At 66.7% G+C, this 57,671-nt stretch carries 49 protein-coding genes and 3 pseudogenes (2 of these 52 cut by a window edge); 30 read left to right on the top strand and 22 right to left on the bottom strand.

Annotated elements, in window-relative coordinates:
• A protein-coding gene (locus ACFYTE_RS13990; RefSeq protein ID WP_388709224.1) for an ABC transporter substrate-binding protein crosses the window boundary here: on the bottom strand, positions 1–1,363 show its 5' portion. Its footprint begins 98 nt before the window's first position; the window shows 1,363 of its 1,461 coding nt (coding positions 1–1,363); the start codon lies at positions 1,361–1,363; the stop codon falls past the left edge of the window.
• On the opposite strand from ACFYTE_RS13990, the gene ACFYTE_RS13995 reads away from it, so the two are divergent.
• Positions 1,347–1,502: a hypothetical protein gene (locus tag ACFYTE_RS13995; RefSeq protein WP_388709226.1), complete on the top strand. Its 156-nt coding sequence runs from the start codon at positions 1,347–1,349 to the stop codon at positions 1,500–1,502. The genes ACFYTE_RS13990 and ACFYTE_RS13995 overlap by 17 nt on opposite strands.
• A gap of 30 nt (positions 1,503–1,532) precedes the next feature.
• Here ACFYTE_RS13995 and ACFYTE_RS14000 read toward each other — a convergent pair whose 3' ends face one another.
• A complete protein-coding gene (locus ACFYTE_RS14000) occupies positions 1,533–2,351 on the bottom strand; it encodes a YmdB family metallophosphoesterase (RefSeq protein ID WP_388709228.1) in 819 nt (272 codons plus the stop codon).
• Between the two features lie 317 nt (positions 2,352–2,668).
• Between ACFYTE_RS14000 and ACFYTE_RS14005 the strand changes: the two genes are divergently transcribed.
• Both ACFYTE_RS14005 and ACFYTE_RS14010 read left to right on the top strand, forming a co-directional pair.
• Positions 2,669–3,232 (top strand): dihydrofolate reductase family protein, encoded by a 564-nt coding sequence (locus ACFYTE_RS14005; protein ID WP_388709230.1) that lies wholly within the window; start codon positions 2,669–2,671, stop codon positions 3,230–3,232.
• Positions 3,233–3,322: 90 nt separating this feature from the next.
• Positions 3,323–3,520: a hypothetical protein gene (locus tag ACFYTE_RS14010; RefSeq protein WP_388709232.1), complete on the top strand. Its 198-nt coding sequence runs from the start codon at positions 3,323–3,325 to the stop codon at positions 3,518–3,520.
• Between the two features lie 400 nt (positions 3,521–3,920).
• Here ACFYTE_RS14010 and ACFYTE_RS14015 read toward each other — a convergent pair whose 3' ends face one another.
• Positions 3,921–4,694, bottom strand: coding sequence for an IclR family transcriptional regulator (locus ACFYTE_RS14015; RefSeq protein ID WP_388709234.1), 774 nt, complete (start codon positions 4,692–4,694; stop codon positions 3,921–3,923).
• Positions 4,695–4,971: 277 nt separating this feature from the next.
• Here ACFYTE_RS14015 and ACFYTE_RS14020 point away from each other — a divergent pair, with 277 nt between their 5' ends.
• From ACFYTE_RS14020 to ACFYTE_RS14065, 10 genes are all read left to right on the top strand, one after another.
• Entirely contained in the window at positions 4,972–5,043 is a 72-nt protein-coding gene (locus tag ACFYTE_RS14020) for a putative leader peptide (RefSeq protein WP_388709669.1), read from the top strand.
• Between the two features lie 374 nt (positions 5,044–5,417).
• Positions 5,418–6,449, top strand: coding sequence for an ABC transporter substrate-binding protein (locus ACFYTE_RS14025; protein WP_388709235.1), 1,032 nt, complete (start codon positions 5,418–5,420; stop codon positions 6,447–6,449).
• Between the two features lie 7 nt (positions 6,450–6,456).
• A complete protein-coding gene (locus tag ACFYTE_RS14030) occupies positions 6,457–7,458 on the top strand; it encodes an NrtA/SsuA/CpmA family ABC transporter substrate-binding protein (RefSeq protein ID WP_388709237.1) in 1,002 nt (333 codons plus the stop codon).
• Complete coding sequence (locus ACFYTE_RS14035) at positions 7,455–8,297, top strand: ABC transporter permease (protein ID WP_388709238.1); 843 nt, start codon at positions 7,455–7,457, stop codon at positions 8,295–8,297. The genes ACFYTE_RS14030 and ACFYTE_RS14035 overlap by 4 nt, the downstream gene beginning before the upstream one ends.
• The gene (locus ACFYTE_RS14040; protein ID WP_388709240.1) at positions 8,294–9,040 is read left to right on the top strand and encodes an ABC transporter ATP-binding protein; all 747 of its coding nucleotides are present in this window, start codon (positions 8,294–8,296) and stop codon (positions 9,038–9,040) included. The genes ACFYTE_RS14035 and ACFYTE_RS14040 overlap by 4 nt, the downstream gene beginning before the upstream one ends.
• On the top strand, positions 9,037–9,900 hold the full coding sequence (locus ACFYTE_RS14045) for an ABC transporter substrate-binding protein (protein ID WP_388709242.1): 864 nt from the start codon (positions 9,037–9,039) through the stop codon (positions 9,898–9,900). The genes ACFYTE_RS14040 and ACFYTE_RS14045 overlap by 4 nt, the downstream gene beginning before the upstream one ends.
• A gap of 13 nt (positions 9,901–9,913) precedes the next feature.
• Positions 9,914–10,987: an LLM class flavin-dependent oxidoreductase gene (locus tag ACFYTE_RS14050; RefSeq protein ID WP_388709244.1), complete on the top strand. Its 1,074-nt coding sequence runs from the start codon at positions 9,914–9,916 to the stop codon at positions 10,985–10,987.
• A 488-nt stretch (positions 10,988–11,475) separates the two neighbouring features.
• Positions 11,476–11,850, top strand: a complete 375-nt coding sequence (locus tag ACFYTE_RS14055; RefSeq protein WP_388709246.1) for an ArsR/SmtB family transcription factor — start codon at positions 11,476–11,478, stop codon at positions 11,848–11,850.
• Complete coding sequence (locus ACFYTE_RS14060; RefSeq protein WP_388709248.1) at positions 11,847–12,578, top strand: aquaporin; 732 nt, start codon at positions 11,847–11,849, stop codon at positions 12,576–12,578. The genes ACFYTE_RS14055 and ACFYTE_RS14060 overlap by 4 nt, the downstream gene beginning before the upstream one ends.
• A gap of 30 nt (positions 12,579–12,608) precedes the next feature.
• Positions 12,609–13,028, top strand: coding sequence for an arsenate reductase ArsC (locus ACFYTE_RS14065; protein ID WP_388709250.1), 420 nt, complete (start codon positions 12,609–12,611; stop codon positions 13,026–13,028).
• Positions 13,029–13,490: 462 nt separating this feature from the next.
• On the opposite strand, the gene ACFYTE_RS14070 is transcribed toward ACFYTE_RS14065, so the two are convergent.
• Both ACFYTE_RS14070 and ACFYTE_RS14075 read right to left on the bottom strand, forming a co-directional pair.
• Complete coding sequence (locus tag ACFYTE_RS14070; protein ID WP_388709252.1) at positions 13,491–13,733, bottom strand: hypothetical protein; 243 nt, start codon at positions 13,731–13,733, stop codon at positions 13,491–13,493.
• Positions 13,723–14,655, bottom strand: coding sequence for a hypothetical protein (locus ACFYTE_RS14075; RefSeq protein ID WP_388709254.1), 933 nt, complete (start codon positions 14,653–14,655; stop codon positions 13,723–13,725). The genes ACFYTE_RS14070 and ACFYTE_RS14075 overlap by 11 nt, the downstream gene beginning before the upstream one ends.
• Positions 14,656–14,900: 245 nt before the next feature.
• Here ACFYTE_RS14075 and ACFYTE_RS14080 point away from each other — a divergent pair, with 245 nt between their 5' ends.
• A complete protein-coding gene (locus ACFYTE_RS14080) occupies positions 14,901–15,491 on the top strand; it encodes a TetR/AcrR family transcriptional regulator (protein WP_388709256.1) in 591 nt (196 codons plus the stop codon).
• Positions 15,492–15,614: 123 nt separating this feature from the next.
• Positions 15,615–16,298, top strand: coding sequence for a response regulator (locus ACFYTE_RS14085; protein ID WP_388709258.1), 684 nt, complete (start codon positions 15,615–15,617; stop codon positions 16,296–16,298).
• 19 nt (positions 16,299–16,317) lie between these two features.
• Here the strand turns inward: ACFYTE_RS14085 and ACFYTE_RS14090 are convergent, their stop codons facing one another.
• A complete protein-coding gene (locus tag ACFYTE_RS14090; protein WP_388709260.1) occupies positions 16,318–17,448 on the bottom strand; it encodes a sensor histidine kinase in 1,131 nt (376 codons plus the stop codon).
• A gap of 525 nt (positions 17,449–17,973) precedes the next feature.
• On the opposite strand from ACFYTE_RS14090, the gene ACFYTE_RS14095 reads away from it, so the two are divergent.
• Both ACFYTE_RS14095 and ACFYTE_RS14100 read left to right on the top strand, forming a co-directional pair.
• On the top strand, positions 17,974–20,181 hold the full coding sequence (locus ACFYTE_RS14095; protein ID WP_388709262.1) for an MMPL family transporter: 2,208 nt from the start codon (positions 17,974–17,976) through the stop codon (positions 20,179–20,181).
• Positions 20,182–20,272: 91 nt separating this feature from the next.
• A complete protein-coding gene (locus ACFYTE_RS14100; protein WP_388709264.1) occupies positions 20,273–20,584 on the top strand; it encodes a hypothetical protein in 312 nt (103 codons plus the stop codon).
• A 329-nt stretch (positions 20,585–20,913) separates the two neighbouring features.
• Here the strand turns inward: ACFYTE_RS14100 and ACFYTE_RS14105 are convergent, their stop codons facing one another.
• Positions 20,914–21,483 carry a MaoC family dehydratase gene (locus ACFYTE_RS14105; protein WP_388709266.1) on the bottom strand — a complete coding sequence of 190 codons (570 nt, stop codon included), beginning with the start codon at positions 21,481–21,483 and terminating at the stop codon, positions 20,914–20,916.
• 56 nt (positions 21,484–21,539) lie between these two features.
• On the bottom strand, positions 21,540–22,433 hold the full coding sequence (locus tag ACFYTE_RS14110) for a LysR family transcriptional regulator (RefSeq protein ID WP_388709268.1): 894 nt from the start codon (positions 22,431–22,433) through the stop codon (positions 21,540–21,542).
• A 113-nt stretch (positions 22,434–22,546) separates the two neighbouring features.
• Here ACFYTE_RS14110 and ACFYTE_RS14115 point away from each other — a divergent pair, with 113 nt between their 5' ends.
• The 3 genes from ACFYTE_RS14115 to ACFYTE_RS14125 are packed head-to-tail and all read left to right on the top strand — an operon-like array spanning position 22,547 to position 25,855.
• Positions 22,547–23,785 carry a CaiB/BaiF CoA transferase family protein gene (locus ACFYTE_RS14115; RefSeq protein WP_388709270.1) on the top strand — a complete coding sequence of 413 codons (1,239 nt, stop codon included), beginning with the start codon at positions 22,547–22,549 and terminating at the stop codon, positions 23,783–23,785.
• The gene (locus ACFYTE_RS14120; RefSeq protein ID WP_388709272.1) at positions 23,770–25,011 is read left to right on the top strand and encodes an SLC13 family permease; all 1,242 of its coding nucleotides are present in this window, start codon (positions 23,770–23,772) and stop codon (positions 25,009–25,011) included. Before ACFYTE_RS14115 ends, ACFYTE_RS14120 begins: the two co-directional genes overlap by 16 nt.
• Positions 25,012–25,036: 25 nt before the next feature.
• Positions 25,037–25,855, top strand: coding sequence for an HpcH/HpaI aldolase/citrate lyase family protein (locus ACFYTE_RS14125; RefSeq protein WP_388709273.1), 819 nt, complete (start codon positions 25,037–25,039; stop codon positions 25,853–25,855).
• Between the two features lie 276 nt (positions 25,856–26,131).
• Here ACFYTE_RS14125 and ACFYTE_RS14130 read toward each other — a convergent pair whose 3' ends face one another.
• A complete protein-coding gene (locus tag ACFYTE_RS14130; protein WP_388709275.1) occupies positions 26,132–27,181 on the bottom strand; it encodes a LacI family DNA-binding transcriptional regulator in 1,050 nt (349 codons plus the stop codon).
• A 512-nt stretch (positions 27,182–27,693) separates the two neighbouring features.
• Here ACFYTE_RS14130 and ACFYTE_RS14135 point away from each other — a divergent pair.
• On the top strand, positions 27,694–29,622 hold the full coding sequence (locus ACFYTE_RS14135) for a carboxylesterase/lipase family protein (protein WP_388709277.1): 1,929 nt from the start codon (positions 27,694–27,696) through the stop codon (positions 29,620–29,622).
• A gap of 232 nt (positions 29,623–29,854) precedes the next feature.
• Positions 29,855–29,992, top strand: a pseudogene (locus ACFYTE_RS14140) (IS110 family transposase); the annotation flags it as partial.
• Here the strand turns inward: ACFYTE_RS14140 and ACFYTE_RS14145 are convergent.
• Both ACFYTE_RS14145 and ACFYTE_RS14150 read right to left on the bottom strand, forming a co-directional pair.
• Positions 29,950–30,123 (bottom strand): hypothetical protein, encoded by a 174-nt coding sequence (locus ACFYTE_RS14145; protein WP_388709278.1) that lies wholly within the window; start codon positions 30,121–30,123, stop codon positions 29,950–29,952. The pseudogene ACFYTE_RS14140 and the gene ACFYTE_RS14145 sit on opposite strands and share 43 nt — an antisense overlap.
• Positions 30,124–30,188: 65 nt before the next feature.
• Positions 30,189–31,625, bottom strand: a complete 1,437-nt coding sequence (locus tag ACFYTE_RS14150) for a glycosyl hydrolase (protein ID WP_388709279.1) — start codon at positions 31,623–31,625, stop codon at positions 30,189–30,191.
• Positions 31,626–32,452: 827 nt separating this feature from the next.
• On the opposite strand from ACFYTE_RS14150, the gene ACFYTE_RS14155 reads away from it, so the two are divergent.
• Positions 32,453–33,766, top strand: a complete 1,314-nt coding sequence (locus tag ACFYTE_RS14155) for an ABC transporter substrate-binding protein (RefSeq protein ID WP_388709280.1) — start codon at positions 32,453–32,455, stop codon at positions 33,764–33,766.
• A 123-nt stretch (positions 33,767–33,889) separates the two neighbouring features.
• Positions 33,890–34,864 carry a carbohydrate ABC transporter permease gene (locus ACFYTE_RS14160; protein WP_388709281.1) on the top strand — a complete coding sequence of 325 codons (975 nt, stop codon included), beginning with the start codon at positions 33,890–33,892 and terminating at the stop codon, positions 34,862–34,864.
• A 5-nt stretch (positions 34,865–34,869) separates the two neighbouring features.
• On the opposite strand, the pseudogene ACFYTE_RS14165 reads toward ACFYTE_RS14160, so the two are convergent.
• A pseudogene (locus ACFYTE_RS14165) lies at positions 34,870–35,769 on the bottom strand (transposase); the annotation flags it as partial.
• Positions 35,770–35,892: 123 nt separating this feature from the next.
• Between ACFYTE_RS14165 and ACFYTE_RS14170 the strand changes: the two are divergent.
• Both ACFYTE_RS14170 and ACFYTE_RS14175 read left to right on the top strand, forming a co-directional pair.
• Positions 35,893–36,768, top strand: coding sequence for a carbohydrate ABC transporter permease (locus ACFYTE_RS14170; RefSeq protein WP_388709282.1), 876 nt, complete (start codon positions 35,893–35,895; stop codon positions 36,766–36,768).
• A gap of 68 nt (positions 36,769–36,836) precedes the next feature.
• Entirely contained in the window at positions 36,837–39,308 is a 2,472-nt protein-coding gene (locus ACFYTE_RS14175; RefSeq protein WP_388709283.1) for a glycoside hydrolase family 2 protein, read from the top strand.
• A 201-nt stretch (positions 39,309–39,509) separates the two neighbouring features.
• On the opposite strand, the gene ACFYTE_RS14180 is transcribed toward ACFYTE_RS14175, so the two are convergent.
• The 8 genes from ACFYTE_RS14180 to ACFYTE_RS14215 form a co-directional block, all read right to left on the bottom strand.
• Positions 39,510–41,531 carry an FAD-dependent oxidoreductase gene (locus ACFYTE_RS14180; RefSeq protein ID WP_388709284.1) on the bottom strand — a complete coding sequence of 674 codons (2,022 nt, stop codon included), beginning with the start codon at positions 41,529–41,531 and terminating at the stop codon, positions 39,510–39,512.
• A gap of 866 nt (positions 41,532–42,397) precedes the next feature.
• Entirely contained in the window at positions 42,398–43,381 is a 984-nt protein-coding gene (locus ACFYTE_RS14185) for an alpha/beta hydrolase (protein ID WP_388709285.1), read from the bottom strand.
• A 65-nt stretch (positions 43,382–43,446) separates the two neighbouring features.
• The gene (locus tag ACFYTE_RS14190; RefSeq protein WP_388709287.1) at positions 43,447–44,691 is read right to left on the bottom strand and encodes an MFS transporter; all 1,245 of its coding nucleotides are present in this window, start codon (positions 44,689–44,691) and stop codon (positions 43,447–43,449) included.
• Between the two features lie 6 nt (positions 44,692–44,697).
• The gene (locus tag ACFYTE_RS14195; protein WP_388709289.1) at positions 44,698–46,245 is read right to left on the bottom strand and encodes a sulfatase; all 1,548 of its coding nucleotides are present in this window, start codon (positions 46,243–46,245) and stop codon (positions 44,698–44,700) included.
• A gap of 57 nt (positions 46,246–46,302) precedes the next feature.
• The gene (locus tag ACFYTE_RS14200) at positions 46,303–46,890 is read right to left on the bottom strand and encodes a helix-turn-helix transcriptional regulator (RefSeq protein ID WP_388709291.1); all 588 of its coding nucleotides are present in this window, start codon (positions 46,888–46,890) and stop codon (positions 46,303–46,305) included.
• A gap of 3 nt (positions 46,891–46,893) precedes the next feature.
• On the bottom strand, positions 46,894–48,258 hold the full coding sequence (locus ACFYTE_RS14205) for a sulfatase (protein ID WP_388709293.1): 1,365 nt from the start codon (positions 48,256–48,258) through the stop codon (positions 46,894–46,896).
• A 32-nt stretch (positions 48,259–48,290) separates the two neighbouring features.
• Positions 48,291–49,277, bottom strand: a complete 987-nt coding sequence (locus ACFYTE_RS14210; RefSeq protein ID WP_388709295.1) for a formylglycine-generating enzyme family protein — start codon at positions 49,275–49,277, stop codon at positions 48,291–48,293.
• 28 nt (positions 49,278–49,305) lie between these two features.
• On the bottom strand, positions 49,306–50,502 hold the full coding sequence (locus ACFYTE_RS14215; RefSeq protein WP_388709671.1) for a family 1 glycosylhydrolase: 1,197 nt from the start codon (positions 50,500–50,502) through the stop codon (positions 49,306–49,308).
• Positions 50,503–50,926: 424 nt separating this feature from the next.
• Between ACFYTE_RS14215 and ACFYTE_RS14220 the strand changes: the two are divergent.
• Positions 50,927–51,082, top strand: a pseudogene (locus tag ACFYTE_RS14220) (transposase); the annotation flags it as partial.
• Between the two features lie 43 nt (positions 51,083–51,125).
• On the opposite strand, the gene ACFYTE_RS14225 reads toward ACFYTE_RS14220, so the two are convergent.
• Complete coding sequence (locus ACFYTE_RS14225; RefSeq protein WP_388709297.1) at positions 51,126–51,905, bottom strand: cupin domain-containing protein; 780 nt, start codon at positions 51,903–51,905, stop codon at positions 51,126–51,128.
• 685 nt (positions 51,906–52,590) lie between these two features.
• On the opposite strand from ACFYTE_RS14225, the gene ACFYTE_RS14230 reads away from it, so the two are divergent.
• From ACFYTE_RS14230 to ACFYTE_RS14240, 3 genes are all read left to right on the top strand, one after another.
• Positions 52,591–54,210, top strand: coding sequence for a class I adenylate-forming enzyme family protein (locus ACFYTE_RS14230; RefSeq protein ID WP_388709299.1), 1,620 nt, complete (start codon positions 52,591–52,593; stop codon positions 54,208–54,210).
• A 69-nt stretch (positions 54,211–54,279) separates the two neighbouring features.
• On the top strand, positions 54,280–54,885 hold the full coding sequence (locus tag ACFYTE_RS14235) for a DUF2889 domain-containing protein (RefSeq protein ID WP_388709301.1): 606 nt from the start codon (positions 54,280–54,282) through the stop codon (positions 54,883–54,885).
• 102 nt (positions 54,886–54,987) lie between these two features.
• Entirely contained in the window at positions 54,988–55,938 is a 951-nt protein-coding gene (locus ACFYTE_RS14240; RefSeq protein WP_388709302.1) for an aldo/keto reductase, read from the top strand.
• Between the two features lie 396 nt (positions 55,939–56,334).
• Here the strand turns inward: ACFYTE_RS14240 and ACFYTE_RS14245 are convergent, their stop codons facing one another.
• Positions 56,335–57,671 carry the 3' portion of a SpoIIE family protein phosphatase gene (locus tag ACFYTE_RS14245; RefSeq protein ID WP_388709673.1) on the bottom strand. 445 nt of this gene lie beyond the right edge of the window, so 1,337 of the gene's 1,782 nt are visible here — the last part of the coding sequence; its start codon lies off the right edge, out of view; it ends in the stop codon at positions 56,335–56,337.

Genomic DNA, 57,671 nt, shown 5'->3' on the forward strand with positions numbered 1-57,671 from the left:
GAAGCTCCTTCGCGTACTCCTCGTTGATCTTCTCGACCAGGCCGGGCGCCTCACTGGAGGAGGCGGTCTTCAGCTGGTCCGACAGTTTCTTCAGCTCCGGCATGTCCGGTTTCGTCGGCAGCGTTCCCCAGAAGTTGGCGTTGCTGGCCGATGTCGGGTCGCCGTAGATGTAGCCGCCGAGGTAGCTCTGGGTGTTCTCGTAGTAGCCGATCCACCGGGTGAACAGCCCCCAGTCGCCCTGCTTGAGACGGTCGCCGACCTGGTTGAAGGGCGTGTTCTCGATCTCCAGCCGGATGCCGATGGCCTTGAGCTGCTGCTGCACGACCTGCGCGACGAGCGGCACCTGCCATGCGGAGTCGGTGACGGTGACGAGCGGGATGGTGCACCCGTTCTCACACTTGGTGCCCTTGAGCTTCGCCTTCGCCGCGGTGATGTCCTGCTTGGTGGCCTTGGCGTTCGGCGACTTGTTGTCCTGGTTCCACGGGATGCCGTAGAGCGGCAGCCCGACGCGCTCGCCGCCGAGCGCCGAGTCGGCGATCTGCTGACGGTTGACGGCGAGCGAGATCGCCTGGCGGACGCGTTTGTCACCGGCGATGGGGTTGTTGAAGTTGACCGACAGCGCCATCTGGCCGCCGTTCCATTTCGCCGTATCGAGCGTGAGCGGGCTCTTCACCTGCGACAGCAGGTTCCCCGGGATGTTGTCGGCGTAGTCGACCTGCCCGCTCCTGAGCTGCGCGAGACGTGTTGCCGCGTCGGTGACGGAGACAAAGTTGATCTTCTTTACCTTGCGCGGCGTGGTGTCGTAGTAGTCGTTGTTCGCCGAGAGGGTGAACTTGCCGTTGGTCGTGTCGAGGGTGTCGAACTTGAACCGGCCGGCCGAGACCGGGTGCTTCCAGAAGCTGTCGCCCTTCGCGATGCCCGACGCCGGCAGGATGACCATCTCCGGCACCGACAGAGCGGCCGGCAGGCCCGGATAGGGACGGCTCATCGCGAGCGACACGGTGTCGTCGTCGGGCGCGGTGACCTTCTTGATGCTGCTCATCGCGGGGCCGATGAAGTTGTCACCGGCGACGTTCGGAGTCGACAGGATCCGGTCGAGCGTCGCGGCGACGTCCTTGGAGGTCAGGGCGGATCCGTCGGAGAACTTCAGCCCGGAACGAAGCTTGATCGTCCAGGTCAGCCCGTCGGAGGAGGCGGTCACCGACTTGGCAAGCTGCGGGGTGCCACTGTCCTTCCCGTCGGAGTAGTTCGTGAGGTAGCCGCCCCACAGGAAGGTCAGCTGCGTCACCTCGTAGGACGCCGAGTTCATCGGGTCCAGCGACTGCGGAATCGCGTGGTCCGCGATCGTGATCTCATCGCTCAAGGCGTTCGACGCGCTCGACGCGTTCGACGCCGACGAGCACGCGCTCAGGGCCAGCGCGGCGGCTGCCGCGGTCGCGGCGACTGCCGGAAGCCGCCGCCGTCGGCGCACGGGGGAGATGGACATCATGACTGCTCTCTGACGAGGGGTTCGAGGAGGAGAGGAATGGTGATCAGCCGGCATCGACGCGGATCACCGACGTGGTGAGCCCGTCGACGATGTCGAAGATCGCCGCGCCCAGGGTGAAATCACCGGTAGCGAGCTGGAAAGGCGGCAGTGCGGAGGTGTCCTCGCCGCGGAACTCCTTGACGAAGTGGATCGGGTCGAACCCGTACCCGCTAAAGCCCAACCGGCCGGCCATACCGAGTTCCGCGACGAAGCCGGTGCCGCCGGGCAGCAGGTGCGCGAGCTGCGTCCCGTCGTGGGTATGTGTCCCGACGACCGCGGCGGCCTGCCCGTCGACGGCGCCGGAGAACCACGCCTTCTCCCCCGGCGACCCGCTGTGCAGGTCAACGACGACCGCCCCCTGGAGCACACCGCCCTCGACCAGTTCCGTCCACGCGTCCCACAGGTCGGTCGGCTTCGGGGCCAGGCATCCCTTGCCCACCGCGCCGGGGCTCAGCAGGTTCACCACCGTCAGCTTCTTGTCGCCCTCACCGATCGTCAGGACACCCTTCCCGCGCGTCTCCGGCACGTTCAGAGGGCGGACGACCTGCGGGTACGCGAACGACTCCGCAACCTCGGGACCGTCCCACGAGTGGTTCCCGCCGGTGATGACGTCGGCGCCACCGGCGATCAGGACGTCCAGTTCCTTCCGGGTGGTACCGAATCCGTTGTACGGCAACGGGCCGGTGACGGCCGCGTTTTCGGCGTTCACCACGATCCAGTCGAGCTCGTGCTCGGCACGGAGTTCTGGGAGGCGGGCGCCGAGCCACGCGGCCGCTTCGGGACCGACGACGTCGCCCACGGTCATCACACGCATCTGATTCATGGTGGCGACCGTAGAGCTCCCGATGGAACAAAGTTCACTGCGATCGATGAACGAATGATGAATCATCCATCGGACTTCGTCCTGGAACTTTCTTCACCGGTTGGTGTCCCAGGAACCAGACCGGAGCAGAGGCGGTGAGCGGCCACCACGGCGTCCGCAGCACGCACGTACGGGAGCCGCCTTCTGCCGGTCGCGGTGACGACGGCCAGGCCTGGAAGGAACCGTCTCAATTGGCGCAGGGGAATTCCGCGAGTCGCGATGAGTCCTGCGGCGTCCGGCGGTCGTAGTGTCGAACCCGTTACCAAGGAGGACTTCTGATGCGCAGCGTGACCTATTCGATGAACGTCTCACTTGACGGCTACATCGTCGGGCCGGACGGCGGCTTCGACTGGACGGCGCCCGACGAGGAGATCTTTCGTTCCTGGATCGACGAGATCCGAGAGGTCGACGTCCACCTGTTGGGACGACGGCTGTACGAGACGATGCTGTACTGGGAGACCGCCGACCAGGATCCCTCGCTCGATGACTCCCAGCGTGAGTGGACCGCGCTTTGGAAGCCGCTCCCCAAGGTGGTGTTCTCCACCACGCTGTCGGCGGTGCAGGGCAATGCCCGCCTGGCCTCCGGCGGCCTGGCGGAGGAGATCGAGCGGTTGCGAGCAGAGCCGGGAGAGGGCGACATCGCGATCGGCGGCGCGACTCTCGCCGCCGAGGCGGCCGCGTCGGGTCTGATCGACGAGTACCGGGCCAGGGTCTACCCGGTGCTGGTCGGCGGTGGCATTCCGTTCTTTCCCCGGCACGAGCGCCGGGTGGATCTCGACCTCGTCGAGACCCGCACCTTCAGTTCGAGATTCGTCTTGCTCCGCTACCGCGTGGCGCGCTAAGCGGTCGGCTCGGAAATCCTTCGAGGGTTGGCATCGGGGCCCGATCATGAGGCGGAATATCGGCGGCACAGGCCTTGTTGCTCGCCATTGTTGATCAACAAGGAGGAGGCCCCATGCCTGCGGTCCTTCGGACTCGATGTCCTGGCTCGACGTGACATCCCGGTTCTCGCTCAGGTCGACTTCGGTCACACCTCGCCGAACCTGCCGCTGCCTCTCGGCGTCCGCGCACACGTGGACGCGGACAACCAGACGCTGTCCCTCATCGAGTCGGTGGTCACGGACGGCTGAGTTCTGAAGAAGCCGGCCTACGGCCAGAAAACCGAGCACCGGCTACGGTGCCCGAAGCCGGCCGCCGAGCTGACCGCACGCGGGATCACCGACACCGTCTCCGCGTCCACGGTGCGCCGCCGGCTGCGCGAGGACGTGCTCAAGCCGTGGTTGCCGTCGTCATCGGTGACGTTCTTGTGCTGCCGACTGCGGATCAGGGGCCGTCCGGGCGCGCCATCAGCGGCAGTCCCTACTGGAAATGCATGCCGGGCTGGTTCCCACGGTCCGGCTGGCCGAGCGGTGCCATCCGCACACGTTGGTGGCCGAGAAGGTGAAGTTCACCGGCGCGGGAAACGGATGCCGGTACGGCCGCCGGCCCCCGTGCCTGCGGTGTCCGAGGGGGCCGCCGCAGGCCGCGTGGTCACGGGGCGGCGGCCGTGTTGCGCTGCGACGGCGGCAGCAGGAGGACCTCCAGCGCCCCCGCGCACGCCCGCGCCTGTTCGAGGAACCACTCGACACGGTCACCGGCGATGAGGTCGGGCGTGCCCCGCACGGCGAGCGCGAACCGTGCCGACCCCAGGTGGTCGAGGACGGGCACGGCGACGGTGCGGACGCCCAGGGCTGACTCGCCGTCGTTGAGGGCGTATCGCTGGGCGCGCACCCGCTCCAACTCCTCGGCCAGCCGCTCCCGGTCGACGATCGTGCGGTCGGTGAACGCCCGCAACGGCGGGAGCGACTGCGTCCCCGCCTCTCCCGGGCGTGGCCACGCCAGCAGGACCTTGCCCAGCGCGGTGGAGTGCAGCGGGCGGCGCAGACCCACCTTCGGGGTGACCGAGCCGCCCGCCACGATCACGGCGTGCGGGCCGCTGCGCAGCGCCAGGTCGGCGGTCGCACCGGTGCGCCGGGCCAGATCGGCGAGTTCGGGCGACGCCAGGTGCAGCCCGCGCTGGTGGTAGGAGAGCCGCCCGAGTTCGGTCACGGCGGGACCGAGCCGGTAGCGGGCGGTACGCGGGTCCTGCTCCAGGAACCCGGCGCCGAGCAGGGTGCGGGCCAGCCGGTGCGCCGTGGACGTGGACAGACCGAGCCTGCGGGAGATCTCCGAGGCGCTGAGGTCGGGGGCGTTGTCGTGGAAGCAGTGCAGCACGTCCAGCGCCCGCCGCACCGCCTGGGCACCGGCGACCCGAGTCTGCGCCACGGCCCCGTACACCTCCCGCTCAACGGCTTCCCCTCGCCCGCCCGAGCATCGGGCGAGGCGGTTCCGAGCCCGGTTCCGGGCCCCTCATGTCGCTTCGAGATTCCCACATCGCGGCAAGCCGGAAGGCCCCTCGCTCCCTGCTGAAACAGTCTGTTCACGCTCGTTCCCACATCATGGGAAGCCGCTTGCCGCCCGCTCGCGGCGCATGTCAGGCTGCGGTCACGCCGCCGGAACGGATCCGGCGCGAGTCGTCGGAAGGGGCGAAGCGATGCACGTCATGGCTACGCCTGCGCTGACCGTGCGCCGCCACGTCGACCTCGGCCGCGTCGCCAGCGCCGTCTGTCGCTGACCGGCACCGCGAGGTTTCCGCGGCTCTCCGCGGTTGTCCTTCGCAGCCCCGCTGCCCCGCACCGCCGCACCGCCACCCTGTGACATCGACCTGTCGGCGTGGTCACGGCCCAGCCCGCCGCCCGTCCCGCCGTACCTGGCCGCTCGTGACAGCCGCCACGCCGGACGGCGGCACGCCCCGCAGCAAGCCGGACGACACCTTCGTACCTCACCTCCCGGTGGGGCTCCGCTCGCCGCGCCGGCCCCTGTGCCCCCTGCCGGCCCGCCACCCGACGCGCCGCCCGGCACGCGCTCCGGCGGCGGGCAAAGCGCCCCGCCCGCACCCGCCTCCGTCTCGCCGCCGCAGCGGTGAGCAGACCTCCGGGGAAGGAACCCATGACGCACCCGCCCCTGCCCGAGACCCTGTGGTTCACCCGTTGTCCTGTGCCCACCGCGACCGGTATCGCCGCCGACCGGCGGTGGCTGGCCGAGGAGTTCATGCCGGAGGGGATCGCCGTGCGGTCCCTTCAGGACACCGAGGCCGACGTCGGCCCGGACATCCGCGGCACCCACTACACCCACGAACTGCCCGCGCTGTTCCGGGAAGGTGGCAACGTGCCCGCTCTGTGGGCCCGTTCACGCGGTGCCGAGACCCGGCTGATCGGCCTGACCTGGATCGAGGAACGCCAAGTGGTCCTGGTCCGGCCCGGATCCGGGATCCGGGGCGCCGCCGCCCTGCGCGGGCTGCGGCCGGCCCTGCCCCGGCACTCCGTCCCCATCGACTTCTGGCGGGCCATGGCGCTGCGCGGCTTCGAAGGCGCGCTCGCCTCCGCCGGACTCGGACTCGCCGACACCCGGCCGGTCGACGTGCCCGCCGCCGGCCACAGCGGGCAGTGGCAGGCCGAACTGGCCGCGCTGGCCCGCGGTGACGTCGACGCCGTGTACGTCAAGGGCGCCCTCGCCGTCGAGGCGGCGCGTCGGGCCGGTGCCGAGGTCGCCGTCGAACTCGACGGACTGCCCGACCACCGCCACCGCGTGAACAACGGCACGCCACGCCCCATCACCGTCCACCAGCGGCTGCTCGACGAACACCCCGACCTGGTCGACCGGTTCCTCGCGGTGCTGCTGCGCGCCGCCGACTGGGCCGCCGAGCAGCCGGACGAGGTCGCCCGCATCCTGGGCGCCGAGACCGGCGCCGGCGCCGAGGGCGTGCGCGGCGCCTACCGCCCCGGCACCCACCGCGCCCTGCACCCCGACCTCTCGGCCGAACGCCTCTCCCTGCTGGCCCTCCAGGAGACGGCGTTGCGCGGGCACGGCTTCCTGGCCGGACCCGTCGACGTGCACGCCTGGGCCGACCCGGAACCACTGCGCCGAGCCCGCCGCCGGCTCGCCGAGCCCACGTCCCGACCCCGCTCACTCCACCCGTAGGACTGCCATGCGCACCTCCAGATCGCTCCCCGCCGCCCTCGCCACCGTCACCGCGCTCGCCGCGCTGACCGCCTGCGGCACCTCGCAGGCCGACACCGGCCCGAACTCCGCCGCCACGGTCACCGTCCGCATCCCCGACCCCGGCAACTCCGGTGTGCTCGCGGTCGGCAAGAAGGACGGCTCGCTGGCCAAGGCCCTGGCCAAGGTGCACGCCAAGGTCGCCTGGACCGGCAGCGCGGGCCCCTTCGCACCGGCCGCGCAGGCCCTCAACGCCGACCAGCTCGACATCGCCACCGGCTCCATCACCTCCGGCATCACCTCACTGGCGCAGAATCCCGGCTTCAAGTTCTTCACCGCCACCGCACCCGACGGGGCCGGCGAGGGCATCCTGGTCAAGAACGGCTCCTCGATCGCGTCCGTCAAGGACCTGATCGGCAAGAAGGTCGCCGTCAACCAGGGCGGGACCGGTGAGTACCTGCTGCTGAAGGCCCTGGAGAAGGCGGGCGTCCCCGAGGACAAGGTGGAACGGGTCTATCTGCGGCCCGACCAGACGGCGGCCGTCTTCAACAGTGGCAAGGTCGACGCCTGGGCGGTGTGGGCGACGTACTCCGTGGCCGAACTCGGCACCGGCAAGGCGCACTTCCTCATCGACGGCACGGCCATCGGCTCCGACAACTACAGTCTGAACGCCGTGCGCACCGCCTTCGCGGACAAGCACCCCGAGGTGGTCAAGGCTCTGTACACCTATCTGCACGAGGGCAGCGTCAAGCAGAAGCAGGACCCCGCCGCTTTCCTGAACGTCAACACCGACGCCGGCCCCCAGGCGCTCACCGGCGAGGCGAAGCGCGTGCAGACCGAGTTCACCTCGAAGGGCGGGACCGTCGGGCCGATCACAGACGCCGACATCACGCGGTTCAAGGCCGTCGCCCGCTTCTACGCCGAGCACAAGGTCACCCGCGCCGAGGTCGACGTCGCCGCCCATCTCGTCGACGTCACCGAGCTGTCATGACCGCCGTCCACGACATCCCGGCCGCGTCGGCCGGGCAGCGGGAGCTGGTGACGCCCCGGCCCGTCGCCCGACGCCCACGGCCGCGCCGGTTCAGGGCGGCCGTGCGCGCCCTCGGGCCGCTCGCCCTGCTCGTGCTCTGGTGGGCCGCCTCGGCGGCCGGTGCCCTCACCCCGGACGTGCTCGCCTCGCCCGCCGAGGTGGTCCGCGCGGTCGGCGAGCTGTGGGGCAACGGCCAGTTGCCCGACGCGCTCGCCACCTCCCTGACCCGCTCCGGCCTCGGCCTGCTGCTCGGTCTCGCCGTCGGCCTCACGGCCGGCGTCGTCACCGGTTTCACCCGCCTCGGCGACGAACTGCTCGACTCCACCATGCAGACCCTGCGGACCATTCCCTTCCTGTCCCTGGTTCCGCTGTTCATGGTGTGGTTCGGCATCAACGAGATCGCCAAGGTCCTGCTGATCGCCGTCGCCACCACCTTCCCGATGTACGTCTCCACCTCCAGCGGCGTCCGCAGCACCGACGCCCGGCTGGTGGAGGCCATGCGCAGCTTCGGCATGAGCCGGTTCGCGATCGTCCGCGAGGTCGTCCTGCCCGGAGCGCTGCCGTCGCTGCTCGCCGGGCTGCGGCTGTCGATGACGCTCAGCGTGATCGCGCTGATCGCCGCCGAGGAGATCAACGCCACCGCCGGCATCGGCTACCTGATGGCCCAGGCGCAGAGCTACGCCCGTACGGACATCCTCGCGGTGTGCATCCTCGTCTACGGCCTGCTCGGCCTGCTCGCCGACGCGTTCGTGCGCCTGCTGGACCGGGTGCTGATGCCGTGGCGGAGGGCGGAGAAATGACCACCTCGGCCGGCCCGACGGCCACCACCGCCGTCCAAGTCCGCTCCCTCGTCAAGGCGTTCGCCGACCGGACCGTCCTCGACGGCCTCGATCTCACCATCGGGCGCGGCGAGTTCGTCGCCCTGCTCGGCGCGAGCGGCAGCGGCAAGACCACCCTGCTGAGGATCCTCGGCGCCCTCGACGGCGCCGACGCGGGTGAAGCGCTGGTCCCCGAGACCCGCACCATCGTCTTCCAGGAACCGCGACTGATCCCGTCCAAGCGGGTGCTGGCCAACGTCATCGTCGCGCTGCCGAGGGCCACCCAGGACCGAGGGCTCCGCGCCCTCGCCGAGGTCGGCCTGGAGAGCCACGCCCGCGTCTGGCCCGCCACCCTGTCCGGCGGCGAGGCCCAGCGCGTGGCGCTCGCCCGAGCCCTGGTCCGCGAGCCCGAACTCCTTCTCCTGGACGAGCCGTTCGCCGCCTTGGACGCCCTGACCCGGCTGCGCATGCAGGATCTGGTCGGCGAGCTGTGCCGGGTCCACCGGCCCGCCGTGCTGCTCGTCACCCACGACGTGGACGAGGCCGTACGGCTCGCCGACCGCGTCTGCGTCCTGCGGGAGGGCCGGCTCGTCACGGACGAGACCGTCGACGTCCCGCGTCCGCGTGACCCCGGCGATCCGGCCTTCACCGCCCTGCGCCGCCGCCTGCTGACCGACCTGGGCGTGCCGCCCGCCACCACCACACCACCGGAGCGTTCCGCATGACCGTCACCATCGGCGTCCACAACAGCAACCCCACCCTCTACTACCTCTCCCGCCTCGACCACGCCGCCGAGGAACTCGCCAGGGTGGGGGAAACCGTCGCCTTCCATCCCTACACGGACGGCGTGCGCACCGGGCGGCTGCTCTCCGAGGGCGTGATCGACTTCGGCGGCACCGGCTCCACCCCGCCGGTCACCGCCCAGGCCGCCGGCCACGACATCGTCTACGTCGCCGTCTCCGCCCCGCGCCCCGACCACGGTGCCCTCCTCGTCACCGAGGACAGCCCCGCGCGGACGGTCGCCGATCTCAGGGGCGGCACCGTGCACCTGGCCATCGGCTCCTGGCAGACCCATCTCGTCGCCAAGGCCCTCGACGACGCCGCACTGTCGTACGCCGAGGACATCACCCCCGTACGCGGCGGCGAGGACAGCGAGAGGCTGCTGCGCGAGGGCGCCATCGCCGCCTGGGTCGCCCAGGGCCCGCAGCTGGCGGCCGCCCTGCGCAACGGGGGCGTCCGGAGCCTGGTCCGGACCGGCGACGTCATCACCGACCGCTCGGTGTTCTTCACCCGGCGGGACCTGGCCGAGAAGCGACCCGAGGTGGTCGAGGCGCTGGTCCGTGCCCTCGGCCGGGCCGACGCCTGGGCGAAGGCCCACCCGCGCGAGGCCGCCGCGATCGCCGCCGACCACCAGGGCGGCACGGTCGACGACTGGGAGACCGCCCTGCGCGCCCTGCCCTGGAGCATCGAGGACATAAGCGACGCGTTCCTCGCCGAACAGCAGCAGGCCGCCGACGTCTTCGTCCGCACCGGGTTCATCGAGGAGCCGGTCACGGTCGCCGACGCCGTCGCCCGACGGCATTGAGAGGAGACCGCACATGGCCTCGGAAGTCCTCTGGTACATCATCCCGCGCGAGGGCGCCTACCCCTGGGAGCCCGAGGGGCGGCGCCCGGTCGACCTCGGCTATCTGCAACAGCTCGCCGGCACCGTGGAACGGCTCGGCTTCACCGGGGCGCTGCTCGCGACCGACCTGTACGACGTGTGGCCGCTGGGCAGCGCCCTCGCCGCCGCCACCAGCACCCGCTTCCAGCCGCTGCTTGCCGTCCACCCCGGTCTGATCGCCCCGACCCTGCTCGCCAAGATGGCGCTCACCTTCGACACCCTCTTCGGCCCCCGCCTGCGCTTCAACGTCGTCAACGGCTCGACGAAGACGCTGCGCGAGTACGGCCTGGACGTGGAGCACGACGCACGCTACGAACTGAGCGCCGAGTACTGGTCGATCGTCAAACGGCTCACGGCCGGCGAGGTCTTCGACCACAAGGGCCGCTTCTACGATCTGAAGAACGCCGGCGGCTCCTTCGGCGACCTCGGACCCGTGCAACGCCCGCACGTCCCGCTCTGGTTCGGCGGCTCCTCCGCGCAGGGCATCGAGATGGCTGCCGAGCATGTCGACGTCTACCTCACCTGGGGCGAGCCGCCGCACCTGCTGAAGGAGAAGCTGGAGCGGGTACGCGAACGCGCGGCGGCCCACGGCCGCACCCTGCGCATCGGCCTGCGCCTGCACCTGATCGTCCGCGACACCGAGGACGAGGCGTGGGCGGCGGCCGACCGGCTGCTCGACGTCACCAGCGAGGCGACGTACGCCCGGCAGCTCGGCGACCGCGCCGGGGAGGACGGCGTCGGCTGGCAGCGGCAGTTCCGCCAGCACGGCGGCCGGGTACCGGCCAGGGCCCGCGAGCTGGAGGTCCACCCGAACCTGTGGCCGGGTATGAGCCTGTTCCGGCCGGGCCCCGGCACCGCGGTGGTCGGCTCCACCGCCCAGGTGGTGCAGCGCCTCAAGGAGTACGAGGACCTGGGCGTCGACACCTTCATCCTGTCGGCCAACCCCCTGCTGGAGGAGGCATACCGGGTGGCGGAGACCGTCCTGCCCGCGCTGGGCGTCCGCACCTGATCCGAAGCGCGGTGCCCGGACAGACCCCGGCCGGTCCGGGCGCCGCGGCCACACCACCGTCGAATGTGCCTTGGAAGCGACCGGCTCGGCATCCGCCGCGGCTCTCCCGACTGCGGTGCCCGGTGGGCGCTCAGGGCGTGGCGAGGCCGACGTGGTCGTCGAGGAAGTCGAAGAACCGTGGTGATCAACGCTCAGCTGCTGAGCAGCTGGGGCGCGCTGCCAGGTCAGCAGTTGCCCGGTGTGGTGCGCAAGGGGACCCGGGCGTATCGGCAACTGCCGTGTTCGACAGACGTGTTCGCGTGGCTGCGGCTGTATCAGGAGGAGAGCCGACGGGCCGGGGTCCGCAGGGCGTCGACGAGGCGCTGTGGTGGACGCTGCGCCATCACGCGGCCCGGCGATGTTCGTACGGGCGGCGCCCCGGAACGGCTTGCATTGACGTTCATTGATGCAACCTTGCGCCTTGAATCGAAACTCGTCAACATAGAGGCATGTCGAAACAAGAGCTTGAGGTGATCGGCCAGGAGGCGGCGTGCTGCCCGGGCCTGTCCGCCGCGCCGCTGGACGAGGACCAGGCCACCGAGCCGGCGAAGGTGTTCAAGGCGTTGGGTGACCCCGTCCGGCTGCGCCTGATGTCGATGATCGCGTCACGCGGGGCGGACGGTGAGGTCTGTGTGTGTGAGCTGACCCCGGCCTTCGACCTGTCCCAACCGACGATCTCCCACCACCTCAAGCTGTTGCGGCAGGCCGGGCTCATCGACTGCGAGCGGCGCGGGACCTGGGTCTACTACTGGGTCCGGCCCGGCGCCCTGGGCCGGCTCGCCGCGTTCCTCACCACGCCGCAGAGCACCAGGGCGAGCGCGTGAGCGGTCCGCTCGGCCGCCGCGTCGCCGCCGAAGCTGCGGGGACGGGTCTGCTGGTGGCGGTCGTGGTGGGCTCGGGCATCCAGGCAACGGAGCTGTCGCGCGATGTCGGCGTGCAGTTGCTCGCCAACTCCCTCGCCACCGTCTTCGGCCTGGCCGTGCTGATCACACTGTTCGGGCCGGTCTCCGGCGCACACTTCAACCCCGCCGTCACCCTCGCGGCCTGGTTCACCGGCCGCCGCGAGAGGACCGGCCCCAGCCCGCGAGAGGTCGTCGCGTACGTGCTCGCGCAGCTGGGCGGGGCGATCGGCGGCGCGGTCCTGGCCAACGCCATGTTCGCCGAGCCCCTGGTCAAGTTTTCCACCCACGACCGGTCCGCCGGGCACCTGTGGCTTGGCGAGGTCGTCGCCACCGCCGGGCTGGTCCTGCTCATCTTCGGCCTGGAGCGCATCGGACGCGCCGCCCTGGCCCCGGCCGCCGTCGCCTGCTACATCGGGGCCGCCTACTGGTTCACCTCCTCCACGTCCTTCGCGAACCCCGCGGTGACCGTCGGCCGGGCCTTCACCGACACCTTCGCCGGGGTCGCCCCCACCTCCCTCGCCCCGTTCATCGCGGCCCAACTGCTCGGCGCCGCACTCGGGCTGGGAGCGGTGACGCTCGTGTACGGACGCCCGGTTCGAACCGCGAACGTCGTCGCACCCCACGGCGAGCCCGAACTCGCCTCCTCCTGAACACCGATCTCACCCGCAAGGACATCCGCCATGAGCACCATCGCGCCGCGCCCGTCCGTGCTGTTCGTCTGCGTCCACAACGCCGGCCGCTCCCAGATGGCCGCCGCCTTCCTCACCCGTCTCGCCGGCGATGGGGTCGAGGTGCGCTCGGCCGGATCGGCGCCCGCCGGCACTGTGAACCCGGCCGTCGTGGAGGCCATGAAGGAGGCCGGGATCGACATCTCGGCCGAGACACCCAAGGTCCTCACCACCGAGGCGGTCCAAGCGTCCGACGTGGTCATCACGATGGGCTGCGGGGACACCTGCCCCGTCTTCCCCGGCAAGCGGTACCTCGACTGGCAGCTCGCCGACCCTGCCGGCCGGGGCGTGGATGCTGTACGACCGATCCGGGACGAGATCGAACAGCGTGTGCGTGGCCTGCTCGCCGAGCTGGGCATCCCCGCCACGTGACCCGGCGAGGCCCGAAGACACCGTGGTTCCGAGAAGGTCAGTGTTCCGATCGCGGTCCTCAGCGTCACGGAGGACCACGGTGTGCGGTTCCGGCGGATCCACACCGCCGACGGCGGCCGGGTGCGCAACCGCTACTGGTGCGAAGCGGGGATCGCGAGGTCATCCATGGGGAGGTAGGGCGCGGCCATAAGTTGTCGGGCCTCCGGGTCATCCCTGACACGGAGGAGGAGCTGCGGGTCCTGCCGCTGACCACGGTGCGCCATCGAGCTGGTGGTGTTCGTGCCGGCCGCCGCAGTCGACCCGCTCCGTATCGGCGCCGGCTACTACCCTCAGCCGCAGGGCGCCCTGGCCGCGCATCCGAAACGTGCTGCTGCTCCGGGCACTTCAGCACGCATCCAAGGTCGCGGTCGCCGCGTTCGCGTGGTAGGGCCGCGACACTCACGGTCGGGGCAGCCGGGGCGATCAGTAGAAGTGGCGGACGAAGACGTCCGACTTGCCGTTGGTGTCGCCGGGCACGATGTCGTCGGCCGTGGACTGGAAGACCACGTCGCGCCCACCGGCGCTGACCGCGTCGGTCCCAGCCGAGGCGGGCTGGTTCGAGACGATCTCCTCGGTGCCCGTCCGCAGGTCGAGCAGCATGAGCGACGGTCCGTTCGTGTCAAGCGGGGCATACAGCAGATAGCGGCCGGTGGGATCAATGGCCACACCCCGCTTTCGGCACCAGTCGGGCGGTGCCCGAACTCACGTCGTGGACGTAGGTGTCGGTGCCCGAGAGATAGACGACCTTGCTGCCGTCCTCGCTGAGCTGGACGAGTGTCGCCCCCTCGGACGGGCCTTCGAGCGGGTCGGAGGTGGTGCCGCTGGCCCGGTCCCACACGAAGACGTCCTCCGCCTTGCCGTCCTGGTAGGCGACATAGCGGCCGTCACCGCTGATGGACGGCCTGGACGAGAGGGTGTGGTCGAGGGCGGCGACGGTCTCGTTGGTGCCGGTGTCCCGGTGCTGAACCTCGATACGCTGGCCGAACGACGGTTGCCTGGGGGAAAAGATGACATGGGCGACGTAGCCACCGTCTTCGCTCAGCGACGGCTGGTAGCAGCTGCAGGCCGAGCAGTTGAGGGAAGCCGTCGCTCCCGTGCTCACCTGATACTGGCGAATCCGCACGTCGTTCATCCACTGCACCGAATAGGCGACGTATTCTCTGTCACCGCTGATCACCGGGGACTGGAGCGGGCCCAGCTGCCCCATCCGCTTGGTCTGCCCCGTCCGCTGGTCGCGGACGTACACCCTGTCGTCTCCCGTCGTGCCGTCGGGCGTGAGGTTCTTCGCCGACGACGAGAAGACGATGCGGCGGCCGTCGGGCGTGATCGAGGCACCGGCGGAGCTGTCGTCGGCCTGGGTGCCGTCCGGCCCGACACTGATCCTCTCGACGCCGGCTCCGCCCTCGCCCACGACGCCCGCGGGCTCGGCCGAGGCGGCTCCGGGCAGCACCGCCGTGACGGCGCAGACCGCGACCGCCGCGCTCAGGGCGGCCCGCACACGTCTGGCCAGACGACACAACGAGCGGACCGAAGTCGCCACGTGCTTGCGGCAGTTCGCCAACGGGATCGACGCAAACAACCAGCGCATGCACCGGGCGCTCCTCACCGTCGGGGGACGCCTCACCGCGGTGTTCGATCGGGCCCTCGGGGAGCTGATTTGTCACTTCGTCGTAACTCGTCGCCTCCGACCGCCGCGACGACGACTGCGGCGTCACGGAGGAGTGGATGCGCGGCTGGAACACTAGACCCGCTCCGTCGGCAGACCGTCCCGAAAGATCAAGGCTAGGAAGATACACCAATTGAGAGGACTTCTCTTTTTGGTATGGTCATTGGGTGGGTTTGAGGGAGAAAAAGGCGCGGAAGGTCCGCGAGGCGATCTATGAGGCGATGCTCACGCTCGCCGAACGCGACGGTTATGAAGCAACCACCCTGGAGCAGGTGGCCGATCGCGCGGAGGTGGCGATCTCCACGGTCTACCGGTACTTCGCGAACAAGGACGCGATCCTGCTCGACCCGATCGAGCGCCAAGTCGGTGCGCTCGCGGCCCAGTTCCGGACCCGACCCGACAGCGAGGACGTGGTGGTCTCGCTCGGCTGCACCGTGCACGCCGCACTGGACATCGGCCCGGAGCACATGGCCCGTACCCGCAGGCTACGCGCGCAGCTGGATCGCGCGCCGGGTCCGAGGGCACGGCTGTGGGACGTCTTCCAGCGGGAGCGCGTGCTGCTGGAGGACGCGATCGCCGAGCGCAGCGGCCGGGACCAGCTGTGGAACGCCGCAGCCGCACACCTCACACTCATGATCATCGCGATGGCGTACGACCACGACCGCGACAGCCTCGACGAGACACCGCCGGCCGACTACGCGGACCGGATCATGGCGATGCTGCACGGCACCGGAGCCCCGCTTCCGGCACGCCGATGACACTCGGTCGGTCACCTGCCACGACAGCGCATCGCACAGGCCGGGAAAAGCCTGGGCGTTCCCGAGGTTGTGCTTGCCCGGCATGACCAGCGAGCGGCGGACGGGCGCGGAAAGGAACCGCAGGTGAGTGGCGAGCCGATCGATGTGGTGATCGCTGACGACCAGGAACTGGTGCGTGCCGGTTTCGAGATGATCCTCGGTGCCCAGCCCGACATTCGTGTCGTGGGTGTGGCCGGAGACGGGGTCGCATGTGTCGAACTGGTCCGTCGGCTGAAACCACAGGTGGTGTTGGTCGACATCCGCATGCCCCGTCTGGACGGTCTGGAAGTGACCCGCACACTGGTGGGAGAGCGGACCGGCACCTCTGCGCCGAACGTCGTCGTCATCACCACGTTCGACCAGGACGACTACGTGAGGGACGCGCTGCGGTACGGCGCGTGCGGGTTCCTGCTCAAGGACGCACCACCCGCGCTGCTGGTTGAGGCGGTACGGGCGGCCTCGCGTGGGGACGCGCTGGTTTCGCCGGCGGTGACCGTCCGACTGCTGCGGCAGTTACAGAAAGGCCCGCTCGGAGAAGTACCCCGGGAGGCGGTCGGGCTCAGCGTCAGGGAGATGGAGATCACGCGCCTGGTGGCGGTGGGCCGTACCAATCAGGAGATCGGCGACGAGCTGTTTCTGTCGCTGTCGTCGGTGAAGACCTACCTGGCCCGGATCCAGTCCAAGATCGAGGCCCGCAACCGTGTCGAGGTCGCGGCCTGGGCGTGGGAACACGGTGTGGTCACATCGCGGTCCGGACGAGACGCGTAAGAGCGCGTATCAAGTTTCCCTACTTCTTGGCCGGTCGAGGCGGGTTCAGAGGGGAATCCGCGGGGGAACGGGGCAGGCTGGCACAGACCTCCCAGCGGCCGGGGTGCTCGGGGCCGGCCGAGAAGGTCCCGTCGAGCGCCTCGACGCGTTCCCGCAGCCCTATCAGCCCGAGCCCGCTCCGCCCGCCTGCCGGACCCCCGGTACGGCGCTGCGCCCAGCTGTTGCTGACCGTGACGTGGAGCCAGCCCGGGTCGGCGTCCAGCCGTACGACCACACGCTCACCCGGGGCGTGACGGTGCACGTTGGTGAGTGCTTCCTGGACCACCCGGTACACGGACGTCTCCACCTCGGGGCTGAATCTGTTCGTCCGCACCGCCGCCGTGGCTTCGAGACGTGCCGCGGGGGCGTCGGGCTGTCGGCGCGAGAAGTCGACGACAAGCTCCCCGAGTTCGGAGATCAGGTCCGCGGGGCGCAGAGCCGCGTGGTTGTCCTCGCGCAGCACACGCACCAGGCGCCGCATCGACTCCAGAGTCTCGGTGCCTGACCGAGCGATCGCTTCCAGGACCGGCTCGACCTTCTCGGGCTCTGTCGCGCAGACGGTACGGGCCGCGTTGGCCTGCACGATGATGCCCGTCATGTGGTGGGCGATGAGGTCGTGCAGGTCCCGGGCCAGAGCCAACCGCTCGGCCTGCCGCACGTCCTGGACGGCGCGCTGCCTGCGGGCCTCAAGCGCGCGGGTCGAGTAGCCGATGATGACGCACAGTGCGAGCGCGACCGTCAGCAGATAGCCGCCCGTCACGAAGGCGTCCAGCGTCCCCAGGCGCAGCGGCAGCATCATCACACTGACGACCAGGAGGGTGACGGTCCACGCCGCGGTGCGGGTGTGCTGCGTCACGCCGAGCACCCTGACGGTCAGAAACAGCAGCGCCAGAGTCTCCAGGAGGCCCCAGTCTCCCGCGGATTGCGACACGAACAGGCACAGGCAACTCAGCGTCATGGACATGATGGCCACACCCGCCGCCCGTACCGTGAGCGAGGGCATCCAGCGGGTGTCGGGCAGGGCCACGACGGCCAGCGGGCCGGTGACGAACACCACGACCCAGTTGGTGGGCGTGTTGCGCTGTGCTGTCAGCACAGTAATGTCGCCCACCCACGTCAGGGTCAGGCTCACCACTACGGCGGCAGAGATGAGACGCCGCACCCCTGGGGAAAACGGAAGTTTCCAGTCCACGGCATCAGCCTAGAAACCCGGCCCGTCCGGTGCTGTCGGCCGAACGGCCGACATGCCGTGGCACAGCCCGGCCGAACGGCTGACACCGCGCACATGCAGATCGGCGCAGGCTGAATGCGGGACACCGGCGCTCCCCCGGCGCCGGTGTCTTCGGGTCCGACGACGGTGACGGGCCCGCACGATCGGGCACCGCGCCCGGACCCTGACGCGATCTGGGACTGCGGTGTCCACCGCGTGCCGAGGCCGGTGGGGACGGTCCCCGGCATGCCGGCGGGGCTACAGGTGAGCGGCCTGCGGCCCCGCCCCACCACCTGTCCGACCGCGAAGAACGGCGAACCCGGGCTGCCCCTCATCGGGCTCGCCCGAGCCGGCCGACGCTTGTCCTGACGGGCTCGCGCTCTGCCCCTTCTTCTCATCCTGTGACGTACGGAGTCTGTCTTTCTCATGGCTACATTCCTGCACCGCATCGGCCGGGGCGCCTTCGTGCACCGCTGGCTGATTCTGCTGCTCTGGGCGGTCGTACTGGGCGTCGCAGGCGCCGCGGCGGCGGGCAGCAGCGGCAGCGGTAACGCGGACATCACCCTGCCCGGCATCGAAGCGCAGAAGGCGAACGATCTGCTCGCCGAAAAACTCCCCGCCGCCAACGCCGACGGGGCGAGCGCCCGCGTCGTCGTACGAGCACCCCACGGGGAGAAACTGACCGGCAGCGGCCCCCGCGTCGAGGTCACCGCGCTGTTGAAGGACCTCAAGGACTCCTCGTCGCGCGTCGCCTCGGTCGTCGACCCCTACGCAGCCCAGACCATCAGCGCCGACGGCAGCACCGGCTACGCCCAGGTCACCTACAAGGCCGAGTCGGCCGACCTGACCGACGCGGACCACCGGCACTTCGACGACGCCCTTGACACGGCACGTGACAAGGGACTGACCGTCGAGGCGTCCGGCAACGCACTGGCGCCCGCCGAATCCAGCAACTCCTCCGAGGCGATCGGGTTCCTCCTGGCCGCGGTCATCCTGGTGGTCACCTTCGGCTCCTTCGCCGCGGCCGGGATGCCCCTGCTGGCCGCCGTGATCGGTGTCGGGATCACGCTCAGCTCCGTGACCGCGCTGGCCGGCACCCTCAATCTCAACAGCAGCACCTCGGCGCTGGCGTCGATGCTCGGTATCGCGGTGGGCATCGACTACGCGCTGTTCATCGTGTCCCGCTATCGCTCCGAGCGGCAGGCAGGTCACGACGCCCGGGAGGCCGCCGCACGCGCGAACGGCACGGCCGGTTCCGCCGTGGTCTTCGCCGGCCTGACCGTCGTCATCGCCCTCGTCGGCCTGGCCGTGGTCAACCTGCCCGTACTGACGGCCATGGGCATGGCCGCCGCCGGCGCCGTCGTCATCGCCGTCCTGGTCGCCGTCACCCTGGTCCCGGTCCTGCTCGCCTTCGCACCCGAACGCGCCCTCGGCCGCCGGCGGACCACCGGCACCCGGCGACCGCGTACGAAGCCGGCGCTTGCAGACCGCTGGGCTGCCTTCGTCCTGCGCCGGCCGTGGCAGGTCCTGCTCGTCTCGGCCGTGAGCCTGATCGTGGTCGCCCTGCCCACGGCCAAGCTCACGCTGGGCCTGCCCGACGACGGCTCCAAGGCCCCCACCTCGACCGAGCGCAAGGCCTACGACATGCTCGCCGAGTCCTTCGGCCCCGGTTTCAACGGTCCACTCACCCTCGTCGTCAGCGCCAGCGAACCGGCGACGGCGAAGCAGACCGTCGGCGAACTCACCAGCGCCATCCGGGACATGCGGGACGTCGCCGCCGTCGCCCCGGCGGTCTACAACCCGGCGGGGGACACGGCGGTGATCACTGTCGTCCCCGAGCGAGCACCCGCGAGCGAGGCGACCAAGGACCTGGTCCACGCCATCCGCGACCAGGCCGAGGACACCCGCGCCGTCACCGGCGCCGAAGGCCTGGTGACCGGCACCACCGCGATGAACATCGACATCGCCGCGAAGTTCACGGACGCCGTCGTCCCCTATCTGGCGCTCGTCGTCGGTCTGGCCTTCCTCGTCCTGATCCTCGTCTTCCGGTCCCTCCTGGTCCCGCTCAAGGCGGCCCTCGGCTTCCTGCTGTCGGTCCTGGCCGCCTTCGGTGTCATGGTGGCCATCTTCCAGTGGGGCTGGTTCAACGACGTGTTCGGTGTGCAAACCACCGGCCCGCTCAACAGCCTCGTGCCGATCCTCACCGTCGGCATCGTCTTCGGCCTCGCCATGGACTACCAGGTCTTCCTCGTCACCCGGATCCGCGAGGCCCACGTCCACGGCGCCACCCCGAGCAACGCGATCACCGAGGGTTTCCGGCACAGCGGCAAAGTCGTCACCGCCGCCGCGCTCATCATGACGGGCGTCTTCGGCGGCTTCGTCGGCGGCGAAGACATCATGATCAAGTCACTCGGCCTGGGTCTCGCCGCCGCTGTCCTCTTCGACGCGTTCGTGGTCCGCATGGCCCTCGTCCCCGCCGTTCTGGCCCTGCTCGGCCACCGCGCCTGGTCACTGCCCGGCTGGCTCGACCGCAGGCTGCCGCATGTGGACATCGAAGGCGAGAAGCTCGCCGGTACGGCCCCCGGGCCCCACGAACCCACAACGACGGAAGCGGACTTCACCCCCACCCGCTGACCGGCCCGCTGCGCCCGCACCCCGTGTACGGGCGCAGCGCCGTACGAAGAACACGAACCGACCCACCGCGCCCGCCTCCGGGAGACAAGCCATGCGCAAAGGCCCTGCCCTCCTCACCATCGCGGTCGTCGTCGCCCTGTTCGCCCTGTCCCAGCACGCCAGAGGGCAGCGGGCCGAGCTTCCGGACCTGCACGGAATGACTCTGCGCGGAGCCCAACTGGCAGCCCGGAACGCAGGGTTCGGTCACATGGCCGGAGCGGACGCCCTCGACCACCACCGCATACCCCTGTGGGGCGACAACTGGAAAGTCTGCTCCCAGCAGCCCCCACCCGCGCGTTACGCCACCACCACCCTGATCACCGTACGAGTCGTGAAGACGAGCGAGGCATGCCCGAGCCCGTAGCTCCGAGCGGAAATGGTGTGTCAGGACGAAGCGGGGACCCTGCCACGCACCGCCGCAGATGTCGCCGGCGTCGGGGTAGGCACCGCAGCCGCCCCGGCGGCCCAGGACCGCGCCGGTGATCTCGGCGTACTCCTTGATGAGGCCGGACCGAGAAACCATCATCCAGTCCATCGCACGGTGCGGCCCTGCCACGAACCCGTCCGGCGGTGGCGGGGGCACGCGCGGTGCCGGCGCCGTCGGGGATCCGGGCCGCCCGGGCGCCCGGCCCCGGCCGCACCGCGTCCACCGCAAGACGGAGGGTCATCCTCCGCAGAACATCACGAATGAATTCAGTCAGCCAGGCCGATGGCTCCGCGGGACCGCTCGTCCCAGACGGGCTCGACAGCAGCGAATGTCGGGCCATGCCCACGGCGGTAGACCATCAGAGTCCGCTCGAATGTGATGACGATGACGCCCGACTGGTTGTATCCAATAGTTCGGACGGTGACGATTCCTACCTCTGGATGGCTCTTCGAGTCCCGGGCGCCGAGGACCTCCGACTGCGAGTAGATGGTGTCGCCCTCGAACACCGGATTGGGCAGGCGAACACGGTCCCAGCCAAGGTTGGCCATCACATGCTGGGAGATGTCGGTCACGCTCTGGCCGGTCACAAGGGCCAGGGTGAATGTGGAGTCCACCAACGGCCTGCCCCATTCCGTGCCTGCCGAATAGTGCCGGTCGAAGTGCAGTGGAGCGGTGTTCTGGGTGAGCAAGGTCAGCCAGGAGTTGTCCGTCTCAAGGACTGTACGGCCCAGAGGGTGCCGGTAGACGTCTCCGACGGTGAAATCCTCGAAGTACCGACCGGTCCACCCCGTGACGGGCTGCGGCGCGGAGGAATCTTCTGTTCGGCTCAGGGTCATGGTCGCATTATCGAAAGCCCTCGATCGTTCTGTGAAATAGCGAACTTTCACCGAGACTATGCGTCTGCTGCATGAGCTGCGGAGCAGACGTAGTCGAGGAAGCGCTGGACCACTGGCGAGCGGACACCCGACGCAGGTGTGATGACCCCAACCGTGCGGGTGGCCCCAGGATCACTCAGGAGAACGTCGACGACCGGGCCTTGCCGGTCCCCCGGGCTGCCGGTGCTGGGTACCACGGCCACGCCCAAGCCGGCTGACACCAATGAGCGCAGCGTGCTCAGTTCGGTGCTTTCCATGGCGACATGAGGTGTGAAGCCTGCGGCGACGCAGAGGCGGTCCGTGATCTGGCGCAGCCCGAAGACCGGTTGCAGAGCGACGAACGCCTCCTCGGCCAGCTCGGCCAGCTTGACCGAGCGGCGCCTGGCAAGGCGATGGCCGGCAGGTACGAGAAGACACAACGACTCCTCCCGGAGGGGCACCCACTCCAGGTCGTCCCCCACGGGGCGCGGGCTGGTCAGACCGAGGTCCAGGCGCCCGCGCCGGACGCCGTCGACGACCGAATCGGCAGCATCGCCGCGCAACTCGAACGCAGTACGTGGAGCGTGCGAGCGGTATCCCGCGAGGAGTTCGGGCACCAGCCACGTTCCATAGGAGTGCAGGAAGCCGAGGGCCACCGTGCCGGCATCCGGGTCGATCAGCGCGGCGATGCGCTGTTCCGCGGTGTCGATCTCGGCGATGGCACGCAGGGCATGGGCCCGGAAGACCTCGCCGTACTTGTTCAGGCGCAGCCTGTTTTGGTGCCGGTCGAACAATGGCACGCCGACTCGGGCTTCCAGCCGTCTGATGGCGCGGGACAGCGTCGGTTGCGAGATGTTCATCCGCTCCGAGACGAGTGTGACGTGCTCGTGCTCCGCCAGTGCCGCGAACCACTGCAGCTCTCGAATCTCCATGCTTGGACTATACGCCGGGCGTATGGAGTGGGTAGCGATTCGTCATTTCACAAAGCCCGGGCGCGGCCGGAAAGTGTCCCCACATCCAATCAAGACTCCATGGGAGGGACCCCATGTCTGAGCCGCATTCCCTGAGGGGCGATCTCGCCCCTGACCACGCCACCGGGCCCCTGAGTGGACTGGTCGTCGTGTCTCTTGAGCAGGCCGTCGCCGCCCCCTTCGCAACCCGGCAACTCGCCGACCTGGGTGCGAGAGTCATCAAGATCGAGCGGCCGGGCAGCGGTGACCTGGCACGTGGTTATGACCGCACCGTGCGGGGCATGTCCAGTCACTTCGTCTGGCTCAACCGTGGCAAGGAAAGCGTGCAGCTCGATGTGCGTTCGCCGGAGGGCAACCGGCGTCTGCACGCGCTGATCGACCGGGCCGACGTCCTGGTCCAGAACCTGGCGCCCGGTGCTGCCGCCCGGCTGGGCATCGGGCATCATGTTCTGGCCGTCAGCCATCCCCGGCTGATCATCTGCGACATCTCCGGCTACGGCAGCAGCGGCAGTTACCGCGACCGCAAGGCCTACGACCTCCTGGTACAGAGTGAAGCCGGGCTGCTGTCCATCACCGGCACCCCTGACACCCCTTCCAAGGTCGGGCTGTCCATCGCCGACATATGCGCCGGCATGTACGCCTACTCCGGCATCCTCACCGCTCTGCTGAAGCTGGCCCGTACCGGGCGGGGATCACAGATCGAGGTCTCCATGCTGGAGGCGCTGGGCGAGTGGATGGGATACGCCGAGTACTACACCCGCTACGGGGGGACGGCACCGGCGCGGACCGGTGCCAGCCACGCAACGATCGCCCCCTACGGTCCCTTCACCACCCGGGACGGGCAGACGATCCTGCTCGGTCTGCAGAACGAGCGGGAGTGGGCCTCATTCTGCGAACTCGTCCTGCGGCGCAGGAATCTGGTCGGCGACAGCCGTTTCGCAGGGAACGCGGACCGGGTGGCCCATCGCGCCGTTCTCGACGAGCTGGTGCGTGAGGTGACGGGCAAGCTGTCCGCCAGGGAACTGGTGAACCGCTTGGAGGAGGCCCGAATCGCCTACGCGTGTCAGCGCAGCGTGCAGGAGTTCAGCGACCACCCCCAGCTCCGGGAGCGGGACCGCTGGGCGACCTTCGACAGTCCTGTCGGACCGCTGACGGGGCTGATACCCCCGGTCACGTTCCGCGACCAAGCAGACGGCCCTCAGCGTCTGAGGACCGTTCCGGCATTGGGTGAACACACCGATGCCGTTCTCGCCTGGCTCGACGCCGCCAAGGACGACACACATGACGGAGGTGCGGCATGTCCACAGAGCTGATCGGTGTGCTCGTGCTCGCAGCCGTCTTCACGGTGTCGAGCCTGCGCGGGCTGAACATGGGCGTGCTCGCCCTGGTGGCGACCTTTCTTGTCGGATGCGTCTGGCTGGACCACACCCCCCAGCAGGTGCTGGAAGGCTTTCCTGCCGAGATGTTCGTCGTGCTCGTCGCGGTGACGTTCCTCTTCGGGATCGCCCGGGTCAACGGGACCGTCGAGTGGCTGGTGCACGCCGCCGTACGAGTCTCCGGGCAGCGACTCGGCGCCATGCCGTGGGTCCTGTTCGGTCTTGCTGCACTGCTGTGTGCCACAGGAGCGGCATCCCCGGCAGCCGTCGCGATCGTCGCCCCGATCGGCATCACCTTCGCCGTGGAGCGGGGTATCAGCCCCCTGTATGTTGGCCTGATGGCGGTGAACGGGGCAGCCGCCGGAAGTTTCGCACCCACCGGCATCCTCGGCGGGATCGTCAATTCATCCCTGCGCAGCAGCGATTTGACGGCCAGCGGCTGGCAACTGTTCGCCGGCACCTTCGCGTTCAACATTGCCGTGGGTGCGGTCACCCAGGTCGTCTTCGGCCGTCAGCACACCCATCGGCAGCAAGCCTTCACCTCCGACAGCCGTGCGGCGGATTCCACGTTCGTGCTGGGAGCAGAACAGGCAGTAACCCTCTGCGCCATGGTCGCTCTGGTCCTTGGCACCACTGTCCTCTCCCTGGACACGGGGTTCCTGGCTCTGTCCCTGGCCGCAGGGCTTGCGCTGCTGTTCCGGCGCACCGCGCAGAAGGCGTCGCGAGAGATCTCCTGGCCCGTGGTTCTGCTGGTGTGCGGGATCGTCACCTATATCGCGCTCCTGCAGAGCCTGGGCATCGTCGACTCCCTTGGACGGATGATCGCAGCGATCGGTGCGCCGTTGCTGGCCGCACTGATCATCTGCTACGTGGGTGGTGTCGTCTCCGCGTTCGCCTCCACGACCGGCATCCTCGGGGCGCTGATGCCGCTGGCAGTGCCCTTCCTCGCATCCGGCACCATCGGAACGACCGGTATGGTCATCGCCCTGGCCGCGTCGGCGACCGTGGTCGACGCCAGTCCCTTCTCCACCAACGGTGCCTTGGTGATCGCCAACACACCCGAACACCAACGGGACGACGCCTACCGGGGACTGCTGCGCTGGGGAGCGGGAGTGTGCGGGTTGGCTCCGGTGGCTGCCTGGCTGATCTTCGTGGCCGTATAAGGTCTTGCTTCACAGAGGAACAAACATGGAATTCTCCGAGCGAACCATGCTGTTTGTGCCGGGTGACCGGCCTGACCGATTTGCAAAGGCCGCCTCCAGCGGTGCGGATGCTGTTCTGATTGATCTGGAAGACGCAGTACCGGCCGACAACAAGGCCAACGCCCGCGCATCAGCCATCCGGTGGCTGGTCAGACACCACGGTACGGTGCGTATCAATGCCGTAGGCAGTCCCTGGCATGCTGAGGATCTTGCTGCTCTCGCCGAGGCACCTGCGCTACGGGGGGTGGTCCTGCCCAAATGCTCGACTGCCGAGCAAGCGGCCTCCGTCATCGACCACCTGCCCCATGGGGTCAGCCTGCTCCCACTGATAGAGAACGCGATCGGCCTGCGGGAGGCCGGCGCGATCGCCGATCTGCCCAGAGTGGGACGACTGCTGTTCGGGAGTGTCGACTACGCCCTCGACACGGGCATCACGCCCTCCCCACCACAGGAGCCGGAGTTGCTGTGGGCCCGTTCCTCCTTGGTGAATGCCTCACAAGCAGCCGGGCTGCCGTCCCCGCTGGACGGTGTTCACACCCGCCTTGACGACGAGGAGGGCCTGGCAACCTCGTCACGGCGAAGCAGAGCGTTGGGCTTCGGCGGCCGACTGTGTGTGCATCCCCTGCAAGTGGCCACGGTGCACCGCGCCTGGCAGCCCAGTGACCAGGAGATCCAGTGGGCGCGAGGAGTAATCGAGGCAAGCAGTGCCGGCAACGGCGGCGCCATACGGGTGGACGGGCAGATGATCGACTGGCCCGTCCTGCAACGGGCCCGGCGCTTGCTGTCTCTGGCCGACAAGCCGTGAAGCACCACCAGAATGGACCCAGCGCCCGTGGCATGCGTACGGCACACCAACGGCACTGTCGTCCAGAACCAGGCGCCGGGCCGCTCTCAGCCCCTCCTGCCGAAGATGCCCGGCATGCCCGCGCGCATCAGGCACGCCTGACACCTCGCCCGCGGCGACGGGCCGTGGGAACCGGGTACTCGGGTCTCCTGCCACTCTCTTGACTGCCTAACGGCTGTGCAGCAAGCCGCTGTGCGTGCGAAACACCGTGGGGACAGATCATCTGGCGGCCCATCGTCACGCCTCGTTTCGGGGCGGCGGGGCGGTTGACGCCCGCGGCACCAGACTGGGGACCTGCGCGGGGTGCGACGTCGCCTCTCGGCGCAGCATGACGTCGAAAAGAGTCTCGGTCACGTCCGCCCCGAAAGAGAAGACGTCATGCTGCATCGCCGACAGCATGGGCCGGGTGAGCTGGCACAGCTGGGAGTCGTCCCAGGCCAGCAATGAAAGGTCGTGCGGCACCGACAGGCCGAACTCGGCGGCGACCCCCAATGCGGTCACCGCCATCAGGTCGTTGTCGAAGACGATCGCCGTGGGGCGTTCGGCGGACAGCAGCAGGGTGCGGCATGCCCTACTGCCCTGGTCGGCCGAGAAGTCAGCGACCACGGTCTGCGCCTGCAGGCCAAGGTCGCTGGCGGTGTCGGTAAACGCCTTGGTGCGGATGGCGCTGTGCCCCAGTTCGGCCGGCCCGCTCACCCGGGCGACCCTGCGATGGCCCAGCGCTGCCAGATACCGCACGGCTTCCACCGTTGCGGCCGCGTCGTCGGTCCAGACCGCGGTGAAGGGGCCTGCCAGCGAGGGGTGCCCCACGGCGACAGCGGGCAAGCCGATCGCGGACAGGGCAGGGAGGCGCGGGTCGTCCACCCGCAGATCGACCAGAATGCTCCCGCTGACCCGGTTGCCCTGCCACCACTCCTGATGGACGCCGATCTCCTCCTCCGGCTCTGCCAGGCGCAGCAACAGGGAGCAGGAATGACGGGTCAGTACGCTCTCTATGCCGGAGATGAACTCCATGTAGAACGGTTCGAGCCCCAGCATCCGCGCCGGACGGGCGATCACCAGGCCGACCGTGTGCAGGGCCTGCCCCTTCAACGACTGCGCCGCCTGGTTCGGGCTCCAGCCCAGTTCCCGGGCCGCGTTGAGAATCCGCTTCTTGGTCTCAACGGACACGCCCGGCTTTCCATGAACAGCGAGGGTCACCGCGGACGGCGACACTCCGGCCAGCCGGGCGACCTCCCTGATCGTGACTTTGCGTACAGCGTTTGAGGAGTCTGCCGCACGGCTCACCAGAGTTTCCGCCTTCGTGTCGTCGGGGGGTGGCCCACAGACCGGTTTGCTGTAGCGCTCCAGTACTGCTGCTGCTCAGACTAGCCTGCACCGCCAGTGGGCGGGCAAGCGCCTCATCGTAAGCGATACTCCGCATATTCCAAGGGTGCTGAGGGCGACAAGGGCCTCAGCAGCCAACAACGACCATGCGGCTACTCACGTGGCAAGGCATGCAAGGCAGGGCCCCGGGCCACTTCTACTCAAACGTTTTATAGACAGTGGGGGTTCAAGCTCCTGGGGTAGAACACGCAGCTCCCGGCGGCCTCCCGCTTCGGTGTCTGCACGTCGGCGTTCCAGATCGAGGGAGCCACGGCCGGGGCGGCCCGTCACCCCTGACGGCCTGACCGACCTGCTGCTGGATATTCAGGGCCAAGCACAGTGCCCTGTGGTTCAAGAACGTTCTGCGCCAGCGCACGGCGTCCAGGTGAACGCCCGCCCCAGTCGCCGAGTGCACCGTCATGTCGACTCGCTGCATGCAGCTCGTGCTGGTGCTGCAGCAGCGTCCCCACACACAGTCGCATGAGCTGGTCGCATGGCGCGTTCCGCCTGTTGACGGCCCTCGTCAATCCGCTGTTCGCGCTGTCGAACTCCGGGCGGCCATGAACTTGTCGCACACGCGACAGGTGGGCTTCAGCCTCGGCCAGCGCGCTCGTGTGTCGCCGGCCATTCTGCGCCGCAAAGAGGGCGACAAGAACGTAGAGCGCATCCCGGACTTCAGTGAGCGTGATGACATGCCGTGGATGGTGCGCGCCAGCGTGGTCAGCGGCCCGACGACGGCCGTCTTGGGTGACGGCTTGAGAACGACCGCGAGGACCGCCCATACTTCCGGCACATTGAACCCACCCGACCAGCAGCCTGTCCGCGCTCTACAGCTCTTCAGGCAGGAGTCAGCAGTGGTCACCATCAGCATCCCCTTCGGCAGCGTGCGCGGCGAGACCGTTCGCAGCCCGTTCGGTGATGCCGAGCAGTTCCTCGGCATCACCTACGCCGAGCACCGCGGCCGATTCCTGGCTCCCGGCGCGCCGCCGCGCTGGAGTGGCCTGCTGGACGCCCGCCTATACGGGCCCGCCTGCCCGCAGGAGCCATCCCGCGTCATCGGGTGGAAGACACACGAGCAGCGGTGCCTGCATCTCAACGTGTGGCGCCCCGCGGACCGGCAGGCCAAGGCACCGCTGCCGGTTATGGTGTGGATCCACGGCGGCGCCCATCTGTACGGGCACAACGCGAGCCCGGTCACCGCAGGAGCGCGCCTAGCCGCACGCCACAACGCGATCATCGTGACCCCCAACTACCGGCTCGGCGCGCTCGGTCACCTCGTTCTCGACCACCTGCTGGGACCCCACTACGCGGACGCAGCCAATGTTGCCCTGCTCGATCTGGTCGCCGCACTGAAGTGGACCCAGCGGGCAGCGCCGGCGCTCGGCGGCGACTCTGGCGCGGTCACGGTCTTCGGCCAGTCCGCGGGCGGGGCGAACGTGGCCGCATTGCTGGCCATGCCCGCAGCCCGGGGCCTGTTTCACCGAGCCGTCATCGAAAGCGGCACCGGCGACCGGGCGCAAAGCCGCGACTACGGCCGCCGGCGCACCGCCGACCTGCTCGCGCTGTGCGACCTGGACGAGCAGCAGGCGGCGGAGCTGCTGACCCTGCCGGTCGACCAGCTGATCGCGGCCCAACAAGCCCTGGTCCACAGCCGCAACCCCCGCCGGCCGAACATGGACATCACCTTCCAGCCGACGTTGGATCCGCACACCCTCCCGTCCGTACCCGTCGATGCGATCGCCGCGGGCGCCTCCTCGGACGTGGACCTGATCATCGGCACCAACCGGAATGAAGCATCCGGCTACGTCCCCCTCGACACCCCGGACGACGCGGTCGACCCGAGCCTGCTGCCCCTCCTGGCGCGGGCCGACTTCCCACACGTCGACGACCTCCCCACCCGCCTGAGCGAGCGCCTGCACCTGCTCCTCGGCCGCCCCGCCCGGCCCGGCGAGCTGGTCGAGGCCTACCTCGCCGAACAGATCTACCGCGAGCCTTCACAACGCCTTCTCGATGCGCGCCGCACCGCCCAAGGCCGCACCTACGCCTATCTGTTCACCTGGAACCCCCCACACAACCACGAGCGGCGCGGAGCCGCGCACTCGCTTGAGATTCCGTTCCTCTTCCAGACCCACGACCTGCCGGACGCCCGGGAGGAAGTCGGCACCGCACCGCCCCAGGGCCTGGCCGACGCCCTCGGCGCCTACTGGACCAGCTTCGCCCGCACCGGCGTACCCACCGCACCAGACCAGCCGCGCTGGGAGCCGTATGTGCCTGCCCGTCGCGCCACCGCCCTGCTCGACGACCCGGTGCGCATGGCCGACGATCCGCTGCGCCCTGTGCGCGAACTACTGGCGCGGCCATGAGGACGCGGCACGGGCACGGCACGGCCGCACGGTATGTGCCGGCCATCGCCACAGCGCCGATGCCGACCCTGATGGCTGCCGTCGTACGTCAGCGGAGGCATCGCCCGTGGCATCACTCCCTGGGCCGTGTCCCTGCGCTCCCACTACAGCGCCGCGGCCTGAAGCCTGGTCGCCACCGGCGGTGTGTACGGAGTCCCCCGGGGACCAGGCACCGATGGCTCTGAGGTACCGGGCCGACCTGCGCGACGTAGTGACCGGCGTCTTCCCCGCGCTGGAGCGAGCCCTCGACTACAGCAGCCACAAAGGCGCGCTGGCGTTGCTGACGGGCTACCAGACACCGGCCGTCATCAGCCGCCGCGGCCGGGCCCGGCCGGCGGTGACCATACCCGCGACGGCGAGGACCTTGTCGAGCAGGGACAGCAACTGGGTGACGTCGTTGCGGCTGCCGCCGGTCAGCGACACCCCGAGCCATGACGCACCCGTGGCCGGCGTAGCGTGCACACAGACTGGGGGTCGCCCGGTTCCGGCGGACGACCCCCTGAGTGGGTTAGGGAATCCCGGCGTGGTCAGGCAGGGAGGTGCCAGGTTTGCCAGGGGTTGGTGTTGCGGTCCCAGATCTGCAGGCGGGTCCCGTTGGCGGTGTTGCCGCCCGGGGCATCCAGGTAGCGGCCGGACTGCGGGTTCTTCAGATGCCCGTCGGACTCGGCGGTCCACTGCTGGGCTCCGGAGTTGTTGCACTCCCACAGCTGGAGCTGGGTGCCGTTCGCGGTGCCCTGCCCGGTCACGTCCAGGCACTTGCCCAGCGCACGGATCGTACCGTCCGAACCGACCGTCCACTCCTGGGCGGTAGAGCCATTGCAGTCCCACAACTGCACCGCCGTGCCATCGGCCGTGCCACCCCCGGCCACGTCCACACACCTACCACCCACACCTGTAATCGCCCCGGTGTGCGAACCACCCGGAGGAACCGTCGGACCACCACCAGGGATGGTGACCTGACCCTGGCTCAGCACCCGCGAGTCGTTGAAGGTTCCCTGCAGGCGTGACGGCGAGTTGGCCGAGGTGAGGTATTCGGACCAGATCATGAACCAGGTCCACTGCGGCTGGGAGGCGAGCTGCGATGGAGTGGGGACGGTGCCGACCTCCGCCAGGGAAACAGGCTTGCCGTGGGCGACGTTGAGCAGGGCCTGGTACCAGTCGTTGTCCGGCCAGGTGTGCACCCACGGGTCGAGGCTGGCGACGTCGACGTAGTTGTCACCGGGGTAGAAGGAGGAGACGCCTGCGGATCCGTTGTTGGCGTAGGTGTCCTTGACGTTCCACACCCAGATGATGTTGTCCAGCCCCTTGGACTCCAGGTAGTCGTGGGTGATCTGGAACAACCGAGCGCTACCGTTGGGGCCGGAGCGCCCACCCCACCACGCCCAGCCCTCGTTCATCTCGTGCAGCGGCCGGAACAGTACAGGCACGCCGGCGTCCTTGAGCTGCTGGAAGTAGGGGACCGCGGTGTCGAGTTTGGCCTTGTAGGCGTTGTCCAGGGCCGTGCCGTTCGTGATCAGCTGCTGCCACTCGGAGTCAGACAGGCGACTGCCGTTAATGCCGCCATTGAACTCGCAGGTTGACACGTCCGGCCGGCACATGTGCCAGGTGAGACTCACCAGCGAACCATTGGCCCACTCGGTCTTCGCCTGGTTGATCAGAGTCTGTCGGTTAGCGACGTCGTCGGCCGTGAAGCCCAGTTCACCGCCCCAAACGCCCGGCCACTTTCCGGTCATGGAGTGGGCCTGTTCGGTGTACTGAGAGGGATTGTTGAGCGGCTCCTTGTTGTGGACGCCGCTGACCACGTGGTTGCCGCTGATCTGGTGCAGATAATTGATCACGGCGTCGGGTGTCGAGGGGCCGGTCGCGGACGCCTGGGACGGGGGCATCCCCAGCCAAGCGGTGGCGGCGAGCGGGACTGACAGGATCGCGGCGATGCGCTTGCGCGTGAAGATTCTCTGTCTCAATGGGGGGACCCTCTCATGCGTGTCCATGGGGGTGTCGCTGCACTGTGGCTCTGCTGGCCGTCGGCAGCGGGTGTGACATCGATGTCGCGCCGTGCGGGCGATTCGACGCCTGGAAGCTAGGACGCGCACCGGGTGGTGTCAATGGACTGGACCGCCTTGCTCTAAAACGTACGAGTAGGGAGGAGCACCTTACCCGGAACGCCCGCATTTGTTCCACGAGTTGAGTGATACAGGAGAGGCCCAAGGAGCGTGCATCACCCACCCGAATCTCCCCCGCAGATCAGATGATATGGGGTGTTCAGCCCAGGACGGCATCGGCCAAGCGGCTTCAGCGGGGGGCCGACAGAGCTTGCTTGAACGGTATATGGACGTAGCGAATCGTTGGGTCTACTGTGACGCCACTCCCTGTGCCGACGCACCGGCATACGTCGATCATCACGCCTCCACGGACGAGAGGATCAGCGATGCGCCCCGGAGCAAGACGCCGCCGCTTGTGGCGGTCCCCGCCGGTCACGGCCGGCCTGACAGTCGTGACCGACCTCGGCATCGGCACACCGCAGAGCGCGCAACGGGACAGCTGTCCTTCTCCGGTGGACGGACGTGTACTCCCCCGGCTCTCAAACGTTACGTATACAAGGCACGGAATCCATCTCAACTTACAGATTTTCCCTGCCACTTACTAAACTAGACCGTTCTATAGACAGGGCTCCGTGTTCCCTCTACGTTAAGCAGCCGTCAGCCGCTGTCGCCCCGACGACGAGACGTCCGTCGCTGCGTGGCACGCAGCAGGGCGTTTCCCTAGTCGAGAGCAAGGGAGTTGGATCGGCATGCGCAGAACAGTCCTGGCAGGCCTCGGAATTACACTCGCCCTCACACTGACGGCGTGTGGCACCTCGGGCAGCGGCTCGTCGTCCGGTGAGGCGAGTGCGCCCAAGGATCCCGCCAAGGTCTCCGGGACCATCACCGTGCTCACGAACCGCACCGACCAGGTACAGGACGGCACGCTGAAGCGATACGCCGCGAGGTTCAAGAAGATCTACCCGCATGTGACGGTGAAGTTCCAGGGCCTGACCGACTACGAGGGCGACGTCAAGATCCGCCTGAACAGCAAGAACTACGGCGATGTCCTGTCGATCCCGAACTCCGTGCCGCTTAAACAGTATCCGGCATTCTTCGCCCCGCTCGGCAGCGCCGGCGAGCTGGCGCATACCTACGACTTCACCGAGCACGCGACCGTTGGCGGCAAGGTCTACGGCATCGCCAACATCGGCACCGCCAACGGCTTCGTCTACAACAAGGCCGTGTGGCGTGAAGCGGGTATCACCGACTGGCCGGCCACTCCACAAGAGTTCCTCACCGACCTCAGGGCGATCAAGGCGAAGACCGGGGCGACGCCGTACTACACGAACTACCACGACGGCTGGCCGATGACGAACTGGGGCAATGCGCTGGGTTCCCCGAGTTGCGACCCGGAAGCCAACGACAAGCTGGCTAGGACCAAAGAGCCCTGGGCGCCTGGACAGGACTTGCACACCGTCGACACACTCCTGTACGACATCGTGCACAACAAGCTGGCCGAACTCGATCCCACCACCACCAACTGGGAGAACTCCAAGACGCTGCTTGGCACCGGCAAGGTCGCCACCATGTGGTTGGGCTCCTGGGCCGTGGTGCAGATGCAGGACGCAGCGAAGAAGGCCGGCAAGAACCCCGACGACATCGCATTCATGCCGTTCCCCACACAGAAGGACGGCCACTTCTGCACCGTAGTCCGCCCCGACTACCAGTACGCGGTCAGCGCCCACTCCAAGAACAAGGCTGCCGCACGGGCTTGGCTGGACTGGTACATCAACAAGTCCGGCGACGCGCAGGCGGCTCGTTCGATCTCCTCAGTCAAGGGCACGCCGCTGCCGTCCGCCCTGGAGCCGTTTCAGGAGCAAGGGGTCAAGTTCATTCACCTCACCTACAAGAACACCGCGCTGGTCGACGAGATCGACAAGGCTTCCGAGATCGGCCTGAACGCCCAGGACTACCCGCAGCACATCGTCGACGTGGCGCGTGGCACCACGGGTGGCGACCTCAAGGGCGTCTTCAAGGACCTCAACCAGCGGTGGTCCGAGGCCCAGGACACCGTCGGCTGACGAGACGGACACCCCACCGCCGTGATCCCGTCCGGGAAGTGCCGCCTCCTCCCTGGGCGGCGCACGCCAGGGCAATCGCCACCACAGCCGCTTCGTGCAAGCAGCGATCGGAAGAAGGACCGGATGAGCGCACCGCGGACCGCAGGCCGCAGACATCCCGCCCGTAATCTGTCACCGCCGGAGGCTCCGGCCGCTACGGCAAAGACGGTAGCCTCCCCGCACCACGCAGGCCGTCGCCGCGGCTACCGCTGGTTCACCCCCTGGCTGTATCTGCTCATACCGCTCGCATTGCTGGTGACTTTCACGTGCCTGCCGGTGGTGGACCTGATCAGCTACAGCCTCACCGACTGGGACGGGATCAGCCCGACCCGCAACTTCGTGGGACTGGCGAACTATCACGACCTGTTCACCCGGCCCCAACTGTTCAGGGTGTTCTGGGTCAGCCTGTTCTACCTCGTCGGTTCCGCGGTGCAGATCTGCGCGGCCCTCTACTACGCCACCGTGCTCAGCTTCAACACCCGGCTGCGCAATCTCTTCAAGGGGATCCTGTTCTTTCCCTACCTCATCAATGGTGTGGCGATCGGCTTCGTCTTCCTGTACTTCTTCCAGCCCGGCGGCACCCTGGACACAATCCTGCACTGGTTCGGGGCCGGCCAGCACCTGTGGCTCGGCGACCCCGACCTCGTCAATCCGTCCCTGGCAGGCGTATCGGTATGGCGGTTCATGGGCTTGAACATGGTGCTGTTCCTCGGTGCCATCCAGTCCATCTCACCGGACCTGTATGAGGCAGCGGCGCTCGACGGCGCCAACCGGTGGCAACAGTTCCGCCACATCATCGCACCGAGCATCCGGCCCATCATCTCCCTGAGCGTGATCCTGGCGGTCTCTGGAGCCCTGTCCGTCTTCGAGATCCCCTTCATCATGACCGGCGGTGCGAACAACAGCCAGACCTTCGTCATCCAAACGATCAAGCTCGCCTTCAACTTCAACAAGACGGGCCTCGCTTCGGCCGCCGCCGTGGTGCTGTTGGCGATCGTTTTGCTGGTGACCTGGCTGCAGCGCCTGCTGTTTCCGGACGACAAGGTGGAATCTCAATGATCGTGTCAAGCCGTCTGCGTGACGGGCAGAACGGGGATGAACAGCCTCTTGTCACGCAGCATCGCCCACAGCATGTCGACTCGGCGGCGGGCGAGGGCGAGGAGGGCCTGGGTGTGCAGCAGGCCCTCGGCTCGCTTCTTGAGGTAGTAGTCCCGCGACCGTCCGGGGCGCATCATCGCGGTCTGGGCGGCCATGGGGAAGGTGTGCCGCGGACGTCGGTTGTACCGTTTGGGCCGGTGGTAACTGCCGCTGCGGCGGCGGGAGTCGCGGGTGACGGGGGCCGGACCGGTGTGGAAGACCAGACGACCGGCGTCCCGGTAGCCGGAGAGGTCGCCGACGATCGCGAAGAACTCGGCGTCCAGGAGGGGGCTCATGCCCGGCATCGACTCGTTGGTCTTGGCGCGGATGTGGGACTGGGCGGCCTCGACGGCCTTGGCAGCGATGTCGCCGGCGCCGCGGACCTTGCGGCGCTCCAGCCAGGTGGTCGGCCGCTTGACGGCGATGCGGCCCAGGGCGGCTGGGGTCTGGTACTCGGTGAGCATGACCATGGGGTCCTTGGCCGTGGAGTAGTCGAAGGTCTGCTCAAGGGCGGGGCAGATGCCCACCAGCAGGTCGCGGAGCCGGTTGATCAGCCGCACCCGGTCGGCGATCAGGTCGGCCCGGTAGTCGGTGAGCACCTGGAGGGTCGAGACCACTTCGGGCGGCGTGGTCAACGGGGTGAAGTCCCGGCGCATGCGGGCCTGATCGGCGATGACGCGGGCGTCCTCGGCGTCGGTCTTGCCCTCGGCCCGGTAGGCCCCGGACATGCGGTTGACCGTCCGGCCAGGCACGTAGACCACCTGCCGGCCGTGGGCGATCAACAGGGCCGGCAGCAGCGTGGAAGCGCGGCCGACGATACCCGCAGCTCTCCATCAGTGGTCGGAGCGTCCCGGAGGACCGTCCGGCCATTCCTCCCGAGCCATCGACGGCAAACAGTCATCAGCCGCACCCGGTCCTCCCTGACCGGCCAACATTCTTAGGGAACGGCCATGACCACGATCTCCCGCCCGGCCTATTCCTCTCGCCGACGAGCCGCCCCCGTGCGCAGCGGTGTCGCGGTGCTCCTCCAGTACCTCTCACTGATCTTGGCCAGCGCCGTGGTCGTGATCCCGCTGCTGGCCATCCTGCTCACGTCCCTGCGAACCGGCAAGGAAATGGCCGACGATGGCGCTCTGACCATCCCGGACAACTGGATGAACTTCCACAACTATGTCGTGGCGTTCAACGACGGCCAGATGCTGCGCGCCTTGGGTAACACCGCCTTCATCCTCTTCTTCTCCATCCTTGGCACCTTGCTGACCGGGTCCATGACCGCATACGCCATCGACCGCTTCCAGTTCCGCCTCAAGAAGCTGATCATCACCCTGTTCCTCCTCGCATCCCTCGTGCCCAGCGTGACCACCCAGGTCGCCACCTACCAGATCGTCAACGGGCTCGGCGTCATGGATACCCGGTGGGCCCCGGTCCTGCTCTACATGGGAACCGATATCGTGTCCATCTATATCTTCCTGCAATTCATCCGCTCCATTCCGATCTCACTCGACGAGGCGGCGCGACTGGACGGCGCGAATTCCTTCACCATCTACTGGCGCATCATCCTTCCACTCCTCAAACCGGCCATCGCTACCGTTGTCATCGTCAAGGGCGTCGCGATCTACAACGACTTCTACATTCCGTTCCTCTACATGCCCAGCGACGACCTGGGCACGATCTCCACCTCGCTGTTCCGATTCAAGGGCCCCTATGGCGCCCACTGGGAGGTCATCTCAGCAGGCGCCGCCTTAGTGATCATTCCCAGCCTCATCGTCTTCCTGGTCCTCCAGCGCTTCATCTACAACGGCTTCGCCTCGGGCGCCACCAAGTGACCACCCGAACTGCACGCCGCCAAAGCCACCCGCACCAACGCGGCCCCCACCGGGACCAAGGAGAACGCATGAAGGTCAGCACGCCTGTCACCCGCGGCTGGACCGTAAGCCTCGACACCAGCAGGCACAGTCCTGCTCAGGCGCCGGATGCCCTGCTGCAGGCAGAGATCCCCGCCGTCGTACCGGGTTGCGTGCACACGGACTTGTTGACCGCCGGACTGATCCCCGACCCCTTCCTGGACCGCAACGAGACCCACGTGGCCTGGGTCGGCCACGCGGACTGGACCTACCACACCACCGTCAGCAACCGCGGGGAGCACAGCGGACACGAGCGGACCGACCTCGTCTTCGACGGGCTCGACACCGTCGCCGAGATCCGGCTTGGCGGCCGGACGCTCGGTCGCACCCGTAACATGCACCGGTCGTACCGGTTCAATGTCACCGATGTACTGGGCACCGTAGATGCCCTCCTGGAAGTCGCGTTCACTTCGGCCTATCAGGAAGCTGAAACCGTCCGCCACGCCCTCGGACCACGGCCCAACGCCTATCCGGAGCCATTCAACTTCGTGCGCAAGATGGCCAGTTCATTCGGATGGGACTGGGGCCCGACTCTGGTCACCGCCGGGATCTGGCGGCACGTGCGGATCGAGCACTGGACAACTGCACGACTCGCCGAAGTCCGCCCCGGGGTCACCGTCGATGACGACGGCACCGGCCACGCAAAGATCCACATCGTGGTCGAGCGGGCCCCGAGCGGCATGGAACGCACACTCCACGCCACTGTGACCATCGGCGGCTTCGAATCGCATGTCGACCTGGCCCCCGGGAGCACGACCGCCACCCTTGATGTCGAAGTCCCGAACGTGGAGCTGTGGTGGCCACGAGGATACGGCGCACAGCGCCTGTACACCTGCATCGTGCACCTCCAGGATGCTCTGGCCCCGGCCGATCTCCTGGACCGTTGGGAGCGCCGGATTGGCTTTCGTGCCATCGAACTCGACACCAGCGCCGATGCGCTCGGAAGCAGTTTCACGCTGGTGGTCAACGGCGTGCGACTGTTCGTACGAGGGGTGAACTGGATCCCCGACGACGCACTGATCACACGTGTGGACACGGCCCGCTACCGGCGCCGCCTCGAACAGGCCGCCGCTGCAGGCGTGGACCTGGTGCGTGTCTGGGGCGGCGGCATCTACGAGAGCGAGGACTTCTACGACGCCTGCGACGAACTGGGACTCATGGTGTGGCAGGACTTCCTGTTCGCCTGCGCGGCATACCCGGAGGAGGAACCACTGCTCTCGGAGGTTGAGGCGGAGGCGCGCGAGAACGTCGTCCGTCTGATGCCACACGCCTCGCTGATCCTGTGGAACGGCAATAACGAGAACCTGTGGGGGGCTCGCGACTGGGGCTGGGAGCGCGAACTCGCCGGCGCCTCCTGGGGAGAGAACTACTACCTCGACCTGCTCCCGCGCATTGTCGCCGACGCCGACCCCACCAGACCTTACTGGGCGGGCAGCCCCTGGTCCGGCTCCCGTGATGTGCATCCCAACGACCCGCGCCATGGCACAACCCACTCTTGGGACGTGTGGAACCGCCTGGATTACACAAGCTACCTCGACGACGTGCCGCGCTTCGTTGCCGAGTTCGGATGGCAAGCACCCCCGGCGTACACCACGGTGCGACGGGCCCTCAGCGATGACCCACTGCAACCCGATTCGGCCGGCATGCTGCATCATCAAAAGGCGGAGGACGGTAACGGCAAGCTCGACCGCGGACTCATGGCCCACTTCCATGCCCCGACCGATTTCGACACCTGGCACTACCTGACACAACTCAACCAGGCACGGGCCATCGCCACGGGTGTAGAGCACTGGCGCGCCAACTGGCCAACCTGTGCAGGCGTCGTCCTCTGGCAGCTCAACGACTGCTGGCCAGTCACGAGTTGGTCGGCGATTGACGGCAACGAGCGAGAGAAACCGCTCTATCACGAGCTGAAGCGCCTCTATGCCGACCAGCTGCTGACCTTCCAACGGCGGGACGGGCAGCTCGTCCTGGCCGCAATAAACCAAAGCAGTCAACCGTGGTCCGGCAGCGCCGTGCTGAGGCGCCTGGACGCCGCCGGCTACGTGCACGCACAACACTCCGCGCCTGTGCGGGTAGCAGCGCGCTCCGTGGCCTACATCTCACTCCCGCACACTCTGACGACGGTAGGTGACCCGCGCCGCGAATTCGTCGTCGCTGATGCGGACGGTCTGCGCGCCCTGCATTTCCTCGTTCCCGACCGCCAGTTCGACTATCCACCGGCCGAAGTAACGATCAAGATCACGTCCGGCGGCAACGGTGCCCGAGTGACCATCACCGCTCAGACGCTCGTTCGCGACCTGCTCTTGCAGGCGGACCGTCTGCACCATGAAGCGCGAGCCGATCGTGGCCTGGTCACCCTGCTCCCCGGAGAGCATGTCGAGATCAATGTCTCCGGCTGGTACGGAGGCGACGTAGAAATGCTGCGAAGGGCCCTGCGGTGCGTCAACGAACGTCCCTGAAGGTCCGGCCCTGAACTGGACCCGTCTTCAAGGCAGGGCTGATGCGTTCTCGCAGCAGGAGGCCCGGCTGGACGACGCAGACTCTGCTGGTCCGGGTGTGCATCGCGTCGACGGTGATGACACCTGCCGCACGCCAGAACTACGTGATCATCCTCCGCGCGCCAACTGTTGTGCAGTAGGCACAACCAGCTGACGGAAACACTACGCGACGCCTCTCCCGGCGAGGTGTCCCTCGCGGATCGCAGTCTGCAGGTCTCGCGGGGAAAGCGCATCGCCTACGCGGATCACTTCTTTTCCGGCAGCGCGAAGCCCAACTGACAGATCATCGCAGGCTAGCCGATGGGTGAGCAATACGACTGTGTCAGCAGCCAATTCCTCGTCGGCGGAGCCGAACGATTGCACGAAGCAAGAGTCCGGCAAGATACGGGTCAGTAGGGCATGTGGTCGAACATCGAAGCACCGACCGGATTCAATATAGCGGCTCCGTGCCGGGGCGGTTCGCAACGTACGATCAGCTACCGGAGCAAAGGACGGGAAACGCGTGACGACAGTGACGTCAAGTCCCCGGTCAAGGAGGTACTCGACAACAGCTACCGACTCGTAGTGGCCAACATCGTCATACACGACAGCCGTCTGCCCCAGATCGCGTTTGCCGTCACCGAGAAGCTCTACCGAAGAGACAACATGCGGTTCTCCAACTCCAGCTACATGCCGACCCGGCGCGGAGATCAAAACACCCGATTTATCGGGAATACTCCCTGTGGCGACGATCACGGAGTCGGCTTCCAGGCGGAGCATTCCCTCCACATCGACTGGGCTTGACTTTCGCACGACCACGCCCAGTCGGTCCAGTTCGGCCACTTGCCAGGTCACTACATCGAATATTCCGCTGAGATTCGGTGCGCGGCGAGCGAGATTGAGTGCGCCTCCTAGATAAGGCGCAGCTTCGTAAAGGACAACCTCGTGCCCACGCATTGCTGCCGTTCGCGCGGCTTCCAAGCCAGCGGGGCCCCCACCGACTACGACGACATTCCGCGGATTCGTCGTACGGCCGATCTGCCCTTCCGATAGCAGATCCTCGAATCCGACGACAGGATTCACTACACACCCTGTGCGCGAGTCTATGCCCGAGATGACCCCGAGGCAGCCCTGATTGCATCCAATGCATGGCCGGATCTCACTTAGACGGCCAGTTCGGGTCTTCTCAACGATGTCCGGAGCAGCAATGTGCGCCCGGACCATGCTGACCATATCCGCTGCTCCCGAGCGCAGGACTTCTTCAACTTCATCCAGGGCACGGAAGCGACCCGTCACCAGTCGTGGCACCCTGGTAACCGCTGCGGTGATCTGCCCACTTGAGGGCAACTGGTAACCTGCCCCATTCTCCATTCCGCCGATCGCAATATGCGGGCCGAAGAAGTCACCCTGTGAAACGTTTAGAAAGTCAATGAGGCCATCGTCAACGAGACGATTCGCCACTTCGCTCAGTTCAAACTCGCGAACCGCCCCGTCTCCCGCGCCGGCGCCGACGCGGACGCCAACCGGCATGTCGGTTCCGACGGCGTCGCGCACGGCTCGCAGCACCTCCACCAGGAAGCGCGACCTGTTCTCAAGGGAACCACCGTACTCATCGTCCCGGGTGTTCGTCATCGGCGACAAGAACTGCTGAATCAAGTAGCTGTGAGCAGCAGCTATCTCCACGCCATCCAGACCACCGGCAACAACCCGTCGGGCCGCACCAGCATATGCTGCGACCAACTCAGCGATGTCTTCTCGATCAAGAGGAACGGGGGGCACACCGATGATGGGACTCGTCACGGCTGAAACGCCCCTAGGGGGGCGCCCGTCACCAGGACCGAAGTGATGGCCACCATGCCATAGTTGTTGAAATACTCTAGTTCCATGAGGCCGAACTGCGGCCATGAGGCGCTGGTAGCCCTCGATGATCCGGTCGTCGTAAGCAGCCAAGCACGACGGATTGTTGCTCACCGTACTCGATGGATGTACCGTCGCCGCCTCAAGAATGATGAGGCCAACCCCTCCCTTCGCCCTTTCTGTGTGGTAAGCGACGAGAGCATCTGTTATCACAGGACCGTTGGCAAATCGCGTTTCATGCGCCGCCATTGCTACACGGTTCGGAACAATCATATTGCGGATCGTAATTGGCTCGAACGTGCGCTCTAGCTCCATGATTATTCGACTCCTCATCGAATCGTTTTTCATGCGATAGATTTACAGCCGAGTCGCGCGCATCAGGCCACCTCCCGCCGGAAGACGGGAGGCCAATGGAGCGAATGGCCTCTCCTTCGACGGCGTGGAGGACGGCAGATTCTATCGGGATCGCTTTTGTCGTCGTCGACACGAAGATCCTCCTTCTGACGCGCCGACGGGATGAACCGCGGTTCATCACAGCGTGTCGGCCGACACACTGTGCATCACCCACGCCAGCACTGTCAACGCATACGTTGACCCTTGTTTCCGGCCCGTTCCGCGGTGTCCGCCCGGCAGGCCCATGATCAGAGAGAAGGGGGGTGTCCGCCGGTTCCTGAGCGAAGACGCCCGCACCGCAGGACTGTTGCAAAGTCCCGGCGATCAGCGACTATGTGGGCTACGGCGGAATGACGCAGTGCGGACGACCCCCGGTTCACATGCACCGAAGGTCCGGCCATGCAGGTGCCCGATCAAGTCACCTGCAGATTTGGAGAGGCGGCTTCGATGAGGTGCGGCTCCTCTGGAGTGAGTGAGGCGAGCTGAATGCGCTCGCCGCGTTCTCCGGATTACGTCCAGGCGGGGGGCTGTCTGGTCACGCCGCTCACCCAGTCGTGAGTGTGCTGCTGGTGGCGTGTACGGCGGTGGACGGGACCTGCTGGGACGTCGCGACACCTGGGCCAACCAGGCCGCGTTCGGCCATCTCGCCAACGGCCGCAGGTGTGGATGGCCGCCCTGGTGGAGGTGGGCAGCCATGTGCGCTGGGCGCGGAACTCGGGGCTGCCAGAGCCGTTGCCACCCGCCAGCTCGACCCCGACCGCATCTCCTTCACCGAGACGACGATCACGCAACGGCAATCGGTCTAAAACCGCCTGGCTCTATCAGCTGTCGGTACGGAGTTGTCGGGTGTCGTAAAGCGAGGCCAGAGCGTGGCCGGCCTGGGCTCGAAAGCGCCGACCCAGCGGAATGACTCCGGTGAAGGCCTGCGTTCCGTGTACCAGTCCCGGGTAGATGTGCAAGCTGACCGGTACGGAATCATCGCGCAGTCGATCAGCGTAGCGGACAGCATGGTCGACGATGACGTCGAGTTCGTTGGCCAGGATCGTTGTGGGCGGCAGGCCCGTAAGGTCGTCGGCCATCAGTGGCGACACCAGCGGGTCATGCGGGTTGGCGTCGGCGGCGATGTACCGGTCGAAGGTCTGCTGGGCCTGGCGGACCATGGGCGGGTACCAGGGCGGTGCGTCGTCCGGCGCATGCGGACGGGTGGCAATGTCCAGGACCGGGATTTCCAGCACCTGGTGGGCGATCGTGGGTCCTCCCTCGGCACGCGCAAGCAGCGCAACAGCGGCAGCCAGGTTGGCACCGGAACTGGTGCCTCCGACCGCGACCAGGGATGGGTCGATACCCAGTTGCTCGGCATGCTCTGACACCCACGTCAAAGCGGTGTAGCAGTCTCGCAGATTCGCCGGGTAGGGGTGGCGGGGAATGAGGCGGTACGCCACGTTGACGACAACGGCGTCGGCCAGTTTGGCCAGATGAGCACAGTGCGAGTGGCCTGTCTCCAGCGAACCCTGGAACCACCCCCCGCCGTGGAAGTACACCAAAGCCGCCCTGCCTCCATCTGAGCGCGGGGCCGTTCCGGGCCGGTACACGCGCACCTCGATCGAGCCGTCCTCGTCCGGACGCCGAACGAATTCGGTGGTGACCGTGACATCAGATGGTGGCCTTTGGACCAGGCGCCGGAATGCGGTCTCTGGCGGCTTGGCCTGCCGTCGCGGACCGGTGTCTTCCGAGACTCCCGTCATGCGCTTGGTCAGAACAGGAATGATCAGGTGGAGGACGGGATGCAGTTTCATCTTGGTCATGAGTTTCCCTCCTGAAGCGACCGGTGGGACGGGGCCAGCCTCGTACGGCAGTCTCGCGGTTCACGTCAGCGGATGCTCTTTATGGCCTGCACGGCTGCCCCCGACAGCAGGGAGGCGAGGCAGGCGATGACGAAGATTCCCGCATAGCCGCTGGTCGTAGCTATCAGGCCGGCTACACCGGGTGCCACGACATGCGGAAGGCTGTTCGCCAAATTGAGCACCGACAAGTCCCTGGCGGCGTTGCCGCGCTCGGGAAGGATGTCGGCCATGAGCGCCTGGTCGACGGCGAGGTAGGTGCCGAAGGCGACTCCGGCCAGCCCGAAGAAGACGTAGAGAGACGCAAGGTGGTTACTCGCTGCGGGAAACACGACCGCCACTGCGAGTAGCGCCGAGGAGGCCACGACCAGGGGTTTCCTGCGCCCTATCCGGTCCGAGTAGGTACCGGACAGGGCCACACACAGGGCTGCCCCTGCCGCGAAGATGAGAGTGAGTGAGGCGAAGACGCGTCCGACATCCTTCTCCGCGACGCCGAAGTAGTCAGTCAGTACGTAGAAGTGGTAAGAGAGGATCAGGTAGAAGGCCAGCAGGAAGAGAAAACGGCCGACGAAGGCATACCAGAAGTCACGGTCCTTGGGGATCTTCAGGGCTGCTTTGAGGGTGGCCAGGGGCAGTTCACTGGGTGTGGATCCAACCGTGCCGGAGGGCAACTTGATGGTCAGCACGATGGCGACTAGTCCCGTGAGCCAGGGCAGGAGGCCCAGGCCCAGGGTCGGCAAAGTCAGAAACGACGCCGCGGCGAAACTGCCAAGGGTCTGCCCGAGCAGCAGCCCGAGGCCGGCCAGACCCGATGCGCGGCCGTAGCGCTCCCGTTCCACGAGGTCGGGTGTTAGCGCGAACAGGGCGCTGTGCATGGCGCTTTGGCCGAGACTGTACAGCGCAAACAGTATGAGGATCACTGGTTTGGCGTCGGTGAGAGCGACAGCGCTCAGCGATGCAGAGGCGAGGAGCCCGCCGCCCAGAATCCAGGGCTTGCGTTTGCCGAGCGTACCGCGGGTGCGGTCGGAGAGGATCCCCGTAACGATCATCCCGATACCCGCGCACACAGCGCCCAGGGTCGACAGGACACCGTAGAAGGCGATTTTTTGCTCGGGGTCGATGTCGGCCACGAGTGCTTGCAGGAGGGTGGCTCCGGCCACGGAGGGAACGGCCCAGCCCAGGTTCGCAATCAGTAGAAGGCTGCCGATGCGTTCAGCTGAATGCGGCCGTGTGCTGCCTTGAACGTCCAGGAGTGCGTCTTCAGGGCTTTGCATGCCTGATCACCCTTGAAGGTCCGCTATATACCGCAGGACGATTTCCTCAGTCCGCGGTGTTATCTGGGTGTGCCAGGAGACAGGAACGGTGGAGGACGGTGTCTTCAGCCGCTGTTCGAGATGGTCGGCCAGGTGACCTCGTCCGGTGGCACGCAGGTGGGCCGCATACCGGGTCGGGTCGTTGTAGTGGGTGGGACCGATCTGGAGCGTGGTCTGCATCGGGTCTGGCAGGCTGCCGGGCGCGCCTGCATATGTGTTCCACCACTCCTGGAGATGGCCGCGCATGGCAGTGGCCAGATCCGATTCCTCCTCCAGAAGGTTGCGGCTGAGGTGCGGATCCTTGGTCACGTCGAAGAGCTGTTCCGGCTCGGCCCGGAAGCATCCGGGATGGTAGGTGCGTATGTAGAGGTGGTCACTGGTGCGCACTGCACGCTGGTAGGTGTGGGCGCCATGGCCCAGCACAAGATACGAGCGGGAGGGATGGGCTTCACCTCGCACTGCGTCCGCGAACGATTCGCCCTGCCAGCCATGGGGCGTCGGAATGGAGAGCAGTTCACAAAGGGTGGGCGCCAGGTCGATGTTGTAGAGCAGGGCGTCACAACGTCGGCTCTCGTCAGGCAAGTCGTCGGTGACGCCAGGCCAGTAGAAGACAAGCGGGAGGCGCTGCGTCGGCTCGTTCGCGAGGCCGTGTTCGGCGTATGAGCCGTTCTCTCCGAGAGATTCTCCGTGATCGGCGCTGACGATGATGGCCGTCTCATCGGCGATGCCCAGTTCGTCAAGAAGGCTCAGCAACTGGCCGAAGTAATGGTCCCAGTACATGATGGCGCCGTCGAAACCGTTGACCAGATGTTCGAAGTCGGCGCGGTCTCGGATTTCCTCGGGCATGTTGGAATTGGGGCTGCGCTGCGGGAACACGCTGTAATGCAGGTCCAGGGCACTGCGCGGCCCATAGATCTCCGCGTGACCCGCGATGGCATCCGCGTCCGGCCATTGGGGGGCAGGTCCGGAAGCGGCGGCGAGCTGCGTCCAGCGTTCGGGTTGCAGGTAGGGAGTGTGAGGTTCCCAATACGTCAGGTGGAGGTACCAGTTGTCCTCGGCAGCGTGCCGGCGGATCCAGTCCGTAGCGACGGCGTTGATTTCCGGTGCCTGCTCGTCGTTGAGGTGGCCCGTGGCCCGAATGGACTCCCGGAAGTTGCCCAGGAAGTGATAGGCGCGGTGTCTCTCGGCGAACATGGACACGGCCGCCGTGTAGGTTCCGTGTCGTTGCAAGTGCTGGCCCAACAGGGGACGGTCCGGTTCAGTACCGTGTCCTGGATCCAGTCGGAAGCGGGCGGCTTCCCCGAAGTGTCCGATCACTCCGTTGGTGATGCCGAACTGGCCGGATGTCAGGGCAGTTCGTGAGGGCAGGCACGGAGAGTCGGAGCAGTAGTAGCGGTCGAAGACGACACTGCGTTCGGCCAGCTCCTGTAGATGGGGAGTAGTGGGTCGGTGATACCCGTAGGGCTGAGTGTGGTCGGCCCGCAGCGTATCGACGTCCACGTAGATGATGCGCATGCCTCGTCCCTTCGGAGGGATGTAAGTGTTCTTGGTTCTGCTTGCTGCGACGCTGCGTCAGCGCGGGTCTCTCGTAGGCGGGAGTCCCTGTGCAATCTCGAACCGGGCCAGAGTGAGTTCCAGCCATGCGATATAAGCCGCCGTCGAGGCGTAGCCACGCTCGTGTGCGGTCCAATGCACCTCACGGGCCCATGCCGGGTCTACCTCCGGAATAGGATCCAGTGAGGCCTGGGCGAAGTCGATCCAGTTCTCATGGGCTGCTTGTTTGCGCCGGTAGTCGAGTTCCGTTCGCAACAGGTCAATAGCTACATCGCGCCCCAGGGCGGCGCCGAAAACAAACCGCACCATGAAGTCGGGGTCCATCGGGCGGGTGGAAGGCACATAAGGCGAGCGCGCCCACGCGATGAACTCCTGTCGGCCTGCGGCAGTGAGCCTGTAGACTTTTGCATCCGGTTTCCCGTCGCGAGCGTCTACCTCGAACTCAACCCATCCCTTGTCGGCCATTTTTGCCAGAGTGCGATAAATCTGCGGTAGCTGCGCACCGTACCCCAAATACTGGCCGTTGCCGTCCATCCATTTTCGCATATCGTATCCAGAGAAATTGCGAAGCCCCAGCAATCCAAGGATCACATATTCGAGACGCATTGCTCATCCTTCCGCTTCATACATAAAATCACCGAAAGCTCCGGCGAGCGGATCACCGTGTACCTGGAGGTCTTTCAGCAACTCGTGACGCAAATTTTCCACTTGCGACCGGCGCGAAGGCCGATCAGTCAGATCTTGCAGGGCGTGCGGATCTTCGATCAGGTCGTAGAATTCTTCCGGCTGGCGCTTGACGTAAAATTTGTTTCTTTCGTTCAAGGCCGGGTCGGCAGCACCCGCTGCCAGCATAGAATTCCACGTAAGTCCGAACATATTCTCAGCGCGATATTCACGCTGGCCATCGCTCCAGTGATTCCAGACGTACAGAGATTCCGCGGTCTGAATGGCACGCATTTCATAGCGCTCTTTTGCAGCCGTCTCATGGAACATGGTGACCATCTGAGTACGGTCGGATTGCCGCTCCCCTGCGAAGAGCGGAGTCAGGCAGCGGCCATCGAGTTCCAAAGCGGCCCCGGCCTCGACTCCCGCCATCGTGCAGAAGGTGGGAAACAGGTCCAGAGTACTAACGAAATGCGATACTTCGATCACACCTGGCCTGATGTGTCCCGGCCACCGGATGACCAACGGAGTCTGCGTGCTCTGTACGTAGCAGTTGGCCTTCGCGAACGGGAAAGGCATGCCGTGGTCGGAAAGGAAGATCACCACAGTTTCTTCGGCTTGGCCACTGCCTTCCAGGACATCCAGCAGCGCTCCGATCACGTCGTCGCAACGTCGAACCGAGCTCAGATACTCGGCGAACTCCTTCCGGATGAGCGGGTGATCGGGGAGAAACCCTGGCGGATCCGCTTCTCCCGAGCCGAAGATCTTGGACGGGGCCGGCACTACGTCTCGGACTTCTTGCGGCCACCAGTTCAGCTCATCGTCACTGCCATGGAAGGGCCGGTGCGGGTCGTGCGCATTAGCCAGCAGGAACCAGGGCCGCGACGTGTGTGCCGCATCGGAGATGAATGCCGAGGCCGCACGCGCATAGGCGAGTGGGTCACGTCCCATGCCAAGCTCCGCCTGTGTGTGGATCACCTGCCAGTGAAAGCGCTCCACCGGAGCGAGGTGATCGACCTTGCCGAGGATGCCGAAGCGGTAACCGGCCCCTCGCAGCACATCGGGTAGTACCGGAACGTCGTCCCGGATGGCTTCGAAACCCTCCGCACCATTGCTGTGGGGCCGCCGGCCAGTCATCAGCGCCGAGCGGCTCGGCTGACAAACGGCTACTGGGACGTGGGCACGTGCAAAGCGCATCCCTTCCGCGGCCAGTCCGTCCAGTCTGGGCGTGGCGCCGGACACGCCGCCGAAGCATCCAGGAACTGACGCGTTCAAGTCATCAGCCGTGATGAGAAGAATGTTGGGAGGCATTTCTCTTCCAGTTCTCGTACAAGACGTGGTGGTTAACCTCGGATGACGCGGAATCCGCAGTTCCCCGTGGAGGACTCGGGAGTGTTCGCGGAGCGTGCTGCTACTCGGTATCGATGGCAGTAGGAGTGGTGGCACAGGTAGGAGCCGCCTCGCGTCACTCGTGCTACCCCTGACGAGGGGCCTCGTGGGTCACGATTGGGCGATTCCTGGTAATAGGATGTGGAGAACCAGTCGGCACACCACTCCCACACGTTCCCGGTCATCTCGTAGAGACCGAAATCGTTCGGAGGGAAGGATCGGACCGGTGCCGTAGTCAGATAACCGTCGTCAAGGGTGTTGTGCGTCGGAAAGACTCCATGCCAGATGTTGCAGCGGTTTTCTCCGCCGGGCGTCAGTTCCTGGCCCCATGGGAAACGGCGGCCATCATGTCCGCCGCGTGCCGCGTACTCCCACTCCGCTTCGGTGGGCAGTCGCGCGCCGGCCCACGCGCAGTAGGCAACGGCGTCGCGCCAGGAAACATGCACGACAGGATGGTCGGAGATATCCTTCCAATCGGACAGACCTCCGGCCGGGTGACGCCAGTCTGCGCCGCGCACATTCAGCCACCATTCAGCGCCTACGGCCGCACCCAAGACATCGCGCCGATGAGCCATGACAGCAGAGTGGAAGACGGCCGAGGAGCCGTATTCTTCTGCCTCCGTCCGGTAGCCCGTCTCGCTGGCGAAAGCTGAGAATTCGTGGTTGGTCACTGTGGTGGCGCTGATGGCGAACCCGCTGACGTACACACGGTGCAGAGGCCTTTCTCCGTCCGAAGGGTAGCCCTCTGCGAAGGCGTCGCCCATGACGTATTCTCCGCCTGTCAGATCAATATAGAGGTGTTCTGCCCCTGACCGGCGCCTCTCCCCCGAGGCCGTATCAGGCCACGGCGCCGTCGTGGCCCGGGCGGAACCGCCGGAGGGTTGTGGATTGCAGCAGTGATTCATTTCATCCTGCCCATCAGTACCATGCATGACGGCCATCTATCCGTTGCGCGAAGTCATACGACGGCTACTCTTGGGCCGGAAGAAAACCTGTTGAGCCGACTGCGCCCAGCCACGCCAGGGATGGTTTCGGGGACCGTGCAAAATTGTCTCGGTCCACGGCGATGAGGCCGAACGTCGGATTCCATGTGCCCCACTCGTAGTTATCCAGAAGGCTCCAGTGGAAATATCCCCGCACATCGATCCCCTCCGCCAGGGTTGCGGCCAATGCCGCCAGAGCCCCTCTGGTGTAGTCGATCCGCTGGTTGTCATCACTGGTGGCGATGCCGTTCTCGGTAACGATGACGGGGACATCTCCCACAACTTCTGCTGCGGTGCGTATGGCTCCGCCCAGGGCTGCGGGGTAGTACTCCCACCCCGTCTGGGTTCGAAGTGCCGCGGGCTCTGGAGCCGCAGGGCGTGCAGTCTCGCCGTCCACGCCCAGACGGATGCGGGTGTAGGTCTGCACGCCCACCCAGTCGTCGCTACGCGACTCCAGCAGGAACCGCGTCTGACGTGGATGCACATACGCAGCCGCGACCCGCTCAGCTCCAGGCATGGGCTGGTAGTCCTGGACCGACACCGACCAGCCAACCCTCGTGTCTGGGAGCAGCGCGTGCAAAATGTCCCGGGCCTGTCGATGCGCAGAGACTAGGCCCTTGGCCGTGGGCTCGTCGGGTTCAGGCAATCCGTGCGCAAGTACGTCCGGTCCGTCCGCTATCAGCTTCGGAAAAGCAGCGACGACATTCGGCTCGTTGATTGTTCCCACGTGCTCAACTCCATGCAGGATCCCAGCCACCCGCCTGACATAGCGAGCAAATGCGGCAGGCGCATCCGGAGCCGCCCACCCGCCTCCTCCCGAGAACCATGCGGGACATGTGAAGTGATGCAACGTCACCAAAGGCCGCAGACCGCGCTGGAGGGCGCCTTCGATCATCTGCCTGTAGTGAGCCAGGGCCTTGTCGCAGAATGATCCGCACGTCGGCTCGATGCGGGCCCACTCGATGCTGAAGCGGTAGTCACGAAGGCCGGCCGCGGCTGCCAGATCCATGTCCTCCCGCCACCGGTGGAAGCTGTCGACGGCCCGCCCGCTCGGTTCCTCGCAGAAGGAGGACGGCATGGTCTCCAAGACCCACCAGTCACTGGACTCGTTGCCCCCCTCGGTCTGGTGGGCCGATGTTGCAGCACCCCAGAGGAACCCAGGCGGCAACGGGACTCTCTTCATCGCTTCTCCCACAACGTCTGCATGCCAGTTCACGGTGGCGCCCCCTGTCGACGGCCCGGGCAGCAGCGAGCGGCCGGCCTTCCGAGGAGCCGTCTTAATATATGTGTAACACCGTATGAAGGTCCCTGCAATGGCTGGCACTGCATGGATCCACCAGGCCGACCTAAGTGCCTAGGCATCTATGGCGGGGCTCAGAGAGGGGGTCGCGGGGGCATGTACTTCCTTGGGGATGATCTCGGTTGACCGGCGCCATGCCGGTGGACAGGCAGACATACCCCCGTGTCGTTCGCCAACCGGTACGGGCGACATCGTTGTCATGTCCGCCGGCCGTGTCGCGACAACCTACGGTGACCAGTTCCGTTGTCTACCGCCCATACGCGTGCTCGGCGGGATGTCGGTGACGGCCGAAGTGGTTGTGGATCGCATGCCCGGCATCGGGCCCTTCCTCGGCGCCGAGTTCCTCGCGGCCCCCGGCGGCGACATGAACGCATTCGACAGCGCCGACCGGCTCGCCGAGTTCGCCGGCGTCGCCCCGGCCGTCCGCGACTCAGGAAGGATCAACGGACGGTGCCACGACCCCACACCGTCCGTCACCCCCATGTCGCCAGATCGCTCGCCGTGCTCTACCTCCTGGCCGAGAAGTCGACCTCGGTCAGCCAGTCCGCGGGGTTCTGGCTGTCGGGCTCCGGTGTGATGATCGTCAGGTGCTGCTCGGGTTCCGGTCCTTCGTTCCAGGCCCGATGCGGAACTCGCGCGGGCATGATGACAAGTTCGTGAGGCCTGACCTTCCTCCGCTCGCTTCCGATGTCCACGGCAAGGGTGCCGGCGAGAACGAAGATGAGTTCGTCGAATTCGTGTGAGTGGTAGGGCGGAACTGTGGCGTCCACTTCTGTTCGGGAGACGGCGACCATGCCCTTGTCCGAGCCGGTCGCACGGTTCGCCAGAACCTGCATCTCCACGCCGACCTCCGGTAGGGGCCTTAGCCAGCCGTCCGTCGCGACGGGGCGCAGACAGCCAGTGGGCGGAGGGCCGCCAAGGTCGTCGCAGTACTCGACGAGTTTGGTCATACGTCCGCCAGTCGCCGGCACATGAGTAGGTAGAAGCAGCTCGACCTGGAGGACGTGGTCTGTCCCGGGGTTCGCAGCGAAGTGGGGTGTCCTGGCCGGAATTCGCACCAACGTATGTGGTTCAGCCCGGAGCCTCTCGGTGCCGAGTTGCACTTCGATGGTGCCTTCCAGGACGTAGTAGAACTGGTCGACGGGATGGTAGTGCAACGGGTCGGCTTGAGTACCGGCAGGGATGCCACCTTTGATCACCGAGCACGACTCAAGGTGCGCGAGAAACTCCGGTTGGTGGACAGCCGGATCCGTCGGGTGATCCGCGAAACTCCGCACGTAGCGCATCTGTTGGTTCCTCCCTGTCATCAATTCGGTCAGGACTCTTGGAAGGGAAAGTGATGTGGAGCTGGGCCAGGCTTCGAGAGATCGCGGTGGGCACGTAGTGCAGCTGACACTCGCAGCTCGTATGCCGAGGGAAGGCCGGAGAGAGGCCACAAGACACTTGTTTCAGACCGGCGGAATCGGCGAAGCCAGCGGCACCGCGCGCTGGGCGGGGCAGGGCCCGCTCGCCTGGCGGATCTGCATACCGGCGTTCTCCGGCGGTTTCTTGGTGGCGGCCATCGCTCGGATCGGCCGGCCAACCAGTCCATCCATCACGTGTCACACCCGCATGTACAGCCGGCGTCATCCCCACAGGCGAGAGCCACCAGGCCGAGGCTCTGCGGCCACCCACATACACAGGTCGGCGCATCCGGCGATTGGTTATGGCAGCCCTCCACCACCTCGTGGTCCCCATGACAGCCCAGTCACTGGGCAGTCTTGTCGAGTCGCGGTCCGGCCTCCCTCGCCCCTTGCTCTCCTGATCAGATCAGCATGGTCGGCTCGACCGGAAGTTGTCCCAGGGCTCTGAGCTGCACCGACGCTCCCTCATCGCTCCCTGTGCGGCCCCTGGGACGAATCGCGATGACCGATGTCGCGAGTGTAGAAATTCTCCGGCCCAGCGTCAACACTGATGTTGACACTCGCTGGAGTGGCGCGCTTCCATATGCCCCACACCGCAGTGCGCACGCCGATCCCGGCGGGCTTGATCGCAAACAAGGAGGTGGGGATCGTGTTGGACGTTCGCAGCGCCATGCGGCGATCGGCCCGGTTTCATCGTGATCTGCCGGCCGCCGTCAGCGGCCACCGGACATTGACCTTCGGCGAGGCATGGGACCGCGGGCTACGATTGGCCAATGCGCTGATCGCCGCCGGATTGCAGCCCGGCGACCGTGTCGCCGTACTGGAAGACAACTGCGTCGAGGCGGTCGATTTCTACGCCGGGACCGTGGCAGCCAATCTGGTGCGGGTCCCGCTCTACCGCCGCAACTCCGCGGAGGCCCACCTGAGCATGATCCTGGGTACGCAGTGCAAAGCCGTGGTCGTCTCCCAGGAATACGCTCATGAACTCGACGCCATCGCGGGCGAGCTGTCCGGAGTAACCGTTATCGTGCGCGACGACGGCTACGAGCAGTGGCTCAGCACGTTCCCGGCGACGGATCCAAACCCGGATATCGATCTGGATGACGTGTTCATCATCCGTCACTCTGCGGGGACCACAGGCCGCGCCAAGGGCATCGCCTACACGCATCGCGCTTGGATGAACACCACCCGCGACTGGTTCTACATGCTTCCGCCGGTCGAGCGCGGGGACAAGTGCCTGCATGTTGGGCCGATCAGCCACGGCTCGGGGTACCTCTTCCTCCCCGTCTGGCTGGCCGGCGGCTGCAACCTCCTGGACCGCAGGTTCGACGGCAAGGACTTCATGGAGCGTATCAAGAAGGACGGCATCGGCTGGTTCTTCGCAGTTCCCACCATGATTGCCGACATTGTCGACTCGACCCGGGGCGTGCCCCAGGAGTTGCCGTCGCTCAAGGCGGTGATGATCTCAGGCGCGCCGATCAGCACCAGGACAGCCCTCATGGCACACAAGGTGTTCGGGAACTGCTTGTTCCAGATGTACGGACAGACCGAGGCCGTTCCGGTGTCTTTCATGGGCTCGAAGGAGTGGTTCAGCGGCCCGCCCGATTCCGACACCATACGGGCGGCTGGGCGCGTCATGCCCTTCGCCGAACTGGACATCAGGGGGGCTGACGACCAGTCCCTGCCCCCCGGCCAGGAGGGTGAGATCGTCGTCCGCTGCGACGGCCAGATGACCGGCATCTGGGGAGACGAACCAACGGGCCGCGAACGACTGCGCGGCGGCTGGGTACACACCGGAGACATCGGCCGGCTGGACGAACAGGGCTACCTGTATGTCGTCGACCGCGTCGACGACATGATCGTCTCTGGAGGATTCAACATTTGGCCCGCAGAACTGGAGCAGGCAATCCAGTCACTTGAGGGGGTCAAGGAAGCAGTGGTCTTCGGGGTGCCCCACGAGAGGTGGGGTGAGGCCCCACTGGCTGTCGTGGTTCGCGAGCACGGCGCTTCGCTGAACGAGGATCAGATTGTAGCTGCATGCACGCAGACACTTGGGTCGTACAAGAAGCCGCAGACAGTGGTGTTCCGCGACGCCCCCCTCCCCCGCAGTCCGGTCGGCAAGATCCAGCGCAAGGTTCTGCGTGAGCCGTACTGGGCCAGCGAAGAGCGGCGGGTCCGCGGAGCGTAGGCTACACTCCGTCAACATGTGCGTTGACACCTTGCTTCCGAGGCACTACAGCGGTTCAGGAGACCCACGATGAGCAGCCCGTCCACGCCCACTGGCAGAGGTCCTTCCGACGGCCATCTCCCGCCCATCCGCCGCAGCGCTCGACGGCAGAAAACACTCGATGTCACCGCGATCACGGGTGCCGAACTCAGCCTTCGAGCCACGCTCTTGGACACGAGCGTGGCCATCGAGGATCCGACGGATGTCGAAGTGATCCACGATCTAAGGCTGGATGCCACCATCAGCATCCCGGATCTGGTGATCCGTGAGATCAAGGCGCATGCCGAGCACCAGCCGTACGACATGTGCAGTTTCACGATCGCGCCTATGGCCAAACTGAAGGGGCTCAGCCTCAAGCGAGGCTATCGCCGCGAGGTGCTCAGCATCCTCGGCTCCACACGCGGGTGCAGCCACTTCCTCACGCTGGCCCTCGATCTCTCAGCAGCCAACATCCTGTCGATCTATCTACGGATGCGCGAGCACGTGGCCAACACTGCCGACAACCGCAGCAACGGCACATGGATCAGGGCCGGGCTGGATGTGGAGCCCGGTCTGCTCAACGCCTGTATGGCCCTTGCTGAGAATTCGCCCGTCATCCAGCAGGCCGGGCCCATGCAACAGGAGCATGGCGACTGAGCGCAGCGGCCAATCAGCGTCGTGCTCCTGTGGCCCCCCTCCCAACGACGTTCATCAACACTCATGTTGACAACCGATTGAGTGCTGGCTAGCGTCGCGAAGGTGAAAAGAATCGCCAACACTGAACTCGACGTCTTTCCTCTTTGCCTGGGCGGGAATGTGTTCGGCTGGACCGCCGATCGAGAGCAATCCTTCGCTGTCCTGGACGCATTCGCCGCAGCCGGCGGGAATTTCTTCGACACCTCCGACGTGTACTGGAAATTCAGTCCGGGGAACAAGGGCGGTGAGTCCGAAACGATCATCGGTGAGTGGATGCACACACGTGGTTGTCGTGACCGCATGGTCGTCTCCACCAAGATCGGCGCTGCAGACGGCATGACCGGCGGCCTCAGCGCGCAGAGGATCCGGCGGAACACCGAAGCGAGTATGCGCCGTCTCCAAGTCGATGTCATCGACCTGCTGTATGCACACGTGGACGACACCGAAACTCCGCTCACGGAGACCCTGGGAGCCTTCGACGAACTGGTCCGGGCGGGTAAGGTGCGCTACATCGGTGCATCCCGTTATCCCACCGAACGCCTCGCACAGGCCCTGGAAATCTCAGATCGTGAGGGCTTCACGCGATACGTGGCCACACAACCGCTCTACAGCCTGGTGGAGCGCGGCTACGAGCAAGACGTAGCCCCACTGCTGGAAAGGACGGGGCTGGCTTCCATGCCCTACTACTCCTTGGCCGCGGGCTTCCTCACCGGCAAGTACCGTCCCGGGGTCGAGGTCTCCAGCGCCCGTGCCCACGGTCCTCGCCCAGGCGGCGCCATGTCCTACCTCGATGCGCGCGGTGTACGCGTGCTCGATGCGCTCGATGAAGTGTCCGCCGCGCACACCACGACAGTCGCCGCCGTGGCGCTGGCATGGCTGATGGCACAGCCCACGGTCACCGCTCCGATCGCCAGCGCCCGTAACGTCGCTCAGCTCCAAGGCATCCTGCCCGCGGCCGAACTGACACTGTCCGAGCAGGAACTCCAACTGCTGTCGGCAGCAAGCGCGCAATAGCCGTCTGCTACGTCCGCACTCCAGGCGAACACCGTCTCCAAGCCGAGTTTCAAGATCCCTCAGCCGAGACCCCGGGTTCGGTCGGTCCAGTGCCACCCGCTCACGGCGGATCACCGAGTGAACCAAGGCCCGGGTGTGGGCCAAGCTGCGCTGCCTGATGCTCAACGAGCTGGGCGCGTGCGGCGAGCGTTGCGCGGCCGACATGCGCCGTCGCTGTGAACGCACAGCCGACCACTTCCCGCCCATTCGCCGGGCTGGTATGGATTCATGGGTGAGTTCGCGCTCATGGGCCCGAGACCAGGATGGTGAGCGTCACCGGACGCGGGACGAGCGAGCCGCAAGGGCGCGCCGGACGTGGATGCCCGAGGCAGGCCTGCCACCCCTCCGCTTCCCGGATCACAACAACTCTTCCTCGAACATGAAGGGGAGCCCGGGCGCATCGAGGCCGGCTGCCTTGGGGCTCGTAAGCGCCTGCTCCGCCCAGATGATCTTTCCCTCGGGAACATGACGGGTTCCCCACCGGTCAGTGAGCTGGGCAACCAACAGCAGGCCACGGCCTCCCTCGTCGAACACCCTGGCCCGGCGCAGATGAGGGGCGGCGCTGCTGCCATCCGAGACCTCACAGATCAGACAGTCATCATCCCGGATCAGGCGCAGCCGGATGGGACTGCCCCCGTAGCGGATGGCGTTGGTGACCATCTCGCTGACCACCAGTTCGGTGGTGAAGGAGAGGTCTTCCAACTCCCAGGAGACAAGCCGGTCACAGACGCTTCTGCGCGCCCCGGAGACCACAGCGGGATCGACGGGCAGGTCCCAGGAGACGTGGTGCTCGGCATCCAGGAGGCGGGTGCGTGCCAACAGGAGCGCGACATCATCCGTTGGTTGATCGGGCAGCAGCACTCGCAATGCGGCATCGCAGCGCTCTTCGAGCGAAAGTTCCGAGCGGGACAGCACATCGCGCAGCAAGGCGAGTCCGGCGTCGACATCATGCCCGACTGACTGGATCAGGCCGTTCGTGTAGAGCGCCAGCACACTCCCCTGAGACAGGTCGAACTCCGCCGATTCGAAGGGCAGTCTGCCCAGACCAAGGGGAGGTCCGGCTGGCAGGTCGGGGATATACGCATTCCCATCGGGAGTAACCAAAGCAGGTGCCGGATGCCCGGCTCGTGCCATCGAGCAGTGACCGGATGTTGGATCGTACACAACATAGAGGCAACTTGCCCCCATTTCGCCTGACCCACTACGGAAATACCCTGCCCCCTCCTCGTCGCGGTCCAGGCGTAGGACGAGATCGTCGAGTTGGGTGAGCAGTTCGTCCGGCGCCACGTCGACGTCGGCAAGGGTCCGTACGGCCATACGCAGCCATCCCATGGTTGCTGAAGCCTGGATGCCGTGGCCGACAACATCGCCCACCACGAGCGCCACTCGCGTTCCGGACAGCGGAATCACGTCGAACCAGTCTCCGCCCACCCCCGCCCGGGGCTCGGCCGGCAGATAGCGGGAGGCGATCTCCACGGCTGTCTGCCGGGGCGCTTCCCGGGGGAGCAGGCTGCGCTGCAGGGCCAGCGAAGTGTTCCGCTCGCGGGTGTATCGGCGAGCGTTGTCCACACACACTGCGGCACGAGCTGCGAGTTGCTCAGCCAGCGACTGGTCACCGTCGTCGAAGGGCTCCGGAGTACGGTGCCGAGCAAAGAGCGCAACTCCCAGGGTGGTGCCGCGGGCTTGGAGCGGTA

Source organism: Streptomyces sp. NPDC004629 (assembly GCF_042873595.1).
Classification (GTDB): domain Bacteria; phylum Actinomycetota; class Actinomycetes; order Streptomycetales; family Streptomycetaceae; genus Streptomyces.

Coding starts and splice junctions, on each gene's coding strand:
- ACFYTE_RS14000 (WP_388709228.1), bottom strand. CDS start 2,351: ATGAATCAGATGCGTGTGATGACCGTGGGCGACGTCGTCGGTCCCGAA.
- ACFYTE_RS14005 (WP_388709230.1), top strand. CDS start 2,669: ATGCGCAGCGTGACCTATTCGATGAACGTCTCACTTGACGGCTACATC.
- ACFYTE_RS14025 (WP_388709235.1), top strand. CDS start 5,418: ATGACGCACCCGCCCCTGCCCGAGACCCTGTGGTTCACCCGTTGTCCT.
- ACFYTE_RS14030 (WP_388709237.1), top strand. CDS start 6,457: ATGCGCACCTCCAGATCGCTCCCCGCCGCCCTCGCCACCGTCACCGCG.
- ACFYTE_RS14035 (WP_388709238.1), top strand. CDS start 7,455: ATGACCGCCGTCCACGACATCCCGGCCGCGTCGGCCGGGCAGCGGGAG.
- ACFYTE_RS14040 (WP_388709240.1), top strand. CDS start 8,294: ATGACCACCTCGGCCGGCCCGACGGCCACCACCGCCGTCCAAGTCCGC.
- ACFYTE_RS14045 (WP_388709242.1), top strand. CDS start 9,037: ATGACCGTCACCATCGGCGTCCACAACAGCAACCCCACCCTCTACTAC.
- ACFYTE_RS14050 (WP_388709244.1), top strand. CDS start 9,914: ATGGCCTCGGAAGTCCTCTGGTACATCATCCCGCGCGAGGGCGCCTAC.
- ACFYTE_RS14055 (WP_388709246.1), top strand. CDS start 11,476: ATGTCGAAACAAGAGCTTGAGGTGATCGGCCAGGAGGCGGCGTGCTGC.
- ACFYTE_RS14065 (WP_388709250.1), top strand. CDS start 12,609: ATGAGCACCATCGCGCCGCGCCCGTCCGTGCTGTTCGTCTGCGTCCAC.
- ACFYTE_RS14075 (WP_388709254.1), bottom strand. CDS start 14,655: ATGCGCTGGTTGTTTGCGTCGATCCCGTTGGCGAACTGCCGCAAGCAC.
- ACFYTE_RS14095 (WP_388709262.1), top strand. CDS start 17,974: ATGGCTACATTCCTGCACCGCATCGGCCGGGGCGCCTTCGTGCACCGC.
- ACFYTE_RS14100 (WP_388709264.1), top strand. CDS start 20,273: ATGCGCAAAGGCCCTGCCCTCCTCACCATCGCGGTCGTCGTCGCCCTG.
- ACFYTE_RS14105 (WP_388709266.1), bottom strand. CDS start 21,483: ATGACCCTGAGCCGAACAGAAGATTCCTCCGCGCCGCAGCCCGTCACG.
- ACFYTE_RS14110 (WP_388709268.1), bottom strand. CDS start 22,433: ATGGAGATTCGAGAGCTGCAGTGGTTCGCGGCACTGGCGGAGCACGAG.
- ACFYTE_RS14115 (WP_388709270.1), top strand. CDS start 22,547: ATGTCTGAGCCGCATTCCCTGAGGGGCGATCTCGCCCCTGACCACGCC.
- ACFYTE_RS14120 (WP_388709272.1), top strand. CDS start 23,770: ATGTCCACAGAGCTGATCGGTGTGCTCGTGCTCGCAGCCGTCTTCACG.
- ACFYTE_RS14125 (WP_388709273.1), top strand. CDS start 25,037: ATGGAATTCTCCGAGCGAACCATGCTGTTTGTGCCGGGTGACCGGCCT.
- ACFYTE_RS14135 (WP_388709277.1), top strand. CDS start 27,694: ATGCAGCTCGTGCTGGTGCTGCAGCAGCGTCCCCACACACAGTCGCAT.
- ACFYTE_RS14155 (WP_388709280.1), top strand. CDS start 32,453: ATGCGCAGAACAGTCCTGGCAGGCCTCGGAATTACACTCGCCCTCACA.
- ACFYTE_RS14160 (WP_388709281.1), top strand. CDS start 33,890: ATGAGCGCACCGCGGACCGCAGGCCGCAGACATCCCGCCCGTAATCTG.
- ACFYTE_RS14170 (WP_388709282.1), top strand. CDS start 35,893: ATGACCACGATCTCCCGCCCGGCCTATTCCTCTCGCCGACGAGCCGCC.
- ACFYTE_RS14175 (WP_388709283.1), top strand. CDS start 36,837: ATGAAGGTCAGCACGCCTGTCACCCGCGGCTGGACCGTAAGCCTCGAC.
- ACFYTE_RS14180 (WP_388709284.1), bottom strand. CDS start 41,531: ATGAAAAACGATTCGATGAGGAGTCGAATAATCATGGAGCTAGAGCGC.
- ACFYTE_RS14185 (WP_388709285.1), bottom strand. CDS start 43,381: ATGACCAAGATGAAACTGCATCCCGTCCTCCACCTGATCATTCCTGTT.
- ACFYTE_RS14190 (WP_388709287.1), bottom strand. CDS start 44,691: ATGCAAAGCCCTGAAGACGCACTCCTGGACGTTCAAGGCAGCACACGG.
- ACFYTE_RS14195 (WP_388709289.1), bottom strand. CDS start 46,245: ATGCGCATCATCTACGTGGACGTCGATACGCTGCGGGCCGACCACACT.
- ACFYTE_RS14200 (WP_388709291.1), bottom strand. CDS start 46,890: ATGCGTCTCGAATATGTGATCCTTGGATTGCTGGGGCTTCGCAATTTC.
- ACFYTE_RS14205 (WP_388709293.1), bottom strand. CDS start 48,258: ATGCCTCCCAACATTCTTCTCATCACGGCTGATGACTTGAACGCGTCA.
- ACFYTE_RS14210 (WP_388709295.1), bottom strand. CDS start 49,277: ATGGCCGTCATGCATGGTACTGATGGGCAGGATGAAATGAATCACTGC.
- ACFYTE_RS14215 (WP_388709671.1), bottom strand. CDS start 50,502: ATGAAGAGAGTCCCGTTGCCGCCTGGGTTCCTCTGGGGTGCTGCAACA.
- ACFYTE_RS14225 (WP_388709297.1), bottom strand. CDS start 51,905: ATGCGCTACGTGCGGAGTTTCGCGGATCACCCGACGGATCCGGCTGTC.
- ACFYTE_RS14235 (WP_388709301.1), top strand. CDS start 54,280: ATGAGCAGCCCGTCCACGCCCACTGGCAGAGGTCCTTCCGACGGCCAT.